45 protein-coding genes and 1 riboswitch (2 of these 46 only partly in view) are annotated in these 57,671 nt (G+C 70.3%); of the genes, 30 read left to right on the top strand and 15 right to left on the bottom strand.

Features of this window, described 5'->3' with window-relative positions; translation table 11 throughout:
- Window positions 1–226: the end of a two-component system sensor histidine kinase NtrB gene (locus HNQ52_RS06725; RefSeq protein WP_183960336.1), read on the top strand. It extends 791 nt beyond the left edge of the window; 226 of the gene's 1,017 nt are visible here — the last part of the coding sequence; the start codon falls outside the window, past its left edge; its stop codon occupies window positions 224–226.
- Here the strand turns inward: HNQ52_RS06725 and HNQ52_RS06720 are convergent.
- Window positions 190–1,311, bottom strand: a complete 1,122-nt coding sequence (locus HNQ52_RS06720; protein ID WP_183960335.1) for an acyltransferase family protein — start codon at window positions 1,309–1,311, stop codon at window positions 190–192. The two genes, HNQ52_RS06725 and HNQ52_RS06720, sit on opposite strands and share 37 nt — an antisense overlap.
- Window positions 1,312–1,706: 395 nt before the next feature.
- Between HNQ52_RS06720 and ntrC the strand changes: the two genes are divergently transcribed.
- Complete coding sequence (gene ntrC, locus HNQ52_RS06715) at window positions 1,707–3,119, top strand: nitrogen regulation protein NR(I) (protein ID WP_183960334.1); 1,413 nt, start codon at window positions 1,707–1,709, stop codon at window positions 3,117–3,119.
- 20 nt (window positions 3,120–3,139) lie between these two features.
- On the opposite strand, the gene HNQ52_RS06710 is transcribed toward ntrC, so the two are convergent.
- Complete coding sequence (locus HNQ52_RS06710; protein WP_183960725.1) at window positions 3,140–3,676, bottom strand: pseudouridine synthase; 537 nt, start codon at window positions 3,674–3,676, stop codon at window positions 3,140–3,142.
- Between the two features lie 70 nt (window positions 3,677–3,746).
- Between HNQ52_RS06710 and HNQ52_RS06705 the strand changes: the two genes are divergently transcribed.
- Complete coding sequence (locus HNQ52_RS06705; RefSeq protein ID WP_183960333.1) at window positions 3,747–5,498, top strand: ABC transporter ATP-binding protein; 1,752 nt, start codon at window positions 3,747–3,749, stop codon at window positions 5,496–5,498.
- Between the two features lie 272 nt (window positions 5,499–5,770).
- Here HNQ52_RS06705 and HNQ52_RS06700 read toward each other — a convergent pair whose 3' ends face one another.
- On the bottom strand, window positions 5,771–8,695 hold the full coding sequence (locus tag HNQ52_RS06700; RefSeq protein ID WP_183960332.1) for a M14 family zinc carboxypeptidase: 2,925 nt from the start codon (window positions 8,693–8,695) through the stop codon (window positions 5,771–5,773).
- Window positions 8,696–8,854: 159 nt separating this feature from the next.
- On the opposite strand from HNQ52_RS06700, the gene HNQ52_RS16890 reads away from it, so the two are divergent.
- The 3 genes from HNQ52_RS16890 (at window position 8,855) to HNQ52_RS06690 (ending at window position 12,668) form a co-directional block, all read left to right on the top strand.
- Complete coding sequence (locus HNQ52_RS16890) at window positions 8,855–9,133, top strand: hypothetical protein (RefSeq protein WP_221281965.1); 279 nt, start codon at window positions 8,855–8,857, stop codon at window positions 9,131–9,133.
- A 21-nt stretch (window positions 9,134–9,154) separates the two neighbouring features.
- Window positions 9,155–9,640, top strand: coding sequence for a sterol desaturase family protein (locus tag HNQ52_RS06695; RefSeq protein ID WP_221281964.1), 486 nt, complete (start codon window positions 9,155–9,157; stop codon window positions 9,638–9,640).
- A gap of 147 nt (window positions 9,641–9,787) precedes the next feature.
- A riboswitch (cobalamin riboswitch) is annotated at window positions 9,788–9,994 on the top strand.
- Between the two features lie 364 nt (window positions 9,995–10,358).
- A complete protein-coding gene (locus HNQ52_RS06690) occupies window positions 10,359–12,668 on the top strand; it encodes a ribonucleoside-diphosphate reductase subunit alpha (protein ID WP_183960724.1) in 2,310 nt (769 codons plus the stop codon).
- A 129-nt stretch (window positions 12,669–12,797) separates the two neighbouring features.
- Here the strand turns inward: HNQ52_RS06690 and HNQ52_RS06685 are convergent, their stop codons facing one another.
- On the bottom strand, window positions 12,798–13,109 hold the full coding sequence (locus HNQ52_RS06685) for a GIY-YIG nuclease family protein (RefSeq protein ID WP_425486479.1): 312 nt from the start codon (window positions 13,107–13,109) through the stop codon (window positions 12,798–12,800).
- 124 nt (window positions 13,110–13,233) lie between these two features.
- On the opposite strand from HNQ52_RS06685, the gene HNQ52_RS06680 reads away from it, so the two are divergent.
- Together HNQ52_RS06680 and dctA are read left to right on the top strand one after the other, a co-directional pair.
- Window positions 13,234–14,274, top strand: a complete 1,041-nt coding sequence (locus HNQ52_RS06680) for a ribonucleotide-diphosphate reductase subunit beta (protein WP_246387637.1) — start codon at window positions 13,234–13,236, stop codon at window positions 14,272–14,274.
- A 69-nt stretch (window positions 14,275–14,343) separates the two neighbouring features.
- Window positions 14,344–15,678: a C4-dicarboxylate transporter DctA gene (gene dctA / locus HNQ52_RS06675; protein ID WP_183960331.1), complete on the top strand. Its 1,335-nt coding sequence runs from the start codon at window positions 14,344–14,346 to the stop codon at window positions 15,676–15,678.
- A 1-nt stretch (window position 15,679) separates the two neighbouring features.
- Here dctA and HNQ52_RS06670 read toward each other — a convergent pair whose 3' ends face one another.
- The gene (locus tag HNQ52_RS06670) at window positions 15,680–18,091 is read right to left on the bottom strand and encodes a protein kinase domain-containing protein (protein WP_183960330.1); all 2,412 of its coding nucleotides are present in this window, start codon (window positions 18,089–18,091) and stop codon (window positions 15,680–15,682) included.
- Window positions 18,092–18,154: 63 nt separating this feature from the next.
- On the bottom strand, window positions 18,155–18,721 hold the full coding sequence (locus HNQ52_RS06665; protein ID WP_183960329.1) for an ECF-type sigma factor: 567 nt from the start codon (window positions 18,719–18,721) through the stop codon (window positions 18,155–18,157).
- A 401-nt stretch (window positions 18,722–19,122) separates the two neighbouring features.
- Here HNQ52_RS06665 and HNQ52_RS06660 point away from each other — a divergent pair, with 401 nt between their 5' ends.
- The 6 genes from HNQ52_RS06660 to HNQ52_RS06635 all read left to right on the top strand — a co-directional run bounded on the left by HNQ52_RS06660 (window position 19,123) and on the right by HNQ52_RS06635 (window position 24,217).
- Entirely contained in the window at window positions 19,123–20,085 is a 963-nt protein-coding gene (locus tag HNQ52_RS06660; protein ID WP_183960328.1) for a hypothetical protein, read from the top strand.
- Window positions 20,082–20,678 (top strand): GTP-binding protein, encoded by a 597-nt coding sequence (locus HNQ52_RS06655; protein WP_343059229.1) that lies wholly within the window; start codon window positions 20,082–20,084, stop codon window positions 20,676–20,678. Before HNQ52_RS06660 ends, HNQ52_RS06655 begins: the two co-directional genes overlap by 4 nt.
- The gene (locus tag HNQ52_RS06650) at window positions 20,675–21,112 is read left to right on the top strand and encodes a roadblock/LC7 domain-containing protein (protein WP_183960327.1); all 438 of its coding nucleotides are present in this window, start codon (window positions 20,675–20,677) and stop codon (window positions 21,110–21,112) included. The genes HNQ52_RS06655 and HNQ52_RS06650 overlap by 4 nt, the downstream gene beginning before the upstream one ends.
- A gap of 67 nt (window positions 21,113–21,179) precedes the next feature.
- Window positions 21,180–21,539, top strand: coding sequence for a roadblock/LC7 domain-containing protein (locus HNQ52_RS06645; RefSeq protein WP_183960326.1), 360 nt, complete (start codon window positions 21,180–21,182; stop codon window positions 21,537–21,539).
- Window positions 21,540–21,623: 84 nt separating this feature from the next.
- A complete protein-coding gene (gene pepQ, locus HNQ52_RS06640; protein WP_183960325.1) occupies window positions 21,624–22,940 on the top strand; it encodes a Xaa-Pro dipeptidase in 1,317 nt (438 codons plus the stop codon).
- A 440-nt stretch (window positions 22,941–23,380) separates the two neighbouring features.
- Window positions 23,381–24,217 (top strand): endonuclease/exonuclease/phosphatase family protein, encoded by an 837-nt coding sequence (locus tag HNQ52_RS06635; protein ID WP_246387635.1) that lies wholly within the window; start codon window positions 23,381–23,383, stop codon window positions 24,215–24,217.
- On the opposite strand, the gene HNQ52_RS06630 is transcribed toward HNQ52_RS06635, so the two are convergent.
- A complete protein-coding gene (locus HNQ52_RS06630; protein WP_183960324.1) occupies window positions 24,214–24,375 on the bottom strand; it encodes a hypothetical protein in 162 nt (53 codons plus the stop codon). The two genes, HNQ52_RS06635 and HNQ52_RS06630, sit on opposite strands and share 4 nt — an antisense overlap.
- 131 nt (window positions 24,376–24,506) lie before the next feature.
- On the opposite strand from HNQ52_RS06630, the gene HNQ52_RS06625 reads away from it, so the two are divergent.
- Both HNQ52_RS06625 and HNQ52_RS06620 read left to right on the top strand, forming a co-directional pair.
- Window positions 24,507–25,172 carry a DUF4142 domain-containing protein gene (locus tag HNQ52_RS06625; protein WP_183960323.1) on the top strand — a complete coding sequence of 222 codons (666 nt, stop codon included), beginning with the start codon at window positions 24,507–24,509 and terminating at the stop codon, window positions 25,170–25,172.
- 133 nt (window positions 25,173–25,305) lie between these two features.
- Window positions 25,306–26,154, top strand: coding sequence for a class I SAM-dependent methyltransferase (locus HNQ52_RS06620; protein WP_183960322.1), 849 nt, complete (start codon window positions 25,306–25,308; stop codon window positions 26,152–26,154).
- Window positions 26,155–26,192: 38 nt separating this feature from the next.
- Here HNQ52_RS06620 and HNQ52_RS06615 read toward each other — a convergent pair whose 3' ends face one another.
- Window positions 26,193–26,918 (bottom strand): DUF3106 domain-containing protein, encoded by a 726-nt coding sequence (locus HNQ52_RS06615; protein ID WP_183960321.1) that lies wholly within the window; start codon window positions 26,916–26,918, stop codon window positions 26,193–26,195.
- Complete coding sequence (locus HNQ52_RS06610) at window positions 26,905–27,912, bottom strand: sigma factor-like helix-turn-helix DNA-binding protein (RefSeq protein ID WP_183960320.1); 1,008 nt, start codon at window positions 27,910–27,912, stop codon at window positions 26,905–26,907. Before HNQ52_RS06610 ends, HNQ52_RS06615 begins: the two co-directional genes overlap by 14 nt.
- Before the next feature lie 481 nt (window positions 27,913–28,393).
- On the opposite strand from HNQ52_RS06610, the gene HNQ52_RS06605 reads away from it, so the two are divergent.
- From HNQ52_RS06605 to HNQ52_RS06595, 3 genes are read left to right on the top strand one after another with little or no spacing between them, the layout of a single operon-like run.
- The gene (locus HNQ52_RS06605; protein WP_183960319.1) at window positions 28,394–30,583 is read left to right on the top strand and encodes a primosomal protein N'; all 2,190 of its coding nucleotides are present in this window, start codon (window positions 28,394–28,396) and stop codon (window positions 30,581–30,583) included.
- Window positions 30,584–30,615: 32 nt separating this feature from the next.
- Entirely contained in the window at window positions 30,616–31,905 is a 1,290-nt protein-coding gene (locus HNQ52_RS06600) for an MFS transporter (protein ID WP_183960318.1), read from the top strand.
- Between the two features lie 17 nt (window positions 31,906–31,922).
- Window positions 31,923–33,263 (top strand): NAD(P)/FAD-dependent oxidoreductase, encoded by a 1,341-nt coding sequence (locus tag HNQ52_RS06595; RefSeq protein ID WP_183960719.1) that lies wholly within the window; start codon window positions 31,923–31,925, stop codon window positions 33,261–33,263.
- Between the two features lie 319 nt (window positions 33,264–33,582).
- Here the strand turns inward: HNQ52_RS06595 and HNQ52_RS06590 are convergent, their stop codons facing one another.
- From HNQ52_RS06590 to speE, 4 genes are all read right to left on the bottom strand, one after another.
- Window positions 33,583–34,635 carry an NAD(P)H-dependent glycerol-3-phosphate dehydrogenase gene (locus HNQ52_RS06590; RefSeq protein WP_183960317.1) on the bottom strand — a complete coding sequence of 351 codons (1,053 nt, stop codon included), beginning with the start codon at window positions 34,633–34,635 and terminating at the stop codon, window positions 33,583–33,585.
- A gap of 4 nt (window positions 34,636–34,639) precedes the next feature.
- The gene (secB, locus tag HNQ52_RS06585; protein ID WP_183960316.1) at window positions 34,640–35,140 is read right to left on the bottom strand and encodes a protein-export chaperone SecB; all 501 of its coding nucleotides are present in this window, start codon (window positions 35,138–35,140) and stop codon (window positions 34,640–34,642) included.
- A gap of 276 nt (window positions 35,141–35,416) precedes the next feature.
- Window positions 35,417–35,857, bottom strand: a complete 441-nt coding sequence (locus HNQ52_RS06580) for a rhodanese-like domain-containing protein (protein ID WP_183960315.1) — start codon at window positions 35,855–35,857, stop codon at window positions 35,417–35,419.
- Between the two features lie 34 nt (window positions 35,858–35,891).
- Window positions 35,892–36,749, bottom strand: a complete 858-nt coding sequence (gene speE, locus HNQ52_RS06575; RefSeq protein WP_183960314.1) for a polyamine aminopropyltransferase — start codon at window positions 36,747–36,749, stop codon at window positions 35,892–35,894.
- 164 nt (window positions 36,750–36,913) lie between these two features.
- Here speE and HNQ52_RS06570 point away from each other — a divergent pair, with 164 nt between their 5' ends.
- Together HNQ52_RS06570 and speA are read left to right on the top strand one after the other, a co-directional pair.
- Window positions 36,914–41,158, top strand: a complete 4,245-nt coding sequence (locus tag HNQ52_RS06570; RefSeq protein ID WP_183960313.1) for a hypothetical protein — start codon at window positions 36,914–36,916, stop codon at window positions 41,156–41,158.
- 243 nt (window positions 41,159–41,401) lie between these two features.
- Window positions 41,402–43,291 carry a biosynthetic arginine decarboxylase gene (gene speA, locus HNQ52_RS06565; RefSeq protein WP_183960312.1) on the top strand — a complete coding sequence of 630 codons (1,890 nt, stop codon included), beginning with the start codon at window positions 41,402–41,404 and terminating at the stop codon, window positions 43,289–43,291.
- A gap of 299 nt (window positions 43,292–43,590) precedes the next feature.
- Here the strand turns inward: speA and HNQ52_RS06560 are convergent, their stop codons facing one another.
- Both HNQ52_RS06560 and HNQ52_RS06555 read right to left on the bottom strand, forming a co-directional pair.
- The gene (locus HNQ52_RS06560; RefSeq protein WP_183960311.1) at window positions 43,591–45,549 is read right to left on the bottom strand and encodes an LVIVD repeat-containing protein; all 1,959 of its coding nucleotides are present in this window, start codon (window positions 45,547–45,549) and stop codon (window positions 43,591–43,593) included.
- 546 nt (window positions 45,550–46,095) lie between these two features.
- Window positions 46,096–48,534, bottom strand: a complete 2,439-nt coding sequence (locus HNQ52_RS06555; protein WP_183960310.1) for a winged helix-turn-helix domain-containing protein — start codon at window positions 48,532–48,534, stop codon at window positions 46,096–46,098.
- Window positions 48,535–48,629: 95 nt separating this feature from the next.
- Here HNQ52_RS06555 and gspF point away from each other — a divergent pair, with 95 nt between their 5' ends.
- The 9 genes from gspF to HNQ52_RS06510 form a co-directional block, all read left to right on the top strand.
- Entirely contained in the window at window positions 48,630–49,838 is a 1,209-nt protein-coding gene (gspF, locus tag HNQ52_RS06550; RefSeq protein ID WP_183960309.1) for a type II secretion system inner membrane protein GspF, read from the top strand.
- Between the two features lie 88 nt (window positions 49,839–49,926).
- The gene (gene ftsE, locus HNQ52_RS06545) at window positions 49,927–50,610 is read left to right on the top strand and encodes a cell division ATP-binding protein FtsE (protein WP_183960308.1); all 684 of its coding nucleotides are present in this window, start codon (window positions 49,927–49,929) and stop codon (window positions 50,608–50,610) included.
- A gap of 62 nt (window positions 50,611–50,672) precedes the next feature.
- Window positions 50,673–51,599 carry a permease-like cell division protein FtsX gene (gene ftsX / locus HNQ52_RS06540; protein WP_183960718.1) on the top strand — a complete coding sequence of 309 codons (927 nt, stop codon included), beginning with the start codon at window positions 50,673–50,675 and terminating at the stop codon, window positions 51,597–51,599.
- Window positions 51,596–52,441, top strand: coding sequence for a response regulator (locus HNQ52_RS06535; RefSeq protein WP_183960307.1), 846 nt, complete (start codon window positions 51,596–51,598; stop codon window positions 52,439–52,441). Before ftsX ends, HNQ52_RS06535 begins: the two co-directional genes overlap by 4 nt.
- Before the next feature lie 7 nt (window positions 52,442–52,448).
- Window positions 52,449–53,174, top strand: a complete 726-nt coding sequence (gene ung, locus HNQ52_RS06530; RefSeq protein ID WP_183960306.1) for a uracil-DNA glycosylase — start codon at window positions 52,449–52,451, stop codon at window positions 53,172–53,174.
- Between the two features lie 359 nt (window positions 53,175–53,533).
- On the top strand, window positions 53,534–54,397 hold the full coding sequence (rpoH, locus tag HNQ52_RS06525) for an RNA polymerase sigma factor RpoH (RefSeq protein ID WP_425486478.1): 864 nt from the start codon (window positions 53,534–53,536) through the stop codon (window positions 54,395–54,397).
- Between the two features lie 298 nt (window positions 54,398–54,695).
- Window positions 54,696–55,562 (top strand): fatty acid desaturase, encoded by an 867-nt coding sequence (locus HNQ52_RS06520; protein WP_183960304.1) that lies wholly within the window; start codon window positions 54,696–54,698, stop codon window positions 55,560–55,562.
- Between the two features lie 111 nt (window positions 55,563–55,673).
- The gene (locus HNQ52_RS06515) at window positions 55,674–57,617 is read left to right on the top strand and encodes an iron-containing redox enzyme family protein (protein WP_183960303.1); all 1,944 of its coding nucleotides are present in this window, start codon (window positions 55,674–55,676) and stop codon (window positions 57,615–57,617) included.
- Window positions 57,614–57,671 carry the 5' portion of a DUF6999 family protein gene (locus HNQ52_RS06510; protein ID WP_183960302.1) on the top strand. Its footprint extends 836 nt past the window's final position, so 58 of the gene's 894 nt are visible here — the first part of the coding sequence; its start codon is at window positions 57,614–57,616; its stop codon lies off the right edge, out of view. The genes HNQ52_RS06515 and HNQ52_RS06510 overlap by 4 nt, the downstream gene beginning before the upstream one ends.

Below are 57,671 nucleotides of genomic sequence, written 5' to 3'. Positions count from 1 at the left end.
CCGCGCGCTGCGCATCGCGCTGCGCGTGGAAATCGAGGACGACGGCCGCGGCGTGCCGGACGACCTGGCCGAACGCATCTTCCTGCCGCTGGTCTCGGGCCGCGCCGAAGGCTCGGGCTTGGGACTCACCCTGGCGCAACAGGTGGCGCGCGAACACGGCGGCTCGCTCGCGTACCGGTCGCGCGCAGGTCACACCGTCTTCACGCTGCTGCTGCCGATCGACTGAGCGGCACCGGCGCGGCGCAGGATCGGCCGCTCGACCAGCACCCAGCCCAGCCACGCCAGCAGCAGCGTCGGCGGCAGCAACGCGGCCAGCAGCGCGGGCCCGCGCCACGGCGTGTGCGCGAGCAGCGCGAACAGCACGATGGCGTGCCAGAGATAGACGCCGTACGACAGCTCGCCGGCACGCAGCCACGCCGCCCGCCAGCGCGGTGCGGGCGTCGCCGCATGCAGCGCCCAGACGAGGCACGTCGCGCCGATCGCCGCCCAGGTGTGCAGGCCGAGCGCGATCGCCGGGGTGTCCCACAGCCGGCCACGCACCATCGGTTCGGTCCACAGTGCCGGCAACAGCAGCATCGCAACGCCGCCCGCCACCAGCCATGCGCGCCGCGCGCCCTGCGGCGGCGGCGCGCCGCGACGGCGCGCGATCGCAAGCGCCACACCGAGTCCGAAACTGTCGAGCATGCCCGGCGCGATGAGCGTGGCCCAATTGAACAGGCCGACGTCGTCGATCCCCTGCGCACGCAGCACCTGCCATGCGCCCACGCGCCAGACCAGCGCCAGCACGATGCTGCCGACGGCCAGCGTAATTGGCCGCAGCCGCACCAGCCACGGCGCGGCCAGCATCGCGAGCAGGTAGAACTGCATCTCGTTGGCGAGCGACCAGCTCGGCGGATTGATCGTCGCCAGCGTGTGCGGAAACAGGTTGTGGACGAAGAACAGGTGACTCAGCGCCTGTGTCCAGCCGTCCGGCCCGGTGACGGCGGAGGCATCGATCGCCACCAGGAACACGATGCAGGTCACAAGGTAGAGCGGCACGATACGCGCGAGCCGCCGCCGCCAGTAGTCGCCGCGCCACGCGCCGCCGCGTTCCACGCCGCGCAGTGCGCTGCTGCCGATCACGAGCCCGCTGATGACGAAGAACACGTCCACGCCGACCCAGCCGGCGCGCAGCAGGCCCCAGGCACCGTGCGCGGCGAGGCCGGCGGACCAGTCGGCGGTTTCGATGGCGTGGAAGCCGAGCACCACCAGGGCGGCGGCGAGGCGCAGCGGATCGAGGCCCGGATAGTGGCTTGGCGGAGTGGCGGACATGGCGAGAGTGTAGGCGGGATAGTCGGGGAGCCGTGCCCCCTTCCGCCTGCCGGCACCTTCCCCCGCAAGCGGGAGAAGGACGCTTCGGTGGGCGTCGAGTGGGCAGGTACCGCGTCACCGGGTCTTCGAGCCCGCCGCAAGCGGGAGAAGGATGCTTCGATGGGCGTCGAGGAGGGCGTGTGATCCGCGGCTTCCTTGGGGTTGCCTCGTCGATCCCCGTCTCGGGCGTCCCGCTGTCGTGTCCCGCGACTTGCGCCCCACTTCCCCACCATTCTCCATCGGAGGAATCCTTCTCCCGCCTGCGGGGGAAGGTGCCGGCAGGCGGAAGGGGGCAACCCGGCGAACACCACCCCGCATCCGCTACGATCCACCCATCCTCCCAACACCACCGACCGATGGCCGACATCTGGGTCGTCGACGACGACCGCTCGGTACGCTTCGTCCTCGCCGAGGCCTTGCGCGAGGCCGGCCACACCGTGCGCGAGTTCGAAGGCGCCGTGCCGGTGCGCGAGGCGCTGCGGCGCGGTCCGCCGGATCTCGTCTTCACCGACGTGCGCATGCCCGACACCGACGGCCTGCACCTGCTCGACGAACTCAAGCAGCAGCACGCCGCGCTGCCGGTCATCGTCATGAGCGCCTGGACCGACGTGCCGAGCACCGCCGGCGCCTTTCGCGGCGGCGCGCACGATTTCCTGTCCAAGCCCTTCGACCTCGACACGGCCGTGGCGATGGCGCAGCGCGCGCTCAATGCCGACACCGCCGCCGAGCAGCCGCCGCAGGAGCGCGACGACGCGCCGGAACTGCTCGGCGATTCGGCGCCGATGCGCGAGCTTTTCCGCGCCATCGGCCGGCTCGCGCAGGCGCCGCTGTCGGTGCTGATCACCGGCGAGACCGGCACCGGCAAGGAACTGGTCGCGCGCGCGCTGCATCGGCACTCGCCGCGTGCGCACCGGCCGCTGGTGGCGCTCAACACCGCCGCGATCCCGGCCGAACTGCTCGAATCCGAACTGTTCGGGCACGAGGCCGGTGCCTTCACCGGCGCGGCGAAACGCCACGTCGGCCGCTTCGAGCAGGCCGACGGCGGCACGCTCTTCCTCGACGAGATCGGCGACATGCCGCTCTCGCTGCAGACGCGCCTTCTGCGCGTGCTGGCCGAGGGTGAATTCTTCCGCGTCGGCGGACGCGAGCTGATCAGCGTCGACGTACGCGTCATCGCCGCCACTCACCAGGACCTCGACGCACGCGTCGCCGACGGCCGCTTCCGTGCCGACCTGCTGCACCGGCTCGACGTGGTGCGCCTCGCGCTGCCGCCGCTGCGCGACCGCCGCGAGGACGTACCGGCGCTCGCGCAGCGCTTCCTCGCGCAGGCCACGCGCCAGCTCGACGGCCACAAGCGCTTCGCGCCGGCCACGCTGCAGCGCCTGGCCCGGCACGACTGGCCCGGCAACGTGCGCGAGCTGGAAAACCTCTGCTGGCGGCTCGCGGTGCTGTCCCCGGGCGAAACCGTGCTGCCGGCCGACCTGCCGCTGGCGATGGACGCGGCGGCCGCTTCCCCGCAGCCGTCGCATGCCGCGATCCGCGGCAGCGACGATTGGGAAACCGCGCTGCGCCGCTGGGCCGACGCTGAACTGGCGGCCGGAACCCCGGCACTGCACCGCCTCGCCAGCGAACGCCTCGAACGCGTGCTGTTCGAGGCCGCGCTGACCGCCACCGACGGGCACCGCCAGCAGGCCGCGCAGCGCCTCGGCCTGGGGCGCAACACACTGACGCGCAAACTCGGCGCGAGGCGGCGTCGGCCGGCGTCCTGATCCCGCCGCGCGCGGCGACGTCAGACCACGCGCCACTGCCCCGGCGCGAGCCCGTCCAGCCGCTGCGTGCCCAGCGCCACGCGCACCAGCCGCAAGGTCGGCAGTCCCACCGCCGCGGTCATGCGTCGCACCTGGCGATTGCGGCCTTCGCGGAGGGTCAGCTCCAGCCACGCGTCCGGCACCGACTTGCGGAAACGCACCGGCGGATCGCGCGGCCACAGCCAGTGCGGCGCATCGATCGCGCGCGCCTGCGCAGGGCGCGTCGGGCCGTCGTTCAGGGTCACGCCGTCGCGCAGCCGCTGCAGCGCAGCGTCGTCGATCACGCCTTCCACCTGCGCCAGGTACGTCTTGGGTTCCTTGTGGCGCGGATCGGTGAGACGGTGCGCGAGCGCGCCGTCGTCGGTGAGCAGCAGCAGGCCCTCGGAATCGAAGTCGAGCCGCCCGGCCGCGTACACGTCCGGCGGCAGTCCGAACTCGGCCAGCGTGCGGCGCGGCGGCACGCTGCGGTCGGTGAACTGGCACAGCACGTTGCAGGGCTTGTTGAACACGATCAGCATCGCGGCAGCATAGCCGCCGGACGCGCACGACACGATGCGACAATGGCCGATCGCAACGTCACGGTGACCCATGCATCCGCTCCGCCGCCTCTTCGGTTATGCCCGTCCGTACCGCGGCGACGCGTGGCTGGCCACGCTGTACTCGGTGCTCAACAAGATCTTCGACGTGCTGCCGGAAATGCTGATCGGCGTGGCGGTGGACATCGTGGTCAACCGGCGCGATTCGTTCATGGCCAAACTCGGCATCGCCGATCCGCTGCAGCAGCTCGTCTGGCTCACCGGCATCACCATCGTCGTGTGGCTGCTCGAATCGCTGTTCGAATACCTGTACGCGGTGAAATGGCGACGCCTCGCGCAGGACCTGCAACATGAGTTGCGTCAGGCCGCCTACGGCCATGTGCAGGCATTGCCGCCGGATTTCGTCACCGACGCGCGCAGCGGGCGGCTGATGGCCGTGATGAACGAGGACGTGCATCAGGTGGAACGCTTCCTCAACACCGGCGCCAACGATCTGGTGCAGGTGTTCGTTTCGTCGCTGCTCGTCGGCGGCGTGTTTTTCGTGCTCACCGCGGATCTGGCCGCGCTTGCGTTCCTGCCGATCCCGCTGATCCTGGTCGGCGCGTTCTGGTTCCAGAAGAAGCTCGCACCGCGCTACGCCGCCGCGCGCGAGGCCGCGGCCACGGTGTCGAACCGGCTCAACAACAATCTCGCCGGCATGGCGACGATCCAGGCCTACACCGCGGAAACCTTCGAGACCGAACACGTGCGGCGCGCGTCCGACGGCTACCGCGCGCGCAACGCGGACGCCATCCGCTTCGCCGCCGCGATCACGCCGGTGATCCGACTCGCGGTGCTGGTGGGGTTTGTCGCGACGCTGCTGTACGGCGGCTGGAAGACGCTCAACGGCGATCTGGGCGTCGGCACGTACTCGGCACTGGTCTATCTCACCCAGCGCCTGCTTTGGCCGCTGACGCGGCTCGCCGACATGACCGATCTCTACCAGCGCGCGATGGCCTCGGTGAACCGCGTGATGGACCTGCTCGAAGCGCCGCTGCCGCCGCAGCCCACCGGCATCTTGCCGGCGCCGGTGCGCGGCGCGGTGGACTTCGAACACGTGGTCGTGGCCTACGATGACCGGCACGTGCTGCACGGCGTGTCGCTGCAGGTGCCGGCCGGCGAGACGCACGCACTCGTCGGCGGCACCGGCGGCGGCAAGACCAGCCTGCTGAAACTGCTGCTCGGCTTCGTGCGGCCGGCGGGCGGACGCGTGCGCGTCGACGGCACGGACGTGGCCGACATCGCGCCGCGCGAGCTGCGTCGCCACATCGGCTACGTGGCGCAGGACCCGTTCCTCACCGACGGCAGCATCGCCGACAACATCGCGTACGGCGACAGCGCGCCGGACGCGGCACGCATCGAAGCGGCCGCACGTGCCGCACAGGCGCACGGCTTCATCGCCGCGCTGCCGGCCGGCTACGCCAGCGAGGTCGGCGAACGCGGCAGCCGCCTCTCGGGCGGCCAGCGCCAACGCATCGCGATCGCGCGCGCGCTGTACCGCGACCCGGCCATCCTCGTGCTGGACGAGGCCACCAGCGCGGTCGACAACGAAACCGAAGCCGCCATCCAGACCGCCCTGCGCGAGGCCGCGCGCGACCGCACCACGCTGGTCGTCGCGCATCGCCTCTCGACCGTGCGGCACGCCGACGCCATCCACGTGATGGACGCCGGCCGCATCGTCGAATCCGGCACGCACGACGCGTTGCTCGCGCGTGACGGTGCCTACGCCGCGCTGTGGCGGCTGCAGACGGGGCAGGCGGGCTGACGCGAATCGGCCTTCGCGGCGAGCGGTGCAACGAGACGTTTCTGCGCTTGCCCTTCTCCCTGCGGGAGAAGGTGCCCGAAAGGCGGATGAGGGTCCGGACGAAGCCAAGCGCGCGAATCTTGCGGTTGCGGACGGTGTTGTACGAGGCGATGTCGGGCACTACGCAATACCACTTATCGAACCGCGGCGCGTAGACACGGCGTCGGTTCCCGAACCCTCTCCCCAACCCCTCTCCCCCGGGGAGAGGGGCTCAGTACGAACGGATGGGTCGGCTAGGGCGCGGTCTCGAACCCATCGTCGAAGACCGCCGGCGGCAACGGTGGCATCACCGTGACCGCCGCCAACGCCGTTACCGGCCCGCCCTCACCGTCACACGACAGCGTGTACGCGACATCGACCTCCGGCTCCACCAGCAGCGAACCTTCCGCCAGATCCTCCGATGCCACCACGTACGGCGCACCGCCATCGTCAGCGACGATGCTGCATGCCGTTGCATTCTCCGTCGTCCATGCCAGCGTGCTGCCCTCGCCCTGGGCAACCGTTGGCGGCATCGCGACAAACTCCAGGATGGCCACCGGCGGCGGCGACGTGACGATCACCAAGGTCTCCGCCGTCACCGGTCCGTCTGCGCCATCGCACGACAGCGTGTAGATCACGTCCTGCGCCGGCGAAACGGCGAAGGTTCCCGACGCCAGATCCGGCGCCGCGATGGTGTGCACCGAAGCGTCGGAACTGTTCGCGATGCTGCACGCGGTCGCGTGTCGCGTGGTCCATGCCAGCGTGGCGATGTCCCCGGCAACGATCTGCGCGGGCGTCGCGTCGAACGCATCGATGGACACCGGCGGCTGCTGCCCCGCGCGGCACTCCGCGCCGCCGGCCGACAGCACGACATTGTCCACCGCCCACCCCGGCGCCCGCACCGCCGTGTCGGAGGTGAAGCGGAAGCGCACGCGCGCGTTCGCCGCGCCGTCGAGTTGCGGCAACGGCAATTCCACCGTGCGCCACTGGGTTTCGCCGTCGCAGCGGAACACTTCGCTCCAGCTGCCGCCGCCGTTGCCGCTGACCTCCACGATGCCGTAGTCCCAGTCCGCCTCGGTGTTGCAGCGCTGGTCGAAGCGCAGCGACACTGAGCTGTATCCGGACAGGTCGAGCGTCGCGCTCGCGAGCGCGATGTCGAGGTTGTTGGCGTAGTCGCCCGACGCGCTCTGCAGCCATGCCGCGCCGCCGTCCTGGCCCGCGCCGGCGCGTTTCTGCCACGGCGCCTGCGGCGTGAACGGCGAGACGGCGGCGGGTTCCACCGGATCGTCGAGCACCGCGCACGTTCGGTACAGCGCCACGTCGCGCGTCAGCGCATCGCCGGCAGCGACGGCAAGCGCCGGCTCCAGCGCGGTCTCGAACCCGGGCGCGGACACCTGCATCGGCCAGCTGCCGGCGCGCAGCACGCGCGCGTAGCCGCCGTCGGCCGCGGTGGTGGTCTGCCACGGTCCGATCTCGACGCGTGCCACGAGCGGCGCGCCGCTGACGATGTCGGTGACGGTGCCGGCGATGCTGGCCGCGTCCTCCGGCGCCACCACCTCGACGAAGGCCGCGCCCACCGGGCCGTCGGCGCCGCTGCTGTCGCGCGCCTGCACGTAGACCAGATGGCGTCCCGGCGCGAGCGCGCCGCTGTCGATCGCACCCGTGGCGGCTTCGACCGGCGTGTCGAAGCTGCCGTCCGCGGCCTGCAGCGGCTGCGCCGTGGCGCCGGGCAGCCACGGCGGCGTGAGATAGGCGGCAGCGCTCGCGATCGGCTGCACCGCCGGCACCGGGCCGGAAAACGGCGGCGTGCCGGTCTGCTGGCGCGCATCGTCCAGTTGCGCGACCACGGTGGCCGCGTCGCCGGCGAGGATCAGATCGGGCTCGGCCCGCACCTGCGTCGTGTCAGGACCTGCCGGCAACACGTACGGCGCGCGCAGCACGCGCGCGGCGTAACGCAGCGCGGCACGGTTGGTCGGTTCGATGGCGTTCTCGAAGGTCTGGCAGTCCTGGAAGAAGTCGGTGCCGAGCTCGAACGCGTAGCTCGCGACGCCGAGCTCGCCGTAGGTGTAGTCGTCGGTGGTGCCGTCGGTGGCGTACAGGCCGATTGCCGCCTGCGCGGTGTAGCCATTGAACGCGGCGAGGCGGCGACCGAGCACCGCCAGCGCGGTGCCGTTCGGCGCCGGATCTTCGGTGAAGCCCCAGGGCCACAGCACCAGCTGCGAATAGCTGTGGATGTCCATGAAGATGCCCGGCGTGTCGTCCGGCGCCGGATCGGTCAGCAACGGGCCGCGGTGGTCGCCGAACAACTGCGTGGCGTACGCGGCGATCGCCTCGGTTTCCGGTTCCGAACCGCCGCTCGGACCGCGGTACGTGTCCTGGCACGGCACGCCGCTCGATCCGCCCGGCGCGCTGTTCCACGCGAATGGAAAATTGCGGTTCAGGTCGATGCCCTGCTGCGAGGCTGTCGCGCAGTACGCGCTGTTGGTGTTCTTGCGCCACAGCGCGCCGGCTTCGGCACGCTTGCGGCCGTCGGGGTTGGCGTGCACCAGCACGTGCACCTCGTGGTGGTCGAGGATCCACGTGGCATCGGCATCGCTGCCGTAGCCTTCGACCAGATCCTCGACGAAGCGCAGCAACAGTTCGGCCGGCGTGTACTCGCGCGCATGGATTGACCCGATGACGAACAGCGCCGGCTTCGGCCCGGGAATCGCGCTGTTGGTCGCGCGCGCCACGCGAAGGCGATACCCACCGCTGCCCTGCTGCCACTGCCAGCTCGGGCCGATGTCCACCATCTGCAGCAACTGCGGGTGCGTGGACGCGAGATCGTCGAGCCGATCCTGCGCTTCTTCGACGGTGCGGTAACACGCGAATCCGGGGATCGCGCGCGCACCGGACGTGGCCGCGGAAAAGGCCGCGGCGGTGCGCTGCAGCGTGTCGCTCGCCGCGCGATCGAGCTCCACCCGGAACCCGGCCGCGATCAGCTGCGCGCGCAGCCACGGATCGGCCTCGGTGCGCAGCAGGCCCTTCGCACGATCGACCTGCGCATGGCCGAGCAGCGGCGCCACGGCGTCGACCTTGTGCGCATCGTCGAACCACGCCCGCACCACCTGCACATCGTCGCCGTGCGCGCGCGTCGGCGCGGACGCCGTCGCGCCGGCCAGCGCAATGGCCAACGCCACCCGTTTCCAACCCGTTCCCATCGTTCCGTTCCCCACCGCGGCCCGGCGCCGCACACCGCAGTCTGCCAACAATGCCGTGCCGATGCGACGTGTTCGGTGCCCCGCCGATCCCCGGCACGGGTATGCTCGGCCGATGCCAGCGACAGCGCGACTGCCCGCGTGAACCAGACCCTGATCGACCTGCCGGCCGCCACCGTGATGCTCGGCGGCGTGCTGTATTTCGCGCTGCTGTATTTCGGTGTCGGCGGCATCGCCGTGCTGCTGACGCGGCACGTGCTGCCCGCACTGCGCTACGGCCGGCGCATCGATCCGCGCCGGGTGCCGGCCGCACAACGTCGTCGCGAACTGCGCCTGTCGCTGATCTCCATCGTCATCTTCGGCGTCGGCCTCGTCGTGCCGTGGAGTGTCCTCAGGCTCGGCTGGGCGCGCGTGGCGTAGTATCCGGCGTGGTGGCGCATCGTGCTGGAACTGGGCGTGCTCGCGCTGTGGAACGAACTGCACTTCTACGCCAGCCACCGCGCCCTGCACACGCGTCCGTTGCGCCGCTTCCACGTGCCGCACCACCGCTCGCTCGTCACCACGCCGTGGTCCACCTACAGCTTCCATCCGGTGGAGGCGCTACTGCTCGGCAGCGTGCCGCTGATTCCGATGCTGCTGCACGACTTCAGTTTCACCGCACTGGCACTGCTGCCGCTCTTCAGCATCGTCATCAACAACCTCGGCCATTCGAACTACGAATTTTCCGCCCGCGAAAAGCCGCCCGGCCTGCAGGGCGCAAGTCGCCGCCACCACCTGCACCACACGCGCTATCACGGCAATTACGGCTTCCTCGCCGCCTGGCCCGACCGCCTGTTCCGCAGCGCACTGCGCGACGATGAACCGTCGCGCGCGAGCCCGCGCAGGCCGCGTGCAGATGCGGCCGGACCACGCGCCGAACCGCGCTGACCGTCGTCCCGGCGGAAGCCGGGACCCAGCGGCGTGCGCTCTCCCGGCAACGCGTGGCGCACCGCGATGCCCGGTGCCCGGCGTCTGCCGGAACAGGCATGTGGCTCCCAACCACAACCCCTAGGCTTGCCCCCGTCTTGAAAACCCTATAGCTTGTGCCCGTCGGTGCCCGGCCACGGTCGGGCGCAAGAGGGAAGCCGGTGCGAATCCGGCGCTGCCCCGCAGCGGTATGGGAAACGACCGCCGTCATAGCACTGGGAACGCCAGAAGCGTCCCGGGAAGCGACGGCCAGTAGGTGTGGAGACGAGGCCACCAGTCCCGAGCCCGAAGACCTGCCGACACGCCGCGCGAAGCACACCGCGCGGTGCCGGCCTGCGCAGTCTTCGGAGGGAAGACGGCCGGATGTCGACACGATGCCGTGCGCGGCATCGTGCCGCCTTTTTCTCAGGCGGTGCGACATCCCGCGAGCACCTTCCCGTGACTGCACGCCCGCGGGGGCGTGGCCGCAGCGATGCCGCTCCGCGCGGCGTCGTGCGCGGTCGTGTTCCCGTGGCGTCGCGTCTCGCGGGAGGCGCGCGGCGACGTGCGCTTCGAGGGAGACCGATCCATGCAGCACACCGACACCGCCGAGGCCGGCATCGACGCCGTGCGCGACAGCGCCACGCGCAGCGACAGCAACGCCAGCTTCGCCCTCACCCCGCCGCACAGCGCCGGCGCCATGACCGTCACCAAGCGCAGCGGCCGCCGCGAACCGGTGGACCTCAACAAGATCGTGCGCGCCGTGCAGCGCGCCGCCGACGGCCTCTACGCCGTCGATCCGATGCGCGTCGCCACGCGCACCATCTCCGGTCTCTACGACGGCGCCACCACGAACGAGCTCGACCAGCTCTCGATCCGCACCGCCGCCATGCTCACCGCCGAGGAGCCCGAATACGGCCGCCTCGCCGCGCGCATCCTCGCGTCCGTCATCGACAAGGAAGTGCGCGGGCAGGAAATCCACGCGTTTTCGCAGTCGGTGGCGCGCGGCCACGCCGTGGGCCTGATCAACGAACGCCTGCTCGCCTTCGTGCAGACCAACGCACGCAAGCTCAACGACGCGCTCGATCCCAACCTCGATCGCCGCTTCGACTACTTCGGCCTGCGCACGCTGTACGACCGCTATCTCTTGCGCCACCCGACCGAACGCTTCGTCATCGAAACCCCGCAGCAGTTCTTCCTGCGCATCGCCTGCGCACTGACCGAAGACGTGTCCGACGCGCTCGAGCTCTACCGCCTGATGGCCAACCTCGACTACCTGCCGAGCTCGCCGACGCTGTTCAACAGCGGCACCACGCACGAGCAGCTGTCCTCGTGTTTCCTGCTCGATTCGCCGGAAGACACGCTGGAGTCGATCTACAGGCGCTACGCCGACGTGGCGATGCTGTCGAAGTTCTCGGGCGGCATCGGCCTCTCGTACACGCGCGTGCGCTCGCGCGGCTCGCTGATCCGTTCCACCAACGGACACAGCAACGGCATCGTGCCGTGGCTGAAAACGCTCGATTCGAGCGTGGCCGCGGTGAACCAGGGCGGCAAGCGCAAGGGCGCGGCCTGCGTCTACCTCGAACCCTGGCACGCGGACATCGAGGAATTCCTCGAACTGCGCGACAACACCGGCGACGAGGCGCGCCGCACGCACAACCTCAACCTCGCCAACTGGATTCCCGACCTCTTCATGCGTCGCGTCGAAGCCGATGCGATGTGGTCGCTGTTCGATCCGCACGCGGTGCCGCATTTCACCGACCGCTGGGGCGAGGCCTTCGAGCGCGCCTACGAGCAGGCGGAAGCGTCCGGCCTCGCGGTGAAGCAGATGAAGGCGCGTGACCTCTACGCCCGCATGATGCGCACGCTGGCGCAGACCGGCAACGGCTGGATGACGTTCAAGGACAAGTCCAACCGCGGCTGCAACCAGACGCTCAAGGCCGAGAACGTGGTGCACCTGTCGAACCTGTGCACCGAGATCCTGGAGATCAATTCGCAGGGCGAGACGGCGGTGTGCAACCTCGGTTCGATCAACCTCGGCCAGCACCTGGTCGATGGCGTCTTCGATTTCGACAAGCTCGCCGAGACCGTGCGCATCGCGGTGCGTCAGCTCGATCGCGTGATCGACCTCAACTACTACCCGATCGAATCGACGCGCGCGAGCAATCTGCGCTGGCGGCCGGTGGGGCTCGGTCTCATGGGATTGCAGGACGTGTTCTTCCGCCTGCGCCTGCCGTTCGACAGCGCGGAAGCGCGTGCGATGTCGGCGAAGATCTCGGAAGAGATTTACTTCCACGCGCTGGTGACGTCGAACGAACTGGCGCGCGAGCGCGGCGCGTTGCCGGCGTTCGGCGACACGCGCTCGTCCACCGGCGAGTTCCAGTTCGAAGCGTGGAACGTGGCGCCGTCGGACATGGCGCGCTGGGATAGCTTGCGTGCGCGCATCGTCGAGCACGGCCTGCGCAACTCGCTGCTGATCGCGATCGCGCCGACGGCGACGATTGCGTCGATCGCCGGGTGTTACGAGTGCATCGAGCCGATGGTGTCGAACCTGTTCAAGCGCGAGACGCTGTCGGGCGATTTCCTGCAGGTGAACAAGTATCTGGTCGAGGAACTCAAGCGCCTCGGGCAGTGGACGCCGGAGATGCGGGATCGCATCAAGCTGGCGGAAGGCTCGGTGCAGGGCATCGGTGAATTGCCGGAGACGCTGCGTGCGATCTATCGCACGGCGTGGGAGTTGCCGATGCGGTCGCTGATCGACATGGCAGCGGATCGCGGGGCGTACATCGATCAGTCGCAGTCGCTGAACCTGTTCATGGAGAGCCCGAACATCGGGGCGCTGTCGTCGATGTACATGTACGCGTGGAAGAAAGGGTTGAAGACCACGTACTACATGCGCTCGCGCCCGGCGACGAAGATCGCGAAGACGACGGTGGTGAGCCAGACGCAGGCCAATGCGGCGGTTGTCTGCTCGCTCGAAAACCCCGGATCCTGCGAGGCCTGTCAGTAAAAAAACACCCGTCGTCCCGGCGAAAGCCGGGACCCAGTGGCGTTGGCTTTTCGATCGATCGCAACAACGAGAAGCAACGCCGCTGGGTCCCGGCTTTCGCCGGGACGACGGGATCAACTACAGACGGGGTTACATGCAGATGTCGTCATACAGATCCCGCCACGCGCCGTTGCCGTGTTCGATCAGCTCGATCTTCCAGTCCCGCTTCCATTTCTTGATCAGCTTTTCGCGTCGGATCGCCGATTCCATCGTTGTGTGCAGCTCGAACCACACCAGCAGATGCACGCGATGCTCGCGCGTGAAGCCGGGCAGCAGTCCATTGCGATGCTGCCAGATCCGCTGTTTCGGAGCCGATGTTGCACCGACGTACAACGTGCCCATCCGCTGGCTTGCAAGCATGTAGACACAAGGCGTCCTTTCCCGCATCTCGATTCTCCGCATCAGTCCATTCCCACCGTCGCCCCGGCGAAAGCCGGGGCCCAGTGGCGTTGTTCTTCGCACATACGCGGAAGCAACGCCGCTGGGTCCCGGCTTCCGCCGGGACGACGGGACTACAGGTAACCTCATGTCCGCACATGCTCTGATGGCGTCCGCCGCGTCCAACAGCCGCCTCCTTGACCCCGGCTTCGAACTGACCCTGCGCCCCATGCGCTACCCGCAGTTCTACGAGATGTACCGCAACGCCATCCGCAACACATGGACGGTGGAAGAGGTCGACTTTTCCTCCGACGTCAACGACCTCAAGCACAGGATCGGCCCCGCCGAGCGCCATTTGATCGAGCGCCTCGTCGCCTTCTTCGCGACCGGCGATTCGATCGTGTCCAACAACCTCGTGCTGAACCTCTACCAGCACATCAACGCGCCCGAAGCGCGCATGTACCTCTCGCGCCAGCTGTACGAGGAAGCGCTGCACGTGCAGTTCTACCTGACGCTGCTCGATACCTATCTTCCCGACCCGGGCGAACGGGCGAAGGCCTTCGCCGCGGTGGAAACGATCCCGTCGATCCGTGCGAAAGCCGACTTCTGCTTCAAGTGGATCGACTCGATCCAGAGCCTGCACCGCATCGAGACAAAGGACCAGCGCCGCCAGTTCCTGCTCAACCTGATCTGCTTCGCCGCCTGCATCGAAGGCCTGTTCTTCTTCGGCGCGTTTGCCTACGTCTACTACCTGCGCTCGCGCGGCCTGTTGAACGGTCTTGCGGCAGGAACGAACTGGGTGTTCCGCGACGAATCCGGCCACATGGCCTTCGCGTTCGAAGTGATTCGCGTCGCGCGCGAGGAAGAACCCGATCTGTTCGACGACGCGCTGCGCGCCGACGTGGTGCGCATGCTCGAGGACGCGGTCGAGTGCGAATGCCAGTTCGCCAACGACGTGCTCTCCGGCGGCGTTGCCGGCATGTCGCTGCGCGACATGCGCCAGTACCTGCAGTACTGCGCCGACCAGCGCCTCGCGCAGCTCGGCCTGCCGAAGCATTTCGGCAGCAGCAACCCGTTCGCCTTCATGGACCTGCAGGACGTGCAGGAAATCACCAACTTCTTCGAGCGACGCGTGTCGTCGTACCAGGTGGGTGTGGAAGGCGAGGTGGCGTTCGACGCGGCGTTCTGACGCGCCGCAGCGCGCACGCGTGACGCATTCCCGCGTACTCTGCGCGGCATCGCGCCACGCCGGATCGCCATGCAGCACACCGCCGCCCCCACGCTCGCTCGCCCGCCGCGCTGGTGGACCAATCTGTACGTGCAGGTGCTCGTTGCCATCGCGCTGGGCGTCGCGCTGGGGCATTTCCGGCCCGAACTCGGCGCGGATCTGAAGCCGCTCGGAGACGGGTTCATCAAACTCGTCAAGATGATCATCGCACCGGTGATCTTCCTGACCGTGGTCATCGGCATCGCCAAAATCGGCGATCTGCGCAAGGTCGGGCGCATCGGGCTCAAGGCACTGGTCTATTTCGAGGTGCTGACGACGCTGGCGCTGGTGTTGGGCCTGCTCGTCGCGAACGGCGTGGCGCCGGGGCGCGGCATGAACGTGGACCCGGCGCAGCTCGATGCCGGCGGTGTCGCGCAGTACACCCAGGCCGCAACACAGCAGAGCACCACGCAGTTCGTGATGAACATCGTGCCGACGAGCTTTTTCTCGCCGTTCGCCAATGGCGAGTTGCTGCAGGTGCTGCTGGTGGCGCTGCTGTTCGGCATCGCGCTCACGCGCATGGGCGGCGCGGGACGGCGCGTGCTGGATCTGTGCGACGACGCCAGCCACGTGTTTTTCGGCATCGTGGCGATGATCATGCGGCTGGCCCCGATCGGCGCCTTCGGCGCGATGGCGTTCACCGTCGGCAGGTTCGGGCTGGAGAGCCTGGCGCAGCTGGGCGGGTTGATCCTCGCGGTGTACGCGACGTGCGCCGCGTTCGTGGTCGTCGTGCTCGGCACGGTGGCGCGGCTCGCTGGATTTTCGTTGTGGCAGTTTCTGCGCTTCATCCGCGGCGAGCTCTTGCTGGTGCTTGGCACGTCGTCGTCCGAATCGGCGTTGCCGCGCCTGCTCAAGCGGCTGGAGGAGCTGGGCTGCGATCGCGCGGTGGTGGGGCTGGTGGTGCCGACCGGCTACTCGTTCAATCTCGACGGCACGTGCATCTATCTCACGCTCGCGGCGGTGTTCGTCGCGCAGGCGCTGAACATCGATCTGACGCTCGGCGAACAGCTCACCCTGCTCGCGGTGCTGCTGCTGACGTCGAAGGGCGCAGCCGGCGTCACGGGATCGGGCTTCATCGTGCTGGCCGCAACGCTCGGCGCGCTCGGTGGCAAGGTGCCGGTCGAAGGCGTGGCCTTGATCCTCGGCGTGGACCGCTTCCTGTCGGAGGCCCGCGCGATCACCAATTTCATCGGCAACGGCGTCGCGGCGATGGTGGTGGCGAAGTGGGAAGGCCTGCGCGACGACGCGCAGATGCAGCGCGCGTTCGTCGCCGGGCCGGGCGTGGATACCGCGCTGCCCGAACCCGGCCTCGAAGCGCAGGTGTAGCTCACCCCGCGGCGGGCAGCGGCTGCATGCGCAGCCATTCGAGCGCGGTCGGCGGGCTGGCGCCCGCCTCGTCGCAGGCGTCGCCGAGTCGCCGCAGCAGTTCGCAGGCGCGCACGCGCCCCGGATGGCCGGCCGGCATCGCACGCTGACGCAGCGCCAGCGCGGCGCGCGCATGCACCCGCGCGGCCTGCGCGTCGCCGTCGACCTGCGCGGCCAGCAGCGCGAGTCCGAGCAGCGGTTCGGCAGTGCGCGGGTGGCCGTCCGGACCGATCGCCTGCAGCGTGTGCGCGGCTGCGGCGAAAAGACGACGCGCTTCGTCGTTGCGGCCCTGCGCGCGCCGCAGCCAGCCGAGGTCGCTGCGCGCGTAGGCGAGCACGTGGCTGCGTTCGCCGAACGACGCCGCGTAGCGCCGCTCGACCGGCGTGAGCAGCGCGTCGGCACCGGCGATGTCGCCGCCGGCATGGCGCGCGAGCGCCAGCCAGTGGTGCGACCAGACCAGGCCCGACCAGCGCTGGCCGAGACGGTCGACGCGCATCGCGGCGCTGCGTTCGAGTGCGGCGGTGCCGGCGACGATGTTGCCGTCGTGCAGGTCGATCTGGCCGAGGCAGTCGAGGCAGGTCGCGATCATCGGCTGCGATCGATCGGCCCGTGCCCGCTCGGCCACGATGCCGCGCTGCACGGCGGCGCGCGCCGCGGCGTAGTCGCCGAGATCGCGCAGCACCATGCCGAGCATGCAGTGCGACCCGCCCTGCGCGGGCCCGAGTGTCACCGCTTGCTCGGCCATGCCGCGCGCCGCGCGCCAGTCGCCGCGGCTGTGCAGCACGTCGGCGAGCACGATGCGCACGTAGGCGTCGTCGGGTGCATTCGCGGCGCGGTCGCGTGCGATCACCTCGCGCAGCAGGTGCTCGGCGGGGTCGAGTTCGCCGCCGTAGTTCAGCAGTTCGGCCAGCGTGATCGCGGCCGAGCGCCAGCGCACGGGATCGCCGGCCTGCGTCGCGGCGTCCAGCGCGTCGCGCGCGGTGGCGGCGCCCACCACCATCTCGGCGCGGCTCAGGCGCAGGCGCGCGAGGATTTCCAGCATGCGCGCGCGCAGCGCCGGCTGGTCCGCGAGATCCATGCGCGCCCGCGCGCTGGCGTTGGCGAGCACCTCCTCGCTCAGCGCCTGCGACGGACCGGCGCGCATCAGCACGTTCTCGATGAAGGCGGCGGCATCGCGGTTGAGACGCGCTTCGTGCGCCATGGCGTCGGCGTGACGCACGGTCTGCGCGGTGAACGCGAGCAGCGCCAGCAGCGCGGCAGCCGCGACGCCGGAGGCGGCCCAGTGCCGCCGCAGCCATTTCGCCGCGCGCCGCAGCGCGCCGTGGTCGCGCGCGGCGATGGGGCGGCCGCTGCGGGCGCGCCGCAGGTCGTCGAGCAGCGCCTGCACCGAGGCGTAGCGCGCGTCGGGATCGGCGTCGACGGCCTTGGCGACGATCGCGTCGAGGTCGCCGCGCACCGCACGCGCACGCACCGGCCATCCGGCGTCGCGTTCGCGCAGCACGACGCTCGGCGCACGCAGCTCGCCACGATGCACGCCGCCGCCGCACAGCAGCAGGTGCAGCAGGCGGCCGAGCTGGTAGACATCCGAACGGGTGTCGACGCGGCCACCGGCGAGTTGTTCGGGGCTGGCGAACTCGGGCGTGAGCAGACGGCCGTAGTCGCGCGTGAGGGCATCGTCGCCGGCGCCGGACTGCAGCGCCGCGATGCCGAAATCGAGCAGGCGCGGGCTGCCGTCGCCGCGGACCAGCACATTGGCGGGCTTGAGGTCGCGATGCACCACCATCTGCCGGTGCGCGCTCGCCACCGCGCCGGCGATCTCGCCGAACAGGGCGAGGCGCGCGTCCAGACCGATGTCGGTGCGCTGCAGCCAGCGGTCGAGCGGTTCGCCGTCGACGAGCTCGATCGCGAGCCAAGGTCGGCCGTCGTCGGCGACGCCGCCGTCGAGGTAACGCGCGATGCGCGGATCATCGAGCGTGGCGAGAATTTCGCGCTCGCGCGCGAAGCGCCAGACGTAATCCGGACGCAACTGGTGCGGCCAGAGGATCTTCACCGCCGCGGCCTGCGCCACGGTGCCGTCGTCGCGTTCGGCACGGAATACCTGCGCCATGCCGCCGCTGCCCAGGCACTCGCGCAGGCGCCATGCGCCGACGCGCGCCGGCCCCGGCGGCGCGATACTGGCCAGCGCCAGCGCCGTGGCGCCGCCGAACAGGTGGCCGAGCGCGTCGTCCACGTGCGCCGAACGCGCCAGGCGCAGCAGCCGCAGCACGCGGGCCTGCAGCGCGACATCGTCGCCGCACGCGACGGCGACGAAGCGCTCGGCCTCGTCCGGCGGCTGCTGCAGCGCTTGATCGAGCACGGTGTCGACGCGGGTCATGCGGGGTTCCGGCGGCGCGCGGCGCGTCCGCCATCCTCCATACGCGGTTTCATCCCGGCCGCGTCACGGCGGCAGGCCGAGCGCATCCGCCACCCAGGCCCGGGCGCGCGCGAGATCGCGCTGCACGGTGCGCAGCGACACGCCGGCAAGCGTCGCCACCTCCTGCGGTTCGAGCCCGGCAAACCACACCATGCCGGCGGTGTCGAGCAGCGCCGGGTCGTGTTCGCCGAGCTTGCGCATCGCTTCCTCCAGCGCCAGCAGCGAGGATTGCTCGGCCGCCATCGGCTCCTCGTCCGACAGCGCTTCCGGCGCAAGCCCGCCGCCGCGTTTTTCCGCGCCGCGCCGGCGCAGGCTGTCGATGACGATCTGCCGCATCACGCGGGCGCACAGCACGAAGAAATGCTTGCGGTCGCTGACGGCGAGGTGCGACTGGCGCGCGAGGCGTTCGTAGGCTTCGTGCACCAAGGCCGTGGTCGACAGGGTCGCGCCCTGGCCGCGGTGCCCGAGCTGGCTGCGCGCCAGACGGCGCAGCTCGTCGTAGACCAGCGGCATCAGCCGCGTCAGCGCATCCGGTTCGCCGGCCGACGCGGCGCCGAGCAGGGCGGTCAACGTGGCGTCGGTGCGATCCATGGACGGCAATCTACTGCGTCCGCGCTGCGCGGACCACGCGTAGGAGTGCGCGTCCAAACCGTGCGCAAGCGCCGGTGCGCGGCGGAACGACCCCGGCGGGCCGCTTCTTGCCCCGGACGCCACATTCCGTTGCGTGTCAAAGCATCTCCCGTCGCTTGACGGTAAGGCGACCGTCTGCTTGTCGCGCGTCGGAAAATGTAATCGATTACAACCTTTGACAATCAACCGGTTGTGCCCGGCGTCGGCGTTTGTAAGACTTGCAAAATGTGAACTGCGTCACAGTTGAAACACCGCGTCGTGATGGCCGGGACGGACTCCGGACCGGCGCGCACCAATTCAAAAGCGATCGCCGGCGGACGACCCGCCAAAGGGCGGCGGGGGTGTCGGTGGAAAACCAGACCATGGTGCCGTTTTCGGTGGCGTTGTCCGTGCCCGGCCACCGCAGCGCCCTGCTGCGCTGCATGCTCGAAAGCGCCGCGCACGAGTTGCGCGCACGCGGCATCCGCTGGAAGGTGGTGGAGGCCGGCAGCGCCGACGTGACATTCCGCCAGCGTCCAGCCACCCACGGCGACCCCCGCACCGGCGGCGATCTGTACGCCGAGATCCACCGCGCAGGCAGCGACGCCGAACAGATCCGCGTCGACGGCCCGTTGCGCAGCGCTGCCATGGTGACCGTGCTCTCGCGCATCGCACGCAGCCTGCGCCCGGGTGCGGGTGCCTCGGGTGCGACCGGCAGCAGCGTGGCACTGCGCTGGCTCGACGCCTGGTGCAACCTGGCGGCGAACGCACCGATCGACTTCTCGCTCGGCGGCAGCACGGTGGCCGTGCTCGACCCGCGCCGCGGCACCTGGCATGCGGCGATCGGTACCGCCACGCCCGATCTGGAAGCCCTGCTCGATCGGATGACGCGCGAACCCTTCGCGCTGCAACCGGCCGGCACGGTGCCGGCGACCGATGGCGTGCCGCTCAAGCCGCTGCTGTGGCAACTGGGGCTGACCGCCGGCGCCGCCGGCCTGCTGCCGAGCCTGTCGCAACCGGGCGAGCTGCGGCTCAAGGGCTGGCCGTATCTCGCCGCCGGCGGTCCGCGCAGTTTCGGCGACATGATCCGCCAGCTGCGCGGCGCGCCGGTCGACCTGATCGCGCTGCGCGAACTGGGCCTGGCGCCGCGCGAGGAGCTGCAGGGCTTCCTCAACGCCTGCCATGCCTGCGGCTACCTGCAGGCGGTGCCGGCGGCGGGTGCGTTCGGACAACGCAGCCAGGCCGCGCCGTTGCCGCCGCTGGCCGCCGTGGCGCGGCGTGGCGCGGGACGCAGCGCGGGCGTGCTGGCCTCGATCCGCCGCTCGCTCGGGATCGGTGCCGAGTGAGCGAGGTCAAGCTGCTGTTCGCGGGGCCGATGGGCGCGGGCAAGACCACCGCCATCCGCGCCATCAGCGAAGTGGAACCGATCGCCACCGAGGTGGCGAACACCGATCTTGTCGAAAGCGCCAAGCTCGAAACCACCGTCGCGATGGACTACGGCCAGCTCACCCTGGACAACGGCGACACGCTGCGCCTGTACGGCTCGCCCGGGCAGCGCCGCTTCGATTTCATGTGGCGGCTGCTGGCCGACGGTGCACTGGGCATCGTGGTGCTGCTGGACAACTCGCGTGCCGATCCGCTCGCGGATCTGGAGCACTTCGTCGTCGCCTTCGCGCCGATGATCGCCGCCGGGCGCGTGGTGATCGCCCCGGGCCGGCTGGAGACGCATCCGAGCCCGAGCCTGGACGACTATCTCGCACGCCTGGACGCACTCGGCCATTTCGTGCCGGTGGTGCCGGCCGACGTGCGCCGCCGCGACGACGTGCTGCGCGTGCTCGACGTGCTGTTCGAACAGATCGAACTGGCCGAGGAGACCGAGAGCGTGGACGGCGACGGCGACGAGTGGCTGCGGTTCGTGCAACAGGCGAGGGCGACATGAGGGCGATGTCGCGGATGATCCCGCAGGACCTGCGCGACGGCATCGACCACGCGCTGCACGATCTGCACCAGCGCATTCCGGCCGCGATGGGCTGCGTGGTGGCCACGGTCGACGGGCGCCTGGTGTCGCACATCGTCGACAACGACGCCGATCCGCAGCGCATCGCCGCGATGATCGGCTCGATGGTGGCGCTGGGCGAAACCATCGGCAAGGAAGTGCGCATCGACCGCTCGCAGTACGTGGTGGTGAACGCCAGCAACGGCACCCTGCTCGCGCAGCGCATTCCGAGCGAGCGCGAACTGTTCGTGCTGGCCACGCTCGCACGGCCCACCACCAACCTCGGCATCGTGCTGCACGAAACGCGCACCACCGCCGCGCACGTCGCGATGCAGATCGACGACTGGCTGCAGCGCAACGCATCGATGCCGACCTGATCTTCACCGCAACGCCGCCGCCCGCCGGTTGCGGGTCCTGCACCACCCACCACAGGGATCACCGCTCATGGCAAAACTCGACATCAACTCACTGTCCGGCATCGACGGCTTCATCGGCGCGGCGCTGGTGGACTCCGACAGCGGCATGGCCCTGGCCAAGCTCGGCGGCGGCAACATCGACCTGGACGTTGCCGCAAGCGGCAATACCGAGGTAGTGAAGTCCAAGCGCCGCGTCGCGAGCACGCTCAAGATCAACGAGCGGATCGACGACATCCTGATCAGCCTCGAGCGCCAGTACCACATCATCCGTCCGCTGGAGCGCAACGAGACGCTGTTCCTGTATCTCGTGCTCGATCGGGCCAAGTCCAACCTCGCGATGGCGCGACACGAGCTCAAGAGCTTCGAACAGAACCTCGATTTCGGCTGAGCGCACGCTTCGCGCGCGGCGCGCCATGCGCCGCGCGGCGGCCTGCGGCAGAATGGCGGTTCCCCGCAACGCAGGACGCATCGCATGGACCCCGCACCGCTCTACCGCGAGCATCTGGACACGCTGCTCGCACGCGTGGCGACCGCGCTGGAGCGCGGCGGCTTCGAGCATCTGCTGATCGGCTCGGGCGTGCAGCGCTACGAGCATCTCGACGACCGCCCGATCACCTTCCGCGGCAACCCGCAGTTCGTGCAGTTCCTGCCGCTGCCGGCGCACACCGACTGCTGGATCGCGATCACGCCCGGCAACAAGCCCGTCCTGGCGTACTACCAGCCGGACGACTACTGGCACCTGCCGCCGGCCGCGCCGTCGGGCGCGTGGGTGGAACACTTCGACATCCGCACGGTCCGCACGCCGGACGAGGCCCGCCGCCACCTGCCGCCGGCGGCACGCAGCGCGATCCTCGCGCCGGCCGACGCCGCACTTGACGGCTACGTGCCGAACGATCCCGCCGCCGTGGTCGACTATCTGCATTACCACCGCGCGTTCAAGACGCCGTACGAGCTGGCGCTGATGCGGCAGGCATCCGCGCGCGCCGTGCGCGGCCACCGCGCGGCGGAGTCGGCGTTCCGCCGCAACGAATCGGAACTGGAGATCCATCGCGCCTACCTGCATGCGAGCGGCCATCTGGACACGGACCTGCCGTACGGCAACATCGTGGCGCTGAACGAACACGGCGCGGTGCTGCATTACCAGCACCAGCAGGCGCAGCGGCCGCACGAATCGCGCGCCTTCCTGATCGATGCGGGCGGCACCGCGGACGGTTACGCCAGCGACATCACGCGGACCTACGCCAACGGCGATGCGGCGTTTTCCGCGCTGGTCCACGCGGTCGATGGCGTGCAGCTGGCGCTGGTGGACCGGGTGCGGGCCGGACGCGACTACGCCGATCTGCACGTGGAGGCGCACCGCATGCTCGCGGGTGTGCTGCGCGATCTGGACATCGTGCGCATGGCGCCGGAAGACCAGGTGGACGCGGGCGTCAGCGCGGTGTTTTTCCCGCACGGGCTCGGCCATCTGCTCGGCATCCAGGTGCACGACATCGGCGGCTTCATGGCCACCGACGCCGGCGGCCGCATCGAGCGGCCGGCCGGGCACCCGTACCTGCGCCTGACGCGCACGCTTGCGCCGCACATGGTGGTGACGATCGAGCCGGGCATCTATTTCATCGACAGCCTGCTCGCCGGACTGCGCGAGGGACCGCACGCGCAAGCGGTGAACTGGACGGCGATCGAGCATCTGCGGCGCTTCGGCGGCGTGCGCATCGAGGACGATGTCGTCTGCACCGACAGCACGCCGCAGAACCTGACGCGCGATGCGTTCGGCGCGGCTGCGGCGTAGGGGGTGATGCGGAATCGGTGCGGCGCCGACCCCCTTCCGGCTGCCGCCACCTTCCCCCGCTGTGCGGGAGAAGGGCTTCTCCGTTGCGGGGAGCGGGGGTTCCCGTGACATACAGGGTTCCTGTGAAGACAGGGCTCTGTGAGGACAGGGTTCCTGTGAGGGACAGTGTTCCTGCGGGGAGGGGTTGCTGCGGAGGAGAAGTCCCGGGGAGAGGTTCCTGTGGGGAAAGGAGTTCCTCTGGTGCGAAAAGAAGGGCTCCTCCGTGCAGCAGAATGGGGTTCCTCCGTGGCGGCGAGACAGCCGCCGCAGTCGACCGCATCCCGCGATCGAGGCGACGTCCCCTCTCCCGCGCAGCGGGGGAGGGTGCCGAAGGCGGGAGGGGGCGCTCTGCACGATAGGCGGCAGACGATGCCATCGGAGCCCGGCACAAGGAGCATCCCATGACACCGTTGCGCATCGTGTTGCTGCTCGTCGCCACCCTGCTGACCGCATGCCATCCGGACGCGCGCCACACCGCGCCGCCGGACACGCTGACCGTCGTCACCCTCAACCTGTGGCACGACAAGGCCGACTGGCCGCGCCGCGAGGCGATCATCGTGCGGGCGCTGCGCACGCTGCAGCCCGATGTGATCGCATTGCAGGAAGTGCTGCAGGACGCACACCTGCCGAACCAGGCGAAATCGCTGGCGCAGGCGCTGGGATATCGCCACATCTTCGTCTCGGCCGATGCGCCCGACGCGGTGCGCCGCTACGGCAACGCGATCCTGACGCGGCACCGGATCCTGGCCGACGACGCGGTGCTGCTGGCGCCGCTGGACGACTACCGCAGCGCGGCGCACGTGCGCGTGACCATCGGCGGACGCACCGTCGATGTGTATGCAACGCACCTGCACCACACCGCGAACGGTGGCGCGATCCGCGCACGCCAGATCGGCGACCTGGTGGATTTCGTCCGGCGCACCCGCGCGGGCGACGCGATGCTCGTGCTCGGCGACTTCAACACCGCGGCGGACAGCCCCGAGCTCGACGCCCTGCGCGCGCTGGGCCTGCGCGATGCGTATGCCACGCTGCACCCGCGCACCGCCGCGGACGATCCCGCCCACAGCACGCTCAATCCGGCCAGGCATCCGCCGCAGCGCATCGATCACGTGTTCGTCGACCGGCTCGTGCCACTGCAGGCCGGGCGGCTGTTCGATGTGCCGGCGGCGGACGGTGCCTGGGCCTCGGACCATTTCGGCGTGTACGCGACGCTGCGGTTTCCGCCGGGCGACCGTTAGTCGAGCACGCCGCTGTCGCCGATCGCGCTGCCGAGCGATGCCAGCGTGTGGCGAAGCGATCGTGCGGAATGCGCCGCTGCGCCACCGCGCATGCGGCAAATGCCACGATCGCGCGCCCGCTGCGAAGCGCGCGGCGCGCGCGAGACCTCGTCGAGCACGGTGTCCGCACGCTGGCATGCACATTGCTGCGGTGCATCCGAACCTGCGGCGCCGCGCACCGCGCGCGTCCGGGCGATGTGCCGCGCATTCGCCTGCCCTCGTGCCAGCCCATTCCCAGAAGGAGCCGATCATGTCCCAGTCTGTCCGCCGCCTGCAGCTTGCCATCGCCATCGCACTTGCGACCTGCTCCCTCGCCGCCGTCGCCGACGACGCCATCCGCCTCGATACCGGTCGCGGCAGCGACTCGCCGTACGTTCGCAACGATTCGGACAGCGTCGCGATTCGCGAAGGTTCACCGCAGTCGGGCACCAAGGGCGGCAACGAGCAGGCGCCCGGCATCGCGTCCGACGGCGAGGCGCTCGCGATGCTGGAGGCCATCAACGACCACGAGATCGAAACCGCCGCGCTGGCGCAGCGCAAGGGCGTCAGCGCGCCGCTGCAGGCGTTCGCGCGCGATGTGGAGCGCGAACACCGCGCCAACCAGTTCAAGACCCGGCGCGTCGGCGAGCAGGGCGGCATCAATCCGTTCGAAAGCGACGACGTGAAGGTGGTGCGGCAACGCGCGGCGGCGGAGCGCCAGATGCTCGACGGCCTGAGCGGCACGGAGTTCGAGGTCGCGTTCGTCGATGCGATGGTGCAGCTCAACGCCGACGCCGTCACCGTGGTCGACCAGTCGCTGCTGCCGGCCTCGAAGAATTCGGGTGTGCAGGAGCATCTGCGCGTCGCGCGCGAACGCTTCGCCGACAACCTCGATCGCGCCAACGCGCTGGTGCCGCAGGCGCAAGCGGCGCGCTGAGCCATCCGGTTCGGGACGCGGCGGCAGGGACGCCGCCGTCCGAGCGGTTCACGCGGCGGGACGATGCCCGACAGCTCTCCGGTCGCCCGTTTTATTGGCTACGCTTGCGGGCCCGTTCCCGAGGAGTTCCGCCATGACGCTGCGTCCGCTCGCCTGTGCCTGCCTGCTGTCCGTCTGCACCGCTTTCGCGCTGCCCGCGTTGGCCGTCAAACCCGCCGACAGCGCGACGCTCCCCGCGCCCGACGCGGCCCTCGCCGCCGCCATCGGTGGCGACTGGCGCACCCCCGACTTCGTCAAGCGCGACGCCGCGCGCCACCCCGGCCAGACCCTGGCGTTCTTCGGCATTGCACCGACCCAGACCGTGGTGGAGATCACTCCCGGCGGTGGCTGGTACACCGAAATCCTCGCGCCCTATCTGAAGGACAGCGGCAAGTATGTCGCCGCGGTGGTGGATCCGGCCACGGTCGAGGAAGGTCGCGGACGCGATTACCAGGCGCGCGCGAAGGCGGGGCTGGAAAGCAAGATCGCCGACGCGCCGGCCTACGCCAAGGTGCAGATCGCGGGTTTCGACCCCAAGGCGCCGAGCTTCGGGCCGGACGGCTCGGCCGATCTGGTCCTGACGTTCCGCAACGTGCACAACTGGCGCATGAGCGGGCAGGCCGAGGCGATGTTCAAGGGCTTCCATGCCGTGCTCCGGAGCGGCGGCACCTTGGGCGTGGTGGAGCACCGCGCGAATGCCGACGTGCCCGGAGGCGATCGCAGCGGCTACATGAGCGAGGCGCAGGTGATCGCGCTGGCCGAAGGGGCCGGCTTCAAACTCGAGGCGAAAAGCGAGATCAACGCCAATCCGCGCGACACCAAGGACCATCCGAACGGCGTGTGGACGCTGCCGCCGAGCAACAACCACGACGAAGCCGACAGGGAAAAATACGCGGCGATCGGCGAAAGCGACCGCATGACGCTCAAGTTCGTCAAACCCTGAGCACACACGCCGCCGCCCAATCGGGCGGCGGCTTCGCCTCAGGGCGGGGGCGAATCGATGAGCGCGCCGCGCTGCGCCGGCGCGGCGGCGAGCAGGGCGCTGCGCAGGCGTTCGCGTTGCCCGGCATCGAGGCGGCGCGCGACGCGCACCAGCGCCTGGCGCTGTGCGGGATCCAGGTCGCGCAGCATGCGCAGCGTGGCAGCGCGTTGCCCGGCCGGCACGAAGGAGAAGGATCGGCGCGCGATGTCGGCGACCGCGCGTGCGTCCGTGCCGAGAAGGAAGGCGCTGCGCGCGTCCGGCGACAGCGCGGCGAAGCTGCGGCGCAGTTCCGCCTGCCGCGCCGGCGGCAGGCTGCCGAACGCGTGGTATGCCGCGCGTACGCCGGCACGTTCGTCGGGTGGCATCGCCTGCAGGGCTTCGTGGCGTGCACGCAGGTGCGCGCGGCGCTGCGGCGGGAGTGCGTCCCACGCCGCCATGCGCGCGACGACGGCGGTGCGCGCGTCGGGCGTCAGCGACAACCAGCGCCGCGCATTGCGTTGCAGGCGCGCGCGCAGGTCGTCGGGCAGGCGATCCCAGTCCTGCGCCCACGGCTGCAGCAACGCGCGCTCGGCGGTGTCGAGCTCGGCCCAGCGCGGTGCGGACAGCGCGTGTTGCTGCGGTGCCGGCGGCGCCGGCGCGTCCGGTGCCTGGGCGATCGCGGCACCGCAGGCCAGCAGCACGCCCAGGACCACGGCGACAGCGCGCGGACGCTCAGTCCTCGTCACGATCGCCTCCGGCGCCGAGCCAGACGTAGAAGGCCAGTTCGTCGAGCAGGGCTTCGTCGTCGGCATCGACGAGCAGTTCGAAATCGGGCGCCGCGAGCGGGGTGTCTTCGGTCGGCGCGATGCGCGGCGGCGGAGCGACGGCGGGGGCGACGGACGGCGCCGCGGCATCGGGCGCGACGCCGGGTACCTGCGCCACGGGCAGCAGGCGGGACAGCATCAGGCCGATGCCGAGCGCCATCGCAAGTCCGCCCAGCCACGCCAGCGGGCGCGCCGACGGCGGCGCCGGCGCGACGCCGTCCATCGCCGCGCGGCGCGCGTGCGCAAGCCGCGACAGCGTGGCGCCGTCCAGATCGCGCGCCGACGCATCGAGCAAGGCGCGGCTGCGCAGGATCCAGCGGCCGTCGTCGCGCGGCGGCGCCGCGGCGGGCGTGGTCATCGCGATTTCCAGATGACGGCGCAGCTGACGCAACGCACCGGACAGTTGGGCCTTCACGGCGTCCTCGGACAGTTGCATCGCCCGGGCGATGCCCGACATGTCGAGGTTTTCCCACACCCGCAGCAGGAAGGCCTGACGCTCGCCCGGCGGCAGCGCACGCAGCGCGGCCGCGAGCCGGGCGCCGGCGGCGGCGTCGGCCAACGCCAGGAAGGGACCGGAGCCGACGGTGCCGGGCGCACCGGGGTCCGCTCCGAGATCCGCGGCGGTGTCGGGTCCGCGGCGGCGCGGCCCCGCCCATGCCATCCAGGGCGCGCGCCGGCGCGCGGCGCCGCCGAGGCGGACGTGGAACGCGCGCCAGAACGGCAGCGGCCAGTCGGCCTCGGCCGGCGGGCGGTCGCGCACGAATGCGGCCATGGCGTCCTGCACCGCGTCGAACGCGTCGTCGTGCCCGGGCAGGGCCAGCTGCGCCATGCACAGGGCGCGACGCTCCAGGCCGCGGAGGAAGCGGTCGAGCGCTGCAGTGTCGGTGGCTGGGGCTGCGGACGCGGCCTGGGGCATCGGGAAACGCGTTGGGAACGGAAACGGCAGCCGCTAGTCTAGTGGCGCAGCCGCGCCGATCCGTCGTCCGCGGCACACCCGCATGGGGGCTTGACAGCGACAGCGCACGCGCTCTCCCCAGCAATCACGGGGTTTCCGTGGAATCGGGTTGTGCACAGCAGCGGACCGCGCTGCATTTTGCCGGTCGCAGTCCGTGAGATGCCGTCATGCAACGGTAGCCTTTGCCCACAAGCCTCTGTTTTAAAATGACTATTTCAGATTGGTGAATTTTTCGCCAAGGCGGCGGAAAGCCCGATGGCGCCGCGTCCGCGCAGTGCTCGCCGGAGCCTGATCCACACACTTATCCACAGCTTGTGTGGATAAGGGAATTTCATCATGGCGCACAGGCAGTTACCCAGGAAACGTGAGGTGTGACACAGCACTGCCGCGCAAGTGTCGCGCGTCCGCGGGACGCCGCGGTCAAGCGCTTTACACTGCGCCGATGCCGGATCGTGTTCCCTCGGTGCTCCGCGTGGCGCTGCCGCTGCCGCTGCCGCGCCTGTTCGACTATCTGCCGCCGCGCGGTGTCGCCGCGAGCGCGGCGCTGGTCGGTCGCCGCGTGCGCGTGGGTTTCGGGTCCAAGGTCCTGGTCGGCATCGTGGCCGGGATCGACGCACCTGATCCCGCGGCCGGCACCCTGCGCGAGGCTGACGCGGTGCTCGACGCCACCGCGCTGTTCGATGCCGAGCTCGATGCCAGCCTGCGCTGGGCCGCAGGCTACTGGCAGCGCGCGCTCGGCGACGTGTTCGCCACGGCGCTGCCGGGGCCGCTGCGCCACGGCGAGCCGTTGCCGGACACCGCGCGCGCGGTGTGGCGGCTGACCGAGGCCGGCGCCACGGCCACGCCTGCGCTGCGCGCCGGCACCCGTCCGCGCGCCCTGGCCGAACGCCTGCGCGCCGGCGCCCAGGACGAGGACGCCCTCGCGGCCTGGTCGCCGCAGTGGCGCACGCCGCTGCGATCGCTGGCGCGGCGCGGATTGGTCGAACGCCTGTGGACGACGCAGCCGGTGCCCGGCACGCCGCGCACGCCGCCGCCCGTGCTCGGTGCCGCGCAACGCCGCGCGGTCGATGCGGTCTGCGCGCGCTTGGGCGAGTTCGCGCCGCTGCTGCTCGACGGCGTCACCGGCAGCGGCAAGACCGAGGTCTATCTCGCCGCGATCGAGGCCTGCCTGGCGCAAGGCCGGCAGGCGCTGGTGCTGGTGCCGGAGATCGGACTCACCCCGCAGGCGTTGCGGCGCTACGGCGAGCGCCTGCCGGTGCCGGTGCACGCGCTGCACTCGGGACTGTCCGAAGGCGAGCGAGCGCGCGCCTGGACCGCGATGGCGCGCGGCGAAGCGCGCGTGCTCATCGGCACGCGCTCGGCCGTGTTCACGCCGCTGCCGCAGGCCGGCCTCATCGTCATCGACGAAGAACACGATGCCTCGTACAAGCAGCAGGACGGCTTCCGCTACCACGCGCGCGATCTCGCGCTGGTGCGCGGCAAGACGCTCGGCGTGCCGGTGCTGCTGGGCAGCGCCACGCCGTCGCTGGAAACCCTGCACCATGCGATGGGCGGTCGCTACGCCTGGCTGCGCCTGTCCGAACGCGCCGGCGAGGCGATCGCGCCGCAGGTGCACGTGCTCGACGTGCGCGCACAGCCGCTGGTCGACGGCCTGTCGCGGCCGCTGCGCGCGGCCATCGCCGCGTGTCTTGCGCGCGGCGAGCAGGCGCTGGTGTTCCGCAACCGCCGCGGCTTCGCGCCGGTGCTGCTGTGCCACGACTGCGGCTGGCATGCCGACTGCGAGCGCTGCGACAGCGCCATGACCCTGCACGGCCGCCACACCCTGCTCTGCCACCACTGCGGCGCGCGGCGCCGCGTCCCGCCGGCCTGCCCGCAGTGCGACAGCCTCGGCCTGGTGCCGCAGGGCGCCGGCACCGAGCGGCTGGAGCAGGCGCTGGCGGCCGAGTTCCCGGACGTGCCGCTCGTGCGTGTGGATCGCGAGACCACGCAGCATCGCGACGCACTGGAAAAACATTTTGCCGCGCTCGGGGACGGCGCCGGCATCCTCGTCGGCACCCAGATGCTGGCCAAGGGGCACGACCTGCCGCGTTTGACGCTGGTGGCCATCGCCAGCATCGACGACGGCCTCTTCAGCGCCGATTTCCGCGCCGGCGAGCGTCTCGCGCAGCTGCTGATCCAGGTCGCCGGACGCGCGGGTCGTGCCGCCTTGCGCGGTGCGGTGTGGCTGCAGACCCACCATCCGGACCACCCGCTGCTGCGCACCCTGCTGACCGGCGGCGGCTACCACGCGTTTGCGGCCGAGGCGCTGGCAGAGCGGCGCGCGGCCGGCTTTCCGCCGTTCGCGCATCTGTGCCTGCTGCGCGCCGAGGCCACCGGCCAGGCCGAGCTCGATGCCTTCCTCGCCGAAGCGTTCGCGCTGGCAGAAAACGCGTTCGGCGTGACGCGGCATGCCCCGATGCCGGCGCCGATGCCACGCCGCGCGGGTCGCCTGCGCGCGCAGATGCTGCTGTCCTCGCCGCAGCGCGGCGCGCTGCAGGCGCTGCTGCGCGAGCTGTTCCCGCGCCTGCACGCGCTGCGCGAGAGGAAGAAGGTGCGCTGGTCGCTGGATGTGGATCCGGTGGATCTGTACTGACGACGCACGCGTTCCCGTGCGAACCTTCCCGCATGACCGATTCGACGCTCACGCCGACACGACGCCTGCGCAGCATCTTCAGCGGCTCGGTCGGCAATCTCGTGGAGTGGTACGACTGGTACGTCTACGCGGCGTTTTCGCTCTACTTCGCGCAGGTGTTCTTTCCGCGCGGCGACCGGACCTCGCAGCTGCTCAACACCGCGGCCATCTTCGCGGTCGGGTTCCTGATGCGGCCGCTCGGTGCGTGGCTGCTCGGACGCTATGCCGATCGCCACGGCAGGCGTTCGGCGCTGATGCTGTCGGTGCTGCTGATGTGCGGCGGCTCGCTCATCATCGTGTGCACGCCCGGCTACGAGAGCATCGGCGTCGCCGCGCCGGTGCTGCTGGTGCTGGCGCGGCTGCTGCAGGGGCTGAGCGTGGGCGGCGAGTACGGCACCTCGGCCACGTACCTGAGCGAGATGGCCACGCGCGCGCATCGCGGGTTCTGGTCGAGCTTCCAGTACGTCACGCTGGTGATGGGGCATCTGATCGCGCTGGCGGTGCTGATCGCGCTGCAGGCCCTACTCGACGACGCGCAGCTGCGCGACTGGGGCTGGCGCATCCCGTTCGCGATCGGCGCGCTGGCGGCGGTGACGGCGCTGTACCTGCGGCGCAACATGGTGGAAACCGACAGCTTCGTGCGCAAGGCGGCCGGCACACGGCAGTCCGGCACGCTGCGCGCGCTGCTGCGGCATCCGCGCGCGGTCTTCACCGTGGTCGGGCTCACGATGGGCGGCACGCTGGCGTTCTATACCTACACCACGTACATGCACAAATTCCTCGTCAACAGCGTCGGCATGCCCAACCGCACCGCCACGCTGATCAACGCCGGCACGCTCTTTCTCTACATGCTGATGCAGCCGCTGGTCGGCGCATTGTCCGACCGCACGGGACGGCGCCCGATCCTGATCGCGTTCGGCGTGCTCGGCACGCTGCTGACGGTACCGATCCTGAGCGCGCTGCAGGACGTGACCACCGCGTGGCAGGCGTTCTGGCTGATCCTCGCCGCGCTCGGCATCGTCAGCGGCTACACAGCGATCAACGCCGTGGTGAAGGCCGAACTGTTCCCCGTGGAGGTGCGCGCGCTCGGTGTCGGGCTGCCGTACGCGGTGACCGTCGCGCTGTTCGGCGGCACCGCGGAGTACGTGGCGCTGTGGTTCAAGGACGCCGGCATGGAATCGGGCTTCTACTGGTACGTGACGGCGTGCATCGGCTGCTCGCTGCTGGTGTATCTGTGGATGCCCGACTCGCGCCGGGTGTCGACGATCGAGGACGCGGCGTGATGCGCGACAATGCGGCGATGGATACGTCGCGTCCCCACATCGTCATCGTCGGCGGCGGTTTCGCCGGGCTGTGGACCGCACGCGCGCTGGCGCGCGATGCGGTGCGCATCACCCTGATCGACCGCACCAATCACCATCTGTTCCAGCCGCTGCTGTACCAGGTGGCCACCGCCGGGCTGTCGGCGCCGGACATCGCCGCGCCGCTGCGGCACATCCTGCGGCGGCAGAAGAACGTCGAGGTCCGCCTGGCGCAGGTGCAGGGCATCGACACGGCCGGCAGGCGCATCGCGTTCGACGACGGCAGCACGCTCGCCTACGACACGCTGGTGCTCGCGAGCGGCGCGACGCACGCGTACTTCGGGCACGACGACTGGGCCCGCCACGCGCCCGGGCTCAAGACGCTCGACGATGCGCTGCACCTGCGCCGTCGCCTGCTGCTGGCGTTCGAGCGCGCCGAGGCGGAAACCGATCCTGCGCGGCGCGCGGCGTGGCTGAGCTTCGCCATCGTCGGCGGCGGGCCGACCGGCGTCGAGCTGGCCGGCACGCTGGCGGAGATCGCGCGCCACACGCTGCGCAACGAATTCCGCCACATCGATCCGGCGCAGGCGCGCGTGCGGCTGATCGAGGCCGGGCCGCGGGTGCTGGCCTCGTTCCCGGAATCGCTGTCCGCACGCGCACGCGCGCAGCTGGAGACACTCGGCGTGGAGGTGCTGACCGGCACGCCGGTGGCGTCGATCGATGCGGAGGGTTACACGCTCGGCGCGGAACGGATCCCGGCGCGCACCGTGGTGTGGGCCGCAGGCGTTGCCGCCTCGCCGCTGGCGCGGGCGCTCGGCGTGCCGCTCGACCGCGCCGGCCGCGTCGCGGTGCAGCCCGATCTCACCGTGCCCGGCTTGGCGGACGTCTTCGTGGCCGGCGATCTGGCCGCGGTCGCGCAGGATGGCAGACCGGTGCCCGGCGTCGCACCCGCCGCCAAGCAGATGGGCACACACGTGGCGCGCGTGATCCGCGCGCGCCTGCGCGGGCAGGCGGCCCCGGCGTTCCGCTACCGCGACTTCGGCAATCTCGCCACGATCGGCCGCATGGCTGCGGTGGTCGACCTGCACGGGCTGCGGATCAGCGGCGTGCTGGCCTGGTGGTTCTGGCTCGGCGCGCACGTGTTTTTCCTGATCGGCTTCCGCAACCGGCTCGTGGTGCTACTGAACTGGGCATGGGCGTACTGGAGCTACCAGCGCGCGGCGCGGATCATTTTCGGTGGTGCGTCGAACACGGGAGACGGCGGCGACGCGGCAGCCGGGCGGACCATGGCAGATGCGGCAGATGCGGCCGGGACGCCCGCCACGTCACGCAGAGACTGACGCCCTCGCACTCCGTCATCCCTCGCACTCCGTCATCCTCGCACTCCGTCATCCCGGCGAAAGCCGGGATCCAGTGACGTTTCCTTGGACTTGATCTGACGCAAGAGCAAAACCGAGCAACGTCACTGGATCCCGGCTTTCGCCGGGATGACGATGAACGGTGGTCGGCTTCCTTGGAATACTCGTGACGAACCGTGCCGCATACATGATGGCTCGCGTCGCGTGGAGCCGACGCAGCGCGGCATCGTCGAGCAACGTCGGCGGGCGATGCGCGGGAGACCGCGGTGTCTGCGGACGCCATCCGGTCCGCCCGACGAGGTCAGTCGAACAGCCCGCTCGGGTATTCGGGCTTCTGCTCGCGCGAGAGCAGCAGCTTCAGGCCGTCGCTCGGGGTGATGTCCTCGTGCAGCACGCGCCGCACCAGCGCGCTGATCGGCAGGTCGAGGCCGTGCCGTTCCGCAAGGCGCATCACCTCGTCCGCGGTCTGCACCGATTCGACCACCTGGCCGATCTGCGCCACGGCCTCGCGCAGCGGCTGCCCGCGCCCGAGCGCAAGACCCAGGCGACGGTTGCGCGAGAGATCGCCGGTGCAGGTAAGCACGAGGTCGCCGAGGCCGGCGAGCCCCATCAGCGTTTCGGCGCGCCCGCCGATGGCGGCGTTGAGCCGCAGCATCTCGTTGAGGCCGCGCGTGATCAGGCCGGCGCGCGCGTTGAGTCCGAGCGCCATGCCGTCGGCAATGCCGGTGGCCACCGCCAGCACGTTTTTCATTGCGCCGCCGAGTTCGGCGCCGACCACGTCCTTGCCGGTGTAGGCGCGGAAGGTCGGGCCGTGCAGGGCGTCGGCCACGTCCTGCGCGAAGGACTCGTCGTCCGAATGCACCGTCACCGCGGTCGGCAGGCCTTGCGCGACTTCCCGCGCAAACGAGGGCCCGGTCACGACGGCGAGGGAAATCTCGCTGCCGAAGGCATCCTGCGCCACTTCGTGCAGGAATCGGCCGGAGCCGGGCTCGAAGCCTTTCGTCGCCCAGGCCACGCCGACCCCGGCACGCTTGAGCGGCGCGATGGCGCGCGCGATGTCGGGAAACGCGTGGCTCGGCACCACGATCAGCACGAGGTCCGCGTCGGCCACGCTGCGCGCGAGATCGTCGTCGTAGCGCAGCGATTGCGGCAGCGACAGGTCCGGCAGATAGCGCACGTTGCGGCGTTCGCTGCGCATCGTGGCAATGGCGGCCGCATCGCGGCCCCAGAGCACGGTGTCGAGGCCATTGCGTGCGCCCTGCACCGCAAGCGCGGTCCCCCAGGAACCGGCACCCAGCACCGCCAGTCGCAGCGGACCGGCGGCGCCCTCGGCGAGCCGCGGGGCGCGGCTCATGCGGTTACGCGTTGCCCTGCGCGGGTGCGCTGACGTCGGCGCCGGCCTGGCGGCGGCGCAGCTGTTCGGCGTAGAGCTGCTCGAAGTTGATCGGCTGGATGTAGTACGGCGGGAAGCCGCCGTTGGTGACCAGATCGCCGACGGCCTGGCGGGCGTACGGGAACAGCACGTTCGGGCAATAGGTGGCGAGCAGGGCTTCGGTGTTGCGCTGGTCGAAGCCGTTCACGCCGAAGATGCCGGCCTGATGGACTTCGGCGAGGTACGCATTCTTGCCGTTGAGGGTGCAGGTGAGCGAGACGGTCAGCACCACCTCGAACACGCCTTCGGCGAGGGTCGCGACCTTCTGCGCGAGGTTGAGCTGCAGCTGCGGCTGGCCGTCTTCCTGGAACACCTGCGGCGCATTCGGGGCCTCGAAGCTCGCGTCCTTGATGTAGATCTTCTGCAGGTTGAACTGCGTGGCGGTCGGGGCTTCGGCGGCGGCGCCGTTGGTGGTTTCATCGGCCATGAGGCACTCCAGTGATTGGGTGTAGCGAGAGAAGCGGGATTATCCCATGCGGGGCGTTGCAGGTGAAATCAAGCCCGCATCGCCTTCTCCCGCGGGGAGAAGGTGCCCGCAGGGCGGATGAGGGACGGGCCTGACAGGCCTCGCTAAGCATGCGGTACAAGGGTTTTCGGCCCATGCCCGGACGCGGGATACACCGCAACGCCCGTCCCTCATCCGCCTTCGGCACCTTCTCCCGGCGGGAGAAGGAAAGCATGGGTCCCGCGGGGAAGGAAACGCTCAGCTCGCGCGGCCCTTGGCCAGCGGCAGGTCCGCGCCCTGCCAGCTCGCGATGCCGCCATCGAGCCAGTACACGTTCTTGAAGCCGGCCTTCACCAGCTTCTTTGCCGCCGCGCCCGACTGCATGCCGTTGCGGTCCACGACCGCGACGTGCAGTTCCTTCACCTTCGCCAACAGCTTGCTCTCCGGATCGAGCTGGCTCAGCGCCACGTGTTTCGAGCCCACGATGTGCCCCTTCTCGTAGTCGCCGATGGCGCTCACGTCCACCACGAGCGCGTTCTCGCGGTTGATGAGCTGGGTCAGCTGCGCCGGCGACACGGCCTTGTAGCCGCGCGTGAAGCGCGAGAATTCGTTCATCACGAGTGCAATGGCGATGCCGACGAAGGCAAGGCTCAGCAGCGGATGGTTGCCGATGAATTCGGGCAGGCGTTCGAAAAACACGGGAGACTCCGTTTGAACCAGTCAGCGTCGGCGATCAGTCGCCGAACGCCTCGCGCATGAATTCGGGCTGCACCAGCGCGGCGCGGTGCACGTCGACGTTGTAGTAGCGCGTGGCGAAACTCTTGGACTGCGCGCCGCGCTCGCGGAAGCCGGCCAGCTCGCTGCCCTTGCGCGCGAGCGTGCAGCTCCACCAGCCGGTGGGATAACACGGCTGCGGGAACGGCAGGGTGCGGGTGTCGGCGAAGCCGGCGGCGGTCATGTGGTGGCGCATTGCCTTCATCAGGCCGATATGCACGAGCGGCGACTCGGACTGCTGCACGAGGATGCCGCCGTTGCGCAGCGCGCGGATGCAGGAGACGTAGAACGCCTCGTTGAACAGGCCTTCGGCCGGGCCGACGGGATCGGTGCTGTCGACGATGATCACGTCGACCGTGCCTTCGGCCACGTTCTTCATGTACGCGATGCCGTCGTCGAACAGCAGTTCGGCGCGCGGGTCGTGGTTGGACTCGCACAGTTCGGGGAAGTACTTCTCCGCCATGCGCGTGACCTGCTCGTCGATGTCGACCTGCACCGCGTGCTCGACTTCCTTGTGCTTGAGCACCTCGCGCAGCGTGCCGCAGTCGCCGCCGCCGATGATGACCACGCGCTTGGGGTTGCTGTGGGTGAACAGCACCGGATGCGCCATCATCTCGTGATAGAGGAAGTTGTCGCGCGTGGTGAGCATGATGGCGCCGTCGATCACCATCAGCTTGCCCCAGTCGGTGGTGTCCCAGATCTCGATCTTCTGGAATTCCGACTGCACTTCGTCGAGCTTGCCGGTCACGCGGAAGCCGATCGCCGAACCCGAATGTTCGAAGTTTTCGTAGTACCAGGTCGGTTCGGTGGTGCTCATGGGGGTCCGGCAGCGAAGTGGGAGGCAAAGGGGGCGGATTGTAGCGGATGGGGCCGGCATGCGGCAGCGCGGCATGGGATGACCGTCGGACGAGCGGCGATGTGACCCCTCTCGCGCAACTTGCACGTTCGGCTAGGCTCGCGGCATCACGACGGGAGAGCGGCATGGGTACGGGCTCGGCGCAGCGTGGCGGGTGGGTGGCTTGGGTGGCGGGCGTCTGCCTGCTGGCGTTGCAGGCGGGGTCCGCGCTGGCGGCGCCGGTGCCGCCGGTGCTGGAGCCGTGGCGGGAGTGGGTGCTGCACGGACAGGCCGAGGCGCTGTGCACGCCGTTCGAATCGGCCACGCGCTGCGCCTGGCCGGGCGAGCTGGCGCTGGACGTGGACGCCGACGGGGCGCGCTTTACCCAGACCTGGACCCTGCAGGCGCCGCAGCGGGTGCCGCTGCCGGGCTCGGGCGAGTGGCGGCCGATCGAGGTGACCGCCAACGGCGCGCCGGTGCCGGTGCTCAACGACGGCGGGCCATGGGTGCTGCTGCCGGCCGGGACGCATCGGCTGGCCGGGCGCTTCGCCTGGGCGCGGCGACCGGCCACGTTGCCGGTGCCCGGCGCGATCGCGCTGGTGTCGCTGCGCGTGGACGGCGTGACGGTGGCGGCGCCGGAGCGCAACAGCGAGGACGCTCTGGTGCTCGGCGCGGCCGGCGCCGGCGAAAGCGATGCGCTGCAGATCGAAACCTATCGCCTGCTCGCCGACGGCGTGCCGCAGATGCTGGCGACGCTGGTGCGGGTGTCGGTGTCGGGCAAGCCGCGCGAGCAGGTGCTGGCGCCGCTGCTGCCGGCCGGTTTCGTGCCCGTGCTGCTCGATGGCGAGCTGCCGGCGCGCATCGACGGCGACGGCAGTGTGCGCGTGCAGCTGCGCGCCGGGCAGTGGGAGCTGCTGCTGGTGGCGCGCGCGGCGACGCCGATGACCGAATTCCGCCTGCCGGCCATCGCGGCCGACGGTGTGCTGCCGACGCAGGAGATCTGGCAGTTCCGCGACGATCCGCTGTTCCGCCTTGCCCAGTTCGGCGGCGTGCCGGGCATCGACCCGACGCAGGCCGATACCCCCGACTGGAGCGCTCCGGGTTTCGAAATCGAGCTGCTGGACCAGCACCTGTTCGACGGCAGCGACACCCTGCCGGGCTACGTGCTCGATGCCGACAGCGTCGCCACTCTCGACGTGAAACTGCGCGGCCTGCCGAGCGAGCGCCCGGCGCGGCTGTCTCTGCAACGCGAGCTGTGGCTGGATTTCGACGGCGGCGGCTATCTGGCGCAGGACACCATTCACGGCCAGCTCGGCAGCGAGCAGCGGCTGGACATGGCGGCGCCGTGGTCGCTCGAACGGGCCACGCGCGACGGCACGTCGCCGCTGCTGGTGACGCGCGGCGCATCGCCGGAGCTTTCCGGCGTCGAGATGCGCGACCCGGCTGTCTCGCTCGACACCGGTGCCCGCGCGCCGCGCGGCGGCAGCCTGCCCGCCAACGGCTGGACGCAGCCGTTCGATTCGGCCAGCACCGTGCTGCACCTGCCGCCCGGCTACAGGCTGCTCGGCGCCACCGGTGCCGATCGTGCCGGTGGCAGCTGGTGGGACGCGTGGTCGCTGCTCGACATCTTCCTGCTGAGCCTGTTTGCGCTCATGGCCTTCCGCCTCGGCGGCGTGGCGCTGGGTGCCGGCCTGGTGGCGTGGGTGCTGCTGGCGTGGCACGAGCCGCTGGCGCCGCGTGTCTCGCTGCTGTGCGCGGTGGCGCTGAGCCTGCTGCTGCGGCACCTACCGCCGGGACGGTTGGCACGTGTCACCGGGATTGTGCGCAATGTGATCCTCGTGCTGGCGGCGCTGCTGGTGTTGCCGTTTGCGGCGCAACAACTGCGCCTCTCGCTGCATCCGCAGCTGGAACGCGACAGCACGGCGCGCGGCTACAGCACGCCGCTCGTGGCCGATTGGGGCGGCCAACCCCAGATGGCGATGGAAATGGCACCTGCGGCCCCACCGCCGCCGCCCGCGCCGGTGATGGCCGACGACGGCAACACGCTCGATCGCGTCGAAGTGACCGGTTCGCGCATCCAGCGCGTCGACACCGAAGTGAGCGGCACGCGGGTCAAGACCGTCGACCTGTTCCGCTACCCGGCCGACACCATCGCGCAGGCGGGATCGGCACGGCCGGGCTGGGACTGGCACAACCATGCGCTGCAATGGAACGGCCCGTTGGCCGTAGGCACGGAGCTTGGCCTGGTGGTGTCGCCGCCGTGGCTGACGCGCACTTGGCGCGTGCTGGCGGTGCTGCTGCTGGCCTTCATCGTGTGGCGCATCGCGCGGCCGGTGCAGCCCGTCCCGAGTGGCGCGGCGTCGACGCGACGCATGCGTCGCCCGGCCGCTGCCGCGGGGCTGGTGTTGGCGTGCGGACTCGGCGCGCTGCCGGCAGACCGTGCAGCGGCGCAGGCGCCGATGGCACCGATCCCCGGACCGGACCTGCTGGCCGAACTCCGCACACGCCTGCTCACGCCCGAGGTCGCCTGCCAGCCGCACTGCAGCGCGCTCGGCACCGTCACCGCCATCGCGGGCGACGGCACGCTGGTGCTCCAGCTCGACGCCCACACGCAGGCCGCCACCGCGTGGCCGCTGCCGCGGCCGGATGCCTCGGTGCAGCTCGTCGGCGTGCGTGTCGACGGTGTCGACGCCGCCGTGGCGCGCGACGGCAGCGGCGACTGGATCGCGCTCGACCGCGGCGTGCATCGCGTCGAGGCCTCGTATCGCGCCGACGGCGAACGCTGGCGCATCACCTTCCCGCTGCCGCCGGCCACGCTGGACGTGCGCGCCGACGGCTTCGAGATCGCCGGCGTCGACGAAGGCCGCCTCATCGGCGACACGCTCGACCTCGTGCCGCCGCGCCGCACTGCATCCGATACCGCCGTGGGCGGCGAAGGCACCAACGACGCGGCCACCGACAGCGTGCCCGTCTTCGTGCGCGTGCGGCGCGCCGTCACCATCGATCAGCAATGGCAGACCCACACCACGATCCAGCGCGTCGCGCCGCAGCGCAGCGGCATCACGCTGGCGATCGCGTTGCTGCCGGGCGAGCAGATCTACGCCACCTTTCCGGAAGGTGCGACGCCGCCGGTGCGCAATGGCCACGCCATCGTGTCGCTGCCGGCAGGCGAGACGCAGTTCACGTGGTCCTCGCGCCTGGTGCCGTCCGAAACATTGACGTTGACCGCCAGCGATGGCCGCCTCTACGCCGAAGAGTGGGTGCTGTCGGTGGCTCCGCTGCTGCACGTCGACACCGAAGGCCTGCCCCAATCCGGCGAAGACGCGCCTTCCGGTAGCCAGCGCTTCTTGCCGCTGCCGGGCGAAACGCTCACCGCGCGCGTCACGCGGCCGGTGGCGGTGGACGGCGCCAGCGTTGCGATCGAGGACGTGTCGCTCGATGTCGAGATCGGCCAGGAAGCGCGCAGCAGCTCGCTGACCTTCACGCTGCGCGCCACGCGCGCCGGCCAGCACATGCTGCAGCTGCCGGCGGACGCCGAGCTGCTCGGCTTTGCCATCGACGGCGCCGAACAACCGCTGCTGCTCGACGCCGGCCGTCTCACGCTGCCGCTGCGCACGGCGCCGCAACGCGTGTCGATCCGCTGGCGCGACGCCGTGCCCTCTTCGGCGCGCGTGTCCACGCCCGACGTGGCGCTGGGCGCATCGGCGGCCAACATCGCGCTCCACCTGCAACTGCCGCAGGACCGCTGGCTGCTGTTCACCAGCGGCCCGCGCGTCGGCCCGGCGGTGCTGTTCTGGAGCGGGCTGGCGGCGATGCTGCTGGTGGCGTTCGTGCTGGCGCGCATCGGCGGCACGCCGCTGCGCCTGCACGACTGGCTGCTGCTCGGGCTCGGCTTCTCGGCGCTGTCGTGGTGGCCGGCGATGCTGGTGGCGGCGTGGCTGTTCGTTATCGGCTGGCGCGCGCGGCATCCGGAATGGATGGCGCGGCGGCGGATTGCGATGCTGCTGCAGGTGGCGTTGATCGGTGCAACGGGCGTGGCGTTGCTGTGCCTGCTGCTGGCGATTCCGTACGGGTTGCTGAGCCAGCCGGACATGCATGTGACGGGCAACCAGTCGTGGGGCAATGCGCTGCGCTGGTTTGCCGATCGCAGTGCCGACGGCGTGTTGCCGGTGGCGAGTGCGGTGACGTTGCCGCTGTGGTGTTACAAGACCGCGATCCTGGTGTGGTCGCTGTGGCTGGCGAGTGCGTTGCTGCGCTGGTTGCGGTGGACGTGGGCGAGCCTCAATGCCGGCGGGTTCTGGCCGGCGAAGGCGGTGCCTGATGCCGCGCCCGCTACGCCCGCGACGACGGCGTCGACCAACACGCGCGAGGCGCCGCCGCCCGACGAATGATGCGCAGGCCTTCGCGGTTCGAGCTTGCAGTCCACACCAGGCCTCCCATCCTCCCGTCGTCCCGGCGTTCGCCGGGACGACGGTGGGGCTGGCGCGGACCGCTGCGGTCGGCTGCAGCGTGCAGCCTGCGGCGATCACGCACAGCCCATTCATCCCGTTCCGCTAAACTCCGCGTCCGCCCCGCGCTGCCGCGGAGTGTTCCTGCGCGACGCCCCGCGTCGCCGAGCCTTTGGAGACCCTGCGATGACCGACTGGTCGCTCGACCGTGCCCGCCGCACCTATTCCATCGAACACTGGGGCGAGGGGTATTTCGGCATCGACGACGCCGGCCGCATCGACGTGCGCCCGCGCGGCGACACCGGCCCCACCATCGCACTGCCCGAAGTCGTGGACCGCGCGCTCGCCGACGGCATGAAACTGCCGCTGCTGCTGCGTTTTTCCGACATCCTCGGCGACCGCCTCGCGCGCCTGCAGGGTGCCTTCGCCAAGGCCATGGAAGAACTCGCCTACGGTGGCGGCTACACCGCGATCTATCCGATCAAGGTCAACCAGCACCTCGGCGTGGCCGGCGAACTGGCCGCGCACGGCGGCGCAGGTTTCGGCCTGGAAGCCGGCTCCAAACCCGAGCTGATGGCCGTGCTGGCGCTGTCCAAGCCCGGCGGCGTCGTCATCTGCAACGGCTACAAGGATCGCGAATACATCCGCCTCGCGCTGATCGGCCGCCGCCTCGGACTGGAAACCTACATCGTCATCGAGAAGGCGTCCGAACTGCGCCTGGTCATCGAGGAAGCGCGAGCGCTCGGCGTGAAGCCCGGCCTCGGCGTGCGCATGCGGCTCGCGTCGCTCGGTGCCGGCAAGTGGCAGAACTCCGGTGGCGACAAGGCCAAGTTCGGCCTCTCGCCGCGCCAGCTGCTCGACCTCGTCGAGGAACTCAAGCGCGTCGGCCTTGCCGACTGCCTGAACCTGCTGCACTTCCACATGGGCTCGCAGATCTCGAACGTGCGCGATATCGCCAACGGCATGCGCGAGGCGGTGCGTTACTTCGTGGAAGTGTCGGGCCTGGGTTGTAATGTGAAATACCTCGACGTGGGCGGCGGCCTCGGCGTCGATTACGAAGGCACACGTTCGCGCAGCTTCTGCTCGACCAACTACGGCCTGGAGCAGTACGCCTTCAACATCGTGCAGCCGCTCGCCGACGCCTGCCTCGAACACCAGCTGCCGCAGCCCACTGTGCTGACCGAATCCGGCCGCGCGATGACGGCGCACCATGCCGTGCTCGTGGCCAACGTGTCGGAAGTGGAAGCCGCACCCACGGGCTCGGTGCCCGCGGTCGACGGCGACGAACCGGCTGCGATCCGCCACCTTCGCGAGATCCACGCCGCGCTCGACGAGCGCCCGGCGCTGGAGCTGTTCCAGGAGGCGCAGCACTACCAGGCCGAAGGCCTGAGCCTGTATGCGCACGGTGCGCTGACGCTGGCCGAGCGCGCGCATCTGGACGATCTGTTCTACGCAATCGCGCACGGTGTGCGTTCGCGTCTTTCGTACGATGAAAAGAACCATCGCCCGGTGCTCGACGAACTCGCCGAGCGCCTGGTCGACAAGTATTTCGTCAACTTCTCCGTGTTCGAATCGGTGCCGGACGTGTGGGCGATCGACCAGGTCTTCCCGATCGTGCCGATCGCGCGCCTCAACGAACGGCCGACGCAGCGCGGCGTGATCGCCGATCTCACCTGCGATTCGGACGGGCGCATCGATACGTATGTGGACGATGGCGATCTGGACACGTCGATGGCGCTGCACGTGCCGCGTGCGGGCGAGAGCTATCGCCTCGGCATCTTCATGGTCGGCGCGTACCAGGACACCCTGGGCGACATCCACAACCTGTTCGGCGACACCGACGCGGTGAACGTGCGGCTGACGCAGAGCGGCTACGCGTTCGAGCGCTCGCGCCGCGGCGACACATCGGACGTGATGCTCGACTACGTCGGCTACGATCTTGCGCACCTGCGTGCGACCTATGCCGCGAACGTCGACGCGGCGAACCTGCCGGCAGACGAAGCGGCGCGGCTGAAGGCCGCGCTGGAAGCGGGGTTGACCGGCTACACCTATCTTGCCGACGAGCCCATCGGCTGACGTCACGCCGCAGAGCGCCGTCCCGCACGCCGACGCGCGTTTCCTTCTCCCGTCGGGAGAAGGTGCCGAAGGCGGATGAGGGACGGGGGTTGCGTCGACCGCAGACGCCGCGTGCGGGGACGAGCAGGCGGCGCGTGCCAGCGAGGCACCGATGGAATGCTTCGGTCAGCTGGAGTGGCTTGCCCTCATCCGCCTGCCGGCACCTTCTCCCGATGGGAGAAGGATTCCACTGCTGGACGCGACGAGGGATGCGGCCCCTCGCGTACTTGACGACGCGCGACTCTGCGACGTGTGTCCACTCATTCGAACCCGTCGGCGAAGATCTCCGGCGGCAGCGGTTCGACCGGTTCCTCGCCGAAGACGAACAGGCCCGAGTAGCCCGTCGCCGCATACAGGGTTGCATCGGGACCGAGGCGCAGCGAGCGCGGCGCCGCCGGCAGCGGCAGGCGCTGGCGTTCCACCGGATTCGCCGCATCGGCGATGTCGATTTCGACGATGCCGCTGTCGGTGCCGTACCAGGCCGATTCGCCGTCCACCGCCAGGGCGTTGAACGGCGCGCCGGGGTCGGCAACCTGCAGCCGGCCGATGCGGGCCGGCGCGGCGGGATCGGTGATGTCGAGGATGTGCAGACCCTCGCTGCAGGCCACGTAGGCGGTCGTCAGGTCGTCGGACACCACTACGTCGGACGCGTATTCGCAGTCGGTGTTGTAGATGCTCAGCAACTGGAGGTTTGCCGGGTCGGTGCCGTCGAAGAGGCGCAGGCCGGCCGGGTTTTCGTCGAACACGTGGTCGGCGACCAGCACGAGATTGCCGGCGGTGCGCACGCGCATCGCCTTCGAGGTGATCTCCACGTCGCGGACGATCGGCGCGCCGGCGTCGCTGACGTCGATGGCGGCGAGCAGGCCGCCGTTGGTCGAGGTGCCGAGGAACAGCACGTCGCCGCGCACCGCCATCGAAGTCGCCGCGAACGCCTCGACAAAACCGATCTGCACCGGCGCCGCCGGATCGCTGCTGTCGAGGATGACCACGCCCGAGCCCCAGCTTGCGAGGTAGGTGCGGTCGCCATCGACGAGCAGTTCCTCGTAGGCGCGCGACATCGGCACCTGTTCGATGTCGGGTTCCACCAGCGCCTGCGGTTCCAGCGTGGCCGCGTCCGCCACCTGGATGCCGAAGTCGTTGCCGAGGATGTAGGCGTGCCCGGCGTTGAAACCAATGTCGTACGGGACCGAGCCGCCGGCCAGGATCGAGGTGCTGCGCTGCGCGAGCGCGTCCGGATCGGCGGCGTCGATGCGCAGCAGGCGGTCGACGCGGGTGGCGACGAGCAGGTCGCTGCCGTCGAACGCGGTGCCTTCGGCGAGGTAGGTGTCGATCGGGAACTGGCCGCCCGGGACGACGGTGTCGGGATCGGTGATGTCGAACACGTCGAGGCGCGCGTTGCCCAGGCCAAAGGCGTGGGTGGCGGTGGCGGTGCCGCCGTAGTAGACCGACACGCCGTCGTCATAGGTGCCGCGCGGCGCCGGCACGGTGGGCGCGCTGAAATCGAACACGCCCACGCCCAGGCCGACGCCCACCACGTACGGCGGGGCCAGCGCCGCGGCGACGTAGCTCGCGCCCGGCACCGAGCCGCTGCCGAGCGCGATCGGTGCGGCCGGATCGGTGATGTCGTACACGTTCACCGAGTAGTCGCCGAAGAAGTTGCGCCCGATGCCGTAGAGCCGGTTGCCGTCGATGCGGCCGCGGGTGAACCCGGCGAAGGTGTCCAGCACGCGGGTGAAGACCGGCGCGGCGGGGTCGCTGAGGTCGGCGCGGAAGATGCCGGCGCCGCCGTCGAACACGAACAGCTCGCCGTTGCCGGCGACGACCGCGCCGGTTTCGCGGAATTCGGCGTCGTAGGCGATCTGGGCGACGAGTTCGGGCCGGGCCGGGTCGGCCAGCGAGAACACCGCGACGCCGTCGGTCTCGGACGAGGGGCCGCTGAACGCGGCGTAGAGGTAGCCGTTGTCGAGGCTGACGATGTTGGTGATGGCGCCGCGCAGCGGCGTGGTGTCGGTGCGCGAGGTCACCACCGGAGCGGCCGGGTCGCTGGCGTCGATGGTGGTGAGGATGCTGCCGCTGGGCTGGTAGACGTAATCGCCGGCCGGCAGCGGATCGGTGGGGCGGCCACCGAGCGCGCGTTCGAGCTGCAGGTCGGTGGCGGCGAAGACGGGGGTGGCGAGGACGGCCGCGAGGGCGAGGGGCAGGGCGCGAAGACGGGACATCGGAACTCCGGTCGTGCGGCGCGGGTGGCGCCGATGCCTTGCACCGTAGTGACAGCGGCGTCCGGGCGCGTTCGTGCGGCATTCGTTTTTCGTTCGTCGATGGTTTCCTTTTTCGGATCAGGAGGTTGTCTGGGCGAAAACGGGTGTCCGAGGGGCTGCGGCCGCTCCAGCGGGTGCTCGATGAAAGGTGTCCGATGGACCCGACATCATCGCCACCCGCACCCACCGTCGTCCCGGCGAACGCCGGGACGCAGTGACTTTGCTTGGCGCGGCCAACGACGAGCACCACAGAACCGAGAAACTCACTGGGTCCCGGCGTTCGCCGGGACGACGGGTGGATGACGACGGGTCATCTGATGCCGCGGCGTGGGAGTGGGAGTGGGAGTGGGAGTGGGAGTGGGAGTGGGCGTGGCGTCTGTGGGTGGGCGGGCGGGCGGGCAGGGAGCATCGGCCCGAGCGCTCCGGATTGCGGACGGCGATGGCACAGACAAGAGTCTATTGCTTCGATAATGCGCCCAAAATCGCCGAAATTCCTCGAATGCGTCGTCAACGCACCGTATTTTTCAACTCCGCCACCGGCACCCGCTCTCCGCCCAATCGCGCCGCGTGCTCCATCGCCTGCTGCCACGGCGCCACCCGCCCGGTGGCGCCATAGACCTGTGCCTGCACGACGGCGGCGCGGTAGTCCGCGTCGGCCCAGGCCGAAACGCGGCCGGACACGGCCTCGGCCGTGTCTAATGCGCCGTTCCGCACCAGTGCCTCGACGTACTCGAACGCCACCTCCACCAACGCCTCGGGAATGCCCAGCGCCTCGGCCTCCGCCATCGCGGCGGCGTAGCGCTCCCGCGCCTGCGGCCACGGGTCCTGCCGCGCCAGGGCCAGGGCCACGCCGATGCGCATGCAAGCAAGGTCCTGGTGCTCTTCGGTGTCGACCTGCAACTGCGCAAGGTCGGCGGCCGCATCGGCTGCGCGGCCACCGGCGCGCAGCGCGTCGAACCGCAACCGCTGCGCTGCGAGGTAGCTGCAGGGATCGATGATCGGCGCTTCCATCGTGCGCGCCGCCACGGCCGCCGCGTCCATCGGCGCGCGATCGCCGCGCTCGGCCGCCAGCCGCAGCGCGAGCGACGCGGCGCGCGCCCGCGCCTGACGGTCGAGCAGCGGGTCAGTCTGCGCCAGCACCGCGTCCACCAGCGGCTGCGCGTCGGCGAAGCGGCCCTGCAGCGTCAGCAGGCGCGCGCGCAGCACCACCACGGTCCAGCGCATGCGCGCGTTGCTGACATGGCGGTCCGGTGGCCAGAGCGTGTCGACCGTGGCCAGCGCCTGCGCGTGGTCGAGCAGTTCGGCGTGCACCTCGGCCAGGCTGACGGTGGCGAAGACGCTCTCCTCCACCGCGCCGATGCTGCGGAAGCGGTCGCGCGCCTGGCGCAGCATCGGCAGCGCGTCGTGCGGGTGTTCGCGCATGCGCGCGATCTGGGCGAGGTTGACGTCCACCTGCGCGAGGCCCAGGGCGTCGTTGGCCGCGTGCAGTTCGTTGCGCGCGCGGCCAAGGTCGGCGACGGCCGCGTCGAGTTCGCCCGCGAGTGCGTCGGCCGATCCGCGCCCGAGCAGCGCGGTGCCGCGCGTGCCGGGATCGCTGCCGTCGGCGAGCAGGTCGACGGCCGCGCCATAGTGTTCGCGGCCGAGCGCGATCTTGCGCTGGCGCAGCTGCGCCGCGGCCAGCGTCACCAGCAACCTGGCGTGCAGACTGCGCTGGCCGGGATCGTCCAGCTGCGCCAGCGCGGGCGGGACGATCGCTTCCACGCCGACGTAGTCGCCCTCGCGCAGCGCAAGCTGGGCGCGGCGGTGGACGAGTTCGGGGCTGCCGCGCAGCGTGGCGGGCGCGGCGTCGAGCAGGTCGCGCGCCAGGTCGAGCTGGTCGGACAGCATCGCCGCGCGGGTGCGGTGCAGCAGTTCCTCGAGTTCGGCCGAGACCGCCGGCGGCGGCACGCGTCCCAGATGCACCAGCAGCAGGTCGGTGGCGCGGCGTGCGGCGACGATGGGGTCGGCATCGCTCGCGTCGATCGACAGCGCCGCGCCGCCGCTGCGTTCCAGCGTGACGGTCCATGCGTCCACGCCGCGCACGAGCCGCGCGTGCAGCACATGCGCGGCGAGCCGGCCCGGTTCGAGCGCGTCGCGGTTGCGCGCCAGCGCGCCGAGCACGGTTTCGCTCGGCAAGGTGGCGACGCCGCCTTCGCGCAGGCGCCCGGCAACGAGGTCCATCACGCCAAGCCGCAGCCACTGGTGGGTGGCGTCGGCATCGATCTGCGCCGGCAGCACGACGGCGGTGTCGGCGGCGGGCGCGCCCGCGCCCGCGGCGGCCGGCGGCTCGCGGCGCGTGGCCAGCACGCCGGCGACGATCGCGGCCAGCAGCGCGAGCAGTGCGACGGCGGCGGGCCAGCGTGCCTGCGGCCGCGTCCGCCCGGCCGCGGGCGCGGGCATCGGGTGTGGGTCGGACAACGGCATGGATGGCGAAGGCGCCGTGCCGATCGCTGCCGGTTCCGCGTCGCCGTTCCGCGGCCGGGCCACGTTCGCGTCACCGTCGGCCGACGCGTCGCGCGCCGGAGGCTGCGCGGCGGCAGCATGCGCTGGCGCCGACAGTGCCGGTTCGTTCGACGACGCATTCGCCTCCTCCACCTCCAGCGGCGCCACCCAGCGGTAACCGAAACGCGGCACGGTCAGGATTGCGGCTTGTTGCCGCCCGTCGTCGCCGAGCGCACGGCGCGCCTTGAGCACGGTCTGGCCGAGCACCGTGTCGCTGACGTCGGTGCGGCCCCACACCGCGGCGCCGAGTTCGTCGCGGCCGACCGCGCGATCGGCGTTCGCGATGAGGTAGGCGATCACGTCGAACGTGCTGGTGGCGAGCGTCAGCGGCGTGCCGTCCTCGGTCAGCGCGCGGCGCGCCGGGTCGAGCCGGAAGCGGCCGAAGCGGTGGATCGGTGCGGGCATGGCAAACGTCGGCGGAAGCGGGGGTCGGACGGACGGGAGACGGCAAGCGTCGCACCGCGCCGCGGCCGGCGCCAGCCACGCCGTACACTAGCGCGATGCCCGCCTTCGCCTACCACGCCCTCGACGCCGCCGGCCGCAACACGCGCGGCGTGCTGCAGGCCGACACCGCACGCGCCGCGCGCGCCAGCCTGCGCGAACGCGGCCTGCATCCGCTGCAGCTCGACGTGCTGAGCGAAAACGCGGCCACGTCGGTCGGCGCGCGCCTGGGCGGCACGCTGAGCGGCGCGCAGCTCGCGCTGATGACGCGCCAGCTGGCGGCGCTGATCGGTTCCGGCCTGCCGATCGACGAGGCCCTGGCCGCGCTCGCCGACGCCAGCGACGGCCGTCTGCGCACCCAGGTGGTGGCGCTGCGTTCGCGCGTGATGGAGGGCGCCGGGCTGGCCGCGGCAATGGCCGAGTTCCCGGCCACATTCCCGGCGCTGTACCGCGCCTCGATCGCCGCCGGCGAATCGTCGGGCAAGCTCGACGCGGTGATGCGCCGCCTTGCGGACTACGCCGAAAGCCGCGACCTGCTGCGCCGTCGCATCACGCTAGCGCTCACCTATCCGGCGCTGCTGGCCGGCGTGGCGCTGCTCGTCGTCGCCGGCCTGATGATCTGGGTGGTGCCGCAGGTGGTCGGCGTGTTCGCGCAGTTCGACCAGGCCCTGCCGTGGCCGACACGTGTGCTGATTGCCGTGTCGGACCTGATCCGCGCGCATCCGGGCTGGCTGGTGCTGCCGCCGCTGCTGCTCGTGGTGCTGGTCGTCGCGGTGCGGCGCAGCCCGCCGCTGCGTGCGGCCTGGCATCGCGTGGCCTTGCAGTTGCCGATCGTCGGGCGCCTGGTGCGCGCGGCGGAAACGGCGCGGTTCGCGCGCACGCTGGCGTTGCTGGTCGGCAGTGCGGTGCCGCTGCTCGAAGCGCTCGGCATCGCCGCGCAGGTGGTGAGCAACATTCCGCTGCACGCGGCGCTGAGCCGCGTCGCGATGCGCGTGCGCGAAGGCCAGGGACTGTCGCGCGCATTGCTCGACACGAAGGAATTTCCGCCGATCGCGGTGCGCTTGATCGGCAGCGGCGAGAAAAGCGGACGGCTCGACGACATGCTGTTCGAGGCCGCCGCGCATCAGGAGCGCGAGCTCGACACCACGCTCGGCGTCGCAATGGCCGCGCTCGGCCCGGGCGTGATCCTCGCGGTCGGCGGGCTCGTGCTGTTCATCGTGCTGGCGATCCTGCTGCCGATCTTCGAACTCAACTCGCTCGTGAAGTGAGCGGGCGCCTGGGGTGGCGTGTGCGCGTCCGCGCACAAGCGGCACCCACGCATGCTACCGTTCCGCGTCGTCTCCGACCCGTCCGCGCATGGCACTGCTCCGCTTCGATCACGTCAGCAAACAGTACCCCGGCGGATTCGAGGCGCTGAGCGACATCAGTTTCGACATCGACCCCGGCGAGATGCTCTTCGTCACCGGCCACTCCGGCGCCGGCAAGAGCACCCTGCTGCGCCTGATCCACCTGAGCGAACGTCCGTCGCGCGGCACCGTGCTGCTGGAAGGCAAGAACCTCGCGCAGGTCAAGACGCGCCGCATCCCGTTCCATCGCCGCCGCGTCGGCGTGGTGTTCCAGGACCACCGCCTGCTGATGGACCGCAGCGTGTTCGACAACGTGGCGCTGCCGCTGATCATCGCCGGCGTGCCGCGCGGCGAGATCGGCAAGCGCGTGCGCACCGTGCTCGACAAGGTCGGGCTCGGCAACCGCGAAAAGGCCCTGCCGATCGCGCTGTCGAGCGGCGAGCAGCAGCGCGTGGGCATCGCGCGCGCCGTCGCCGCGCAGCCGCTGCTGCTGGTGGCCGACGAACCCACCGGCAACCTCGATCCGAACCTGGCCGCCGAAATCATGCAGCTGTTCGCGTCCCTGCCGGCGCAGGGCACGGCGGTGCTGATCGCCAGCCACGATCTGCACATCGTGCGTCGCCTGCAGAAGCGGGTGCTCGTGCTCGACCACGGCAGACTCATCGACGATTACCGTCCGGCGTCGTCCCCGTGAGCGCGACGCGCAACAAGGCGAAAAAACCCGCGCCGGCGGCGGAGAAACGCAGCGGCGCGCGCCTGTCCGAACGCATCGGTGCGTGGGTCGACCTGCATCTCTACAGCCTGTTCTCCAGCCTCGGGCGACTCGCGCAGAAGCCCTGGGCAACGCTGTTGACCGTGGGCGTGATGGCCATCGCGCTGGCCCTGCCGCTGTGCCTGGCGGTGCTGCTGGGCAATGTCGAGCGGCTGTCGGGCTCGTTCCGCGAGTCGCGCGACATCTCGCTGTTCCTCAAGCCGGAGATCGTGCTCGATCAGGCCAGAAGCGTGGCCGAGCGCCTGCGCACCGAGCCCGGGATCGAGGCCGTGCTGCTGCGCAGCCCGGACGAAGGCCTGGCCGAATTCCGCGAAATGGCCGATTTCGCCGGCGCGCTGGCGCTGCTGCAGGACAATCCGCTGCCTTCCGTGCTGGTGATCACACCGCAGTCAGCCGAGGGCGGCGACACTCTGGCCGTCACGCTCGCCGCCCTGCCCGAAGCCGACTACGTGCAGCACGATGCGTTGTGGCGCATCAAGCTTGGCGCCTGGCTGCGGCTCGGGCGCCACCTGACCGCGCTGTGCGCCGCGTTGCTAGGGCTGGGCGCGCTGCTGGTGGTGGGCAACACCGTCCGCCTGGACATCCAGACCCGTGCCGAGGAGATCCGCACCGTGCAATTGCTGGGCGCCACCGATGGCTTCGTCCGCCGGCCCTTCCTGTACCTGGGCGCGTGTTACGGCCTGCTGGCCGGCGTGCTCGCGCTCGCGGTCGTGGCGATCGCGCGCCTGCTCGTGGCCGCGCCGGTGGGCGCGCTGGTCGAAAACTACGGCAGCGCGTTCGAACTGCGCGGCCTGCCGCCGCTGCTGGCCGGTGGTGCGCTTGCCGGTGCGATCGTGCTCGGCTGGCTGGGCGCGTGGCTCGCGGCAGGGCATCATCTACGCCGGACCCTGCCCGACGGAGGCGCAGCATGAGCTCAGCCGGCATCACCCGCCATGTCACCTCGGACACGCCGCGCGTGATGGTGGTCGATGGCTCCAAGGTGGTGCGCATGCTGATCGGCCAGGTGCTGACCAAGGACGTGCCCGGCGTCACCGTGATCGCCTGCGAAACCGGCGCCGAGGCGCGCCAGGCGCTGCAGGACGGCGTGGTGGACCTCGTGACGATGGCGCTGCGCCTGCCGGACATGGACGGCCTGGACCTCGCCCACTACATCCGCGAGCACACCCCGCAGGCCTACATTCCGATCATCGTCGTCTCCGGCGACGCGCAGGAGCGCCTGATCAACCGCAGCTTCGGCGACGATGTCACCGACTACTTCGACAAGGCGCTCGGCTTCAATGCGCTCTCGGCCTTCATCCGCGGCTACGTGCGTCCGGACGACGAAACCGGTGCCGAGGTGCTGTACGTCGAGGACAGCAAGGTCGTGGCGATGGCCACGCGCCGCATGATGGAAAAACACGGCCTCAAGGTGACCCACGTCATCAGCGTCGAAGACGCCCTCGCGCAGCTGGAGACCGCGCGCGCGCAGGATCGCCTGCCCGACATCATCCTCACCGACGTGTATCTGAAGAGCGGCCTCACCGGCAAGGATCTGCTCGAATGCGTGCGCGGTCCGCAGTTCGGTTATACGCGCGGCCAGCTTCCTGTCGTGGTGATGACGGGCGACGACAACGCCGCCAACCAGAGCGCCCTGCTGCGCGCCGGCGCCAACGATCTGGTTCAGAAGCCGATCGAGGAACGCCTGCTGGTGACCAAGCTCGTGTTCCAGCTGCGCGTCGGGCGCCTGATGCGGGCGCGCATGGCGGCGGCGTGAGCCGCGCGTGAGCGGCGAAGCGCGCAGCGTCGCGCTGCACCCGTCGTGGAAGGCGCGCCTGGCCGACGAACTCGCGAGCTCGTCAATGCAGACGCTCGGCAATTTCCTGCGCGCGGAGAAGGCCGCAGGCAAACGCATCTACCCGCCCGGCGGGCGCATCTTTGCGGCACTGGACGCAACGCCGTTCGAGGCGGTGAAGGTCGTCATTCTCGGGCAGGACCCGTACCACGGGCCCGGCCAGGCGCACGGGCTGTGTTTCTCGGTGCTGCCGGGCGTGGAGGTGCCGCCTTCGCTGGGCAACATCTACACCGAGATCGAGCGCGACTTGAACATCCCGCGCCCCGACCACGGCTGCCTGCTGCCGTGGGCCATGCAGGGCGTGCTGCTGCTCAACGCCGTGCTCACGGTCGAGGCCCATCGCGCCGGCTCGCATCAGGGCCGCGGCTGGGAATCCTTCACCGACGCCATCGTGCGCATGCTGTCGGCCGAGCGCGAGAACCTCGTCTTCCTGCTCTGGGGCAGCTACGCACAGAAAAAGGGCCAGCTCGTCGACGCGCGCCGGCACAAGGTGCTGAAGGCCCCGCACCCCTCGCCGCTGTCGGCGTACCGCGGCTTCATGGGTTGCGGTCACTTCGGCATCGCCAACGAAGTGCTCCGGCGCAACGGCCAGACGCCGATCGACTGGAGACTTCCGGCCCGGGTCGACGTCGAACGGATGCTCGCGAAACGCTGATCCCGCTTCTCCACCGGGCTCCCTCACCGTCGTCCCGGCGGCTCTCAACAGCGAAGCTGATCCAAGCCGGGACCCAGTGACGTCGGCTCTGCGCCTGGAAGTCCCAGCAACACCGCTGGGTCCCGGCTTCCGCCGGGACGACGACGGTGGGTTGGTGCCAATCCGACGGGCGGAGCGCCAACCTGTCTCAACGCTAAAGACCCGCGCCGACCCACCCCCGACCAAGGTCGACTCATGCCGCAAGGCACTGATTCATATGCCAGCGCGTAAGGTTGGATTTCAAGCCGGGTGGGAACCAAACCGTGATTTAGCACTCTAACCCGCCGACTGCTAAACTTCCTCCCCTGATGGAGAACACCATGACCCAAGCCCTTGTCGCCAGCAATTTCCCGATCCCGAGTGCGCTCGGATCGCTGGATGCCTACATCGGCGCGGTCAACCGCATCCCCGTGCTGACGCTGGACGAGGAGCAGGAATTGGCCCGCCGCCTGCAGCAGGACGAAGACCTCACCGCCGCCCGCGGCCTGGTGATGTCGCACCTGCGTTTCGTGGTGCACGTGGCGCGCGGCTACAGCGGCTACGGCCTGCAGATGGGCGACCTGATCCAGGAGGGCAACATCGGCCTGATGAAGGCGGTGAAGCGCTTCGACCCGGACCAGGGCGTGCGCCTCGTCTCGTTCGCCGTGCACTGGATCCGCGCCGAGATGCACGAGTTCATCCTGCGCAACTGGCGCATCGTCAAGGTGGCCACCACCAAGGCGCAGCGCAAGCTGTTCTTCAACCTGCGCAAGAGCAAGAAGCGCCTGGGCTGGATGAACCATGCGGAGGTGCAGACCATCGCCAAGGACCTCAACGTCCCGGTGTCCGAAGTGCTGGAAATGGAAGCGCGCCTGTCGGGCCGCGACATCGGTTTCGACGCGCCGTCCGGCGACGACGACGACAACGCGCCACCCGCGCCGATGCAGTACCTGGAGGCCACCGGCGCCGATCCGTCGATCTCGTACGCCGCGGACGACGAGGAAGGCAACCAGCTGGAGCTGCTGCGCGAAGGCCTGGCCAAGCTCGATGCGCGCTCGCGCGACATCATCAGGCGCCGCTGGCTCGACGCCGATTCGAAGGTCACGCTGCAGGAGCTGGCCGACGAATACGGCGTCTCGGCCGAACGCATCCGGCAGGTCGAGGCGAATGCGATGAAGAAGATGAAGGCGTTGTTTGCGGCGTAAGTCGCAGCGTCTGCGTCGGTGAAAGGAAGCGGCCTTCGGGCCGCTTCTTTTTTTGTGTGGGCGATGGCACGTTGATTCCATTCCGTCTGCGCCATCCCAACTCCCCCGTCGTCCCGGCGAAAGCCGGGACCCAGTGACGTTGCTCGGTGTTGCCGTCCTTCCATCAAAACCAAGAAACGCCACTGGGTCCCGGCTTTCGCCGGGACGACGGTGAGGGCGTCCGGACGATGCAGCAAGCTTTCCCCTTGCGCGATACTCGCCACGCATCTCCCCCGCACGTCGCCTCGACCACCCGCCCATGCTCCGCCACCCACGCGACCTGCAAAGCCTCGCCTATCTGGCCGCCCAGCCGGCACTCGCCGCATGGCAATGGCAGCACGGCTTCTCGTTTTGGCTCTTCGCGACGATGCTGCTGCTCGCCATCGGCATCAGCGTGATCCACCACAATCACGCCCACCTCCCGCTCTGGCGCACACGCGCGCTCAACCGTGCCACCGACCTCTGGATCACCCTCGTCCAGGGCCACCCGACCTGGGTGTTCGTGCCCGCGCACAATGGCAATCACCATCGCCACCAGCAGGGCGCGCGTGACGTCGCGCGCACCTCTCGCTTCGGCGGCGACCGCAATACGCTCGCAGGCTGCCTGCTGCATCCGCTGCAGGCGATCGGTGTGCTGTACCCGCTGCTGTTCGCGTGGTGGCGCGCACGCCCGGCACGGATGCGGCGCTGGATGGCGCTGCAGCACGTCGCCTGGCTCGCGAGCTGGGCGGCACTGCTGCTGATCGACGCGCGCAAGGCGCTGCTGCTGGTGATCGTGCCGCAGCTGGTCGGGCTGCACTGGCTGCTGGCGGCGAACTACCTGCAACACGCGCACACCGATCCCGCCTCGCGCTGGAACCGCGCGCGCAATTTCACCGGGCCGATCAACCTGGCGTGGTTCAATATCGGCTACCACACCGCACACCACGAGGCGCCGCGCGCGCACTGGTCCACGCTGCCGCGGCTGCATGCCGCGCTGGCGCCGCACATCGATGCACGCCTGATCGAACGCAGTCTCGTGCGATACGTGCTGCGCGTGTTCGTGCTCGGGGCCGTGCTGCGCGCGTTCGCCTCGCGTCCGCTGGCGCCGCCGCCCGGTGTCGATACACGTGCGTCGGGGCAATGAGCGCGCCGGTCGCAGCGCTGCGCCCGATGTGACCTGCACACACCGCTGCGCGTCGGGCGACATTCACGCGACGCTGCTACCGTAGCGCCGCCTCCACGCCAACGGTCCTGCATGCCCACCCGTTTCGACCGCGTCTTCATCGAAAGCAGCGGACGCCATCTGCCCGGCCCGCCGATCGACAACGCCGCGATGGACGCCTACATCGCACCGCTGAACCGGATGTCCGATCGCATCAAGCGCCGCATCCTGGCCGAGAACGGCATCACAACCCGCCACTACGCCATCGACGCGGACGGCCGCACGCGCCAGTCCAACGCGGGCATGGCGGCCGACGCCGTGCGCGCGGCGCTCGCCGCCGCAGGGCGCGACCTTGCCGACATCGACCTGCTCGCCGCCGGCACCTCCGGCGGCGATGCGCTGATGCCGGGCTTTGCCAGCATGCTGCAGGGCGAACTCGGCGCGCCGCCGATGCAGACCCTATCGAGCCACGGTATCTGCGCCTCGGGCGTCGGCGCATGGCAATTCGCGGCGCAGGGCATCGAGCTGGGCGGGCACGCCCATGCCATCGTGGCAGCGAGCGAAATGCCGTCGCGGCTGTTCAAGAAATCGCGCTATGCGGCCAAGGGCTACGACGCGGATTTCGATGCGCACTTCCTGCGCTGGATGCTGTCCGACGGCGCCGGCGCGCTGCTGCTCACCGACACGTCGTCCGGTCGCAACGGCCTGCGCCTGCGCCTGCGCTGGATGCACGCGCGCTCGTTCTCCGGCGATTATCCGGTGTGCATGCAGCTCGGGCTGACGCACGACCGCGGCACGTCGCATCTGGACTTCGACGCCTGGGGCCAGGCGGAAGCCGAAGGCGCGCTGTTCCTGCGCCAGGACATCCGTCTGCTGCCGCACCTGTTCGATATCGGCGTGCACGAATACGCCACGTTGGCGCACGCCGGCTGGATCGATGTGCCGCGCATCGACCATTTCCTGTGCCACTACTCGTCCGAACGCTTCGCGCCGCTGGTCGACGAACTGATGGCCAAGGCCGGTCTCGCGATCCCGCGCGAGCGCTGGTACTCGAATCTCGTCACGCGCGGCAACACCGGCGCGGCGTCGATCTTCGTGATGCTCGACGAATTCCTCGAAACGCACACGTTGAAGCCGGGCGAGAAGATCCTGTGTTTCATCCCCGAATCCGGCCGGTTCACGGTGTGTTTCGTGCTGATCGAAGTCGAAGCCGCCGACGCGGCCGCACCCTCCAACGCCCTTCCTCCGTCAGGGAAGACGGACTTCGGAGCCGACAACAGCGACAGCATCGCCCCACCGCACGACCCCGCCGACGCGCCTGCAGCATTGCGACACCTGCTCGGCGCGCTCGCGGCCGAATGGCACGATTACCGTTCCAGCGTCTGGCGCACGCCGCTGATCCGCAAGCTGCGCGACCGCCGCTTTACCACGCACGATTACATCGCCTGGATGCAGGCATGGATCCCGCAGGTGCGCGAAGGCAGCCTCTGGATGCGCGAAGGCGCGTCGTCCATCGTGTCGGAGCGGTACGCCGAGCTCGCCGGCCTGATCGAAACCCACGCCGGCGACGAGCAGCACGACTACCTGATCCTGTTCGAGGACTACCGCACCGCCGGCGGCGACGTCGAGAACATCGACGCACTGCGCCGCAACCCCGGCGGCGAGGCGCTCAACGCCTACCTGCACGCGCTCGCGGCCACGCGCGATCCGGTCGGCCTGCTCGGTGCGATCTACATCATCGAGGGCACCGGCCAGCGCATCATCCCGGCGCTGCTGCCGCTGATGAAGGCGAGCCTCGACCTGCCGCCGAACGCGTTCCGCTTCCTCGACTACCACGGCGCCAACGACGAACATCACCTCGCGCGCTGGCTGCGCGCGGTGGAAATCGTGCTCGCGAGCGACCACGACGGCCGTGCGGCACAGGCCATCCTCGCCACCGCACGCCGCACCGCGCAGATGTACCTGATGCAGTTCGAGCACATCTCCGTCGCCGAATCCGGCTCCGACACCGACAACCGCAGCGCGCCATCGCAATGAAACAGTCGCCCGACTTCACCACCCACGCCCACGATCCGCGCGACCCCAATCCGT

The organism is Chiayiivirga flava, assembly GCF_014202825.1.
GTDB classification, from domain to species: Bacteria; Pseudomonadota; Gammaproteobacteria; order Xanthomonadales; family Xanthomonadaceae; genus Chiayiivirga; species Chiayiivirga flava.
Note: the sequence above shows the minus strand (reverse complement) of the source record. Positions and strands in the feature narration are given on the sequence as shown.

What these genes read in the sequence shown, in the direction of transcription:
- HNQ52_RS06720 (WP_183960335.1), bottom strand. Translation starts at nt 1,311, where the DNA reads ATGTCCGCCACTCCGCCAAGCCACTATCCGGGCCTCGATCCGCTGCGC.
- ntrC (WP_183960334.1), top strand. Translation starts at nt 1,707, where the DNA reads ATGGCCGACATCTGGGTCGTCGACGACGACCGCTCGGTACGCTTCGTC.
- HNQ52_RS06710 (WP_183960725.1), bottom strand. Translation starts at nt 3,676, where the DNA reads ATGCTGATCGTGTTCAACAAGCCCTGCAACGTGCTGTGCCAGTTCACC.
- HNQ52_RS06705 (WP_183960333.1), top strand. Translation starts at nt 3,747, where the DNA reads ATGCATCCGCTCCGCCGCCTCTTCGGTTATGCCCGTCCGTACCGCGGC.
- HNQ52_RS06690 (WP_183960724.1), top strand. Translation starts at nt 10,359, where the DNA reads ATGACCGTCACCAAGCGCAGCGGCCGCCGCGAACCGGTGGACCTCAAC.
- HNQ52_RS06685 (WP_425486479.1), bottom strand. Translation starts at nt 13,109, where the DNA reads ATGCGGAGAATCGAGATGCGGGAAAGGACGCCTTGTGTCTACATGCTT.
- HNQ52_RS06680 (WP_246387637.1), top strand. Translation starts at nt 13,234, where the DNA reads ATGTCCGCACATGCTCTGATGGCGTCCGCCGCGTCCAACAGCCGCCTC.
- dctA (WP_183960331.1), top strand. Translation starts at nt 14,344, where the DNA reads ATGCAGCACACCGCCGCCCCCACGCTCGCTCGCCCGCCGCGCTGGTGG.
- HNQ52_RS06670 (WP_183960330.1), bottom strand. Translation starts at nt 18,091, where the DNA reads ATGACCCGCGTCGACACCGTGCTCGATCAAGCGCTGCAGCAGCCGCCG.
- HNQ52_RS06665 (WP_183960329.1), bottom strand. Translation starts at nt 18,721, where the DNA reads ATGGATCGCACCGACGCCACGTTGACCGCCCTGCTCGGCGCCGCGTCG.
- HNQ52_RS06660 (WP_183960328.1), top strand. Translation starts at nt 19,123, where the DNA reads ATGGTGCCGTTTTCGGTGGCGTTGTCCGTGCCCGGCCACCGCAGCGCC.
- HNQ52_RS06650 (WP_183960327.1), top strand. Translation starts at nt 20,675, where the DNA reads ATGAGGGCGATGTCGCGGATGATCCCGCAGGACCTGCGCGACGGCATC.
- HNQ52_RS06645 (WP_183960326.1), top strand. Translation starts at nt 21,180, where the DNA reads ATGGCAAAACTCGACATCAACTCACTGTCCGGCATCGACGGCTTCATC.
- pepQ (WP_183960325.1), top strand. Translation starts at nt 21,624, where the DNA reads ATGGACCCCGCACCGCTCTACCGCGAGCATCTGGACACGCTGCTCGCA.
- HNQ52_RS06635 (WP_246387635.1), top strand. Translation starts at nt 23,381, where the DNA reads ATGACACCGTTGCGCATCGTGTTGCTGCTCGTCGCCACCCTGCTGACC.
- HNQ52_RS06625 (WP_183960323.1), top strand. Translation starts at nt 24,507, where the DNA reads ATGTCCCAGTCTGTCCGCCGCCTGCAGCTTGCCATCGCCATCGCACTT.
- HNQ52_RS06620 (WP_183960322.1), top strand. Translation starts at nt 25,306, where the DNA reads ATGACGCTGCGTCCGCTCGCCTGTGCCTGCCTGCTGTCCGTCTGCACC.
- HNQ52_RS06610 (WP_183960320.1), bottom strand. Translation starts at nt 27,912, where the DNA reads ATGCCCCAGGCCGCGTCCGCAGCCCCAGCCACCGACACTGCAGCGCTC.
- HNQ52_RS06605 (WP_183960319.1), top strand. Translation starts at nt 28,394, where the DNA reads ATGCCGGATCGTGTTCCCTCGGTGCTCCGCGTGGCGCTGCCGCTGCCG.
- HNQ52_RS06600 (WP_183960318.1), top strand. Translation starts at nt 30,616, where the DNA reads ATGACCGATTCGACGCTCACGCCGACACGACGCCTGCGCAGCATCTTC.
- HNQ52_RS06595 (WP_183960719.1), top strand. Translation starts at nt 31,923, where the DNA reads ATGGATACGTCGCGTCCCCACATCGTCATCGTCGGCGGCGGTTTCGCC.
- HNQ52_RS06590 (WP_183960317.1), bottom strand. Translation starts at nt 34,635, where the DNA reads ATGAGCCGCGCCCCGCGGCTCGCCGAGGGCGCCGCCGGTCCGCTGCGA.
- secB (WP_183960316.1), bottom strand. Translation starts at nt 35,140, where the DNA reads ATGGCCGATGAAACCACCAACGGCGCCGCCGCCGAAGCCCCGACCGCC.
- speE (WP_183960314.1), bottom strand. Translation starts at nt 36,749, where the DNA reads ATGAGCACCACCGAACCGACCTGGTACTACGAAAACTTCGAACATTCG.
- HNQ52_RS06570 (WP_183960313.1), top strand. Translation starts at nt 36,914, where the DNA reads ATGGGTACGGGCTCGGCGCAGCGTGGCGGGTGGGTGGCTTGGGTGGCG.
- speA (WP_183960312.1), top strand. Translation starts at nt 41,402, where the DNA reads ATGACCGACTGGTCGCTCGACCGTGCCCGCCGCACCTATTCCATCGAA.
- HNQ52_RS06560 (WP_183960311.1), bottom strand. Translation starts at nt 45,549, where the DNA reads ATGTCCCGTCTTCGCGCCCTGCCCCTCGCCCTCGCGGCCGTCCTCGCC.
- HNQ52_RS06555 (WP_183960310.1), bottom strand. Translation starts at nt 48,534, where the DNA reads ATGCCCGCACCGATCCACCGCTTCGGCCGCTTCCGGCTCGACCCGGCG.
- gspF (WP_183960309.1), top strand. Translation starts at nt 48,630, where the DNA reads ATGCCCGCCTTCGCCTACCACGCCCTCGACGCCGCCGGCCGCAACACG.
- ftsE (WP_183960308.1), top strand. Translation starts at nt 49,927, where the DNA reads ATGGCACTGCTCCGCTTCGATCACGTCAGCAAACAGTACCCCGGCGGA.
- HNQ52_RS06535 (WP_183960307.1), top strand. Translation starts at nt 51,596, where the DNA reads ATGAGCTCAGCCGGCATCACCCGCCATGTCACCTCGGACACGCCGCGC.
- rpoH (WP_425486478.1), top strand. Translation starts at nt 53,534, where the DNA reads ATGACCCAAGCCCTTGTCGCCAGCAATTTCCCGATCCCGAGTGCGCTC.
- HNQ52_RS06520 (WP_183960304.1), top strand. Translation starts at nt 54,696, where the DNA reads ATGCTCCGCCACCCACGCGACCTGCAAAGCCTCGCCTATCTGGCCGCC.
- HNQ52_RS06515 (WP_183960303.1), top strand. Translation starts at nt 55,674, where the DNA reads ATGCCCACCCGTTTCGACCGCGTCTTCATCGAAAGCAGCGGACGCCAT.